Origin of the sequence: uncultured Bacteroides sp., from assembly GCF_947632445.1 — a bacterium.
GTDB lineage: Bacteria > Bacteroidota > Bacteroidia > Bacteroidales > Bacteroidaceae > Bacteroides.
This window is the reverse complement of sequence record NZ_CANRPM010000001.1, coordinates 57,672-115,342: the sequence shown is the minus strand read 5'-3', so window position 1 is coordinate 115,342 and position 57,671 is coordinate 57,672. Positions and strand designations below refer to the sequence as shown.

Annotated in this window: 42 protein-coding genes and 1 pseudogene (1 of these 43 only partly in view); 15 read left to right on the top strand and 28 right to left on the bottom strand. The window is 51.2% G+C overall.

Going from position 1 to position 57,671, the window contains the following annotated elements:
- The 3 genes from Q0Z70_RS00480 to Q0Z70_RS00470 form a co-directional block, all read right to left on the bottom strand.
- Positions 1-168: the beginning of a TonB-dependent receptor gene (locus tag Q0Z70_RS00480; protein WP_298071587.1), read on the bottom strand. The gene continues 1,488 nt to the left of window position 1, outside the view; 168 of the gene's 1,656 nt are visible here — the first part of the coding sequence; the start codon lies at positions 166-168; its stop codon lies off the left edge, out of view.
- 30 nt (positions 169-198) lie between these two features.
- Positions 199-3,231, bottom strand: coding sequence for a tetratricopeptide repeat protein (locus tag Q0Z70_RS00475; RefSeq protein ID WP_298071585.1), 3,033 nt, complete (start codon positions 3,229-3,231; stop codon positions 199-201).
- Between the two features lie 84 nt (positions 3,232-3,315).
- Entirely contained in the window at positions 3,316-3,843 is a 528-nt protein-coding gene (locus Q0Z70_RS00470) for an NUDIX domain-containing protein (RefSeq protein WP_298071583.1), read from the bottom strand.
- A gap of 125 nt (positions 3,844-3,968) precedes the next feature.
- On the opposite strand from Q0Z70_RS00470, the gene Q0Z70_RS00465 reads away from it, so the two are divergent.
- On the top strand, positions 3,969-4,772 hold the full coding sequence (locus tag Q0Z70_RS00465) for an inositol monophosphatase family protein (RefSeq protein WP_298071582.1): 804 nt from the start codon (positions 3,969-3,971) through the stop codon (positions 4,770-4,772).
- Positions 4,773-4,783: 11 nt separating this feature from the next.
- Complete coding sequence (locus Q0Z70_RS00460; protein ID WP_298071581.1) at positions 4,784-5,491, top strand: ComF family protein; 708 nt, start codon at positions 4,784-4,786, stop codon at positions 5,489-5,491.
- Between the two features lie 161 nt (positions 5,492-5,652).
- On the opposite strand, the gene Q0Z70_RS00455 is transcribed toward Q0Z70_RS00460, so the two are convergent.
- The 5 genes from Q0Z70_RS00455 to Q0Z70_RS00435 all read right to left on the bottom strand — a co-directional run bounded on the left by Q0Z70_RS00455 (position 5,653) and on the right by Q0Z70_RS00435 (position 11,181).
- Entirely contained in the window at positions 5,653-8,193 is a 2,541-nt protein-coding gene (locus Q0Z70_RS00455; RefSeq protein ID WP_298071580.1) for an outer membrane beta-barrel family protein, read from the bottom strand.
- A 180-nt stretch (positions 8,194-8,373) separates the two neighbouring features.
- Complete coding sequence (locus tag Q0Z70_RS00450; protein WP_298071579.1) at positions 8,374-9,663, bottom strand: DUF4010 domain-containing protein; 1,290 nt, start codon at positions 9,661-9,663, stop codon at positions 8,374-8,376.
- Positions 9,664-9,738: 75 nt separating this feature from the next.
- Positions 9,739-10,206 (bottom strand): CYTH domain-containing protein, encoded by a 468-nt coding sequence (locus Q0Z70_RS00445; protein ID WP_298071578.1) that lies wholly within the window; start codon positions 10,204-10,206, stop codon positions 9,739-9,741.
- On the bottom strand, positions 10,207-10,341 hold the full coding sequence (locus Q0Z70_RS00440) for a hypothetical protein (protein WP_298071577.1): 135 nt from the start codon (positions 10,339-10,341) through the stop codon (positions 10,207-10,209).
- 210 nt (positions 10,342-10,551) lie between these two features.
- Positions 10,552-11,181 (bottom strand): ElyC/SanA/YdcF family protein, encoded by a 630-nt coding sequence (locus tag Q0Z70_RS00435; RefSeq protein WP_298071576.1) that lies wholly within the window; start codon positions 11,179-11,181, stop codon positions 10,552-10,554.
- A gap of 728 nt (positions 11,182-11,909) precedes the next feature.
- Here Q0Z70_RS00435 and Q0Z70_RS00430 point away from each other — a divergent pair.
- Together Q0Z70_RS00430 and rbr are read left to right on the top strand one after the other, a co-directional pair.
- Positions 11,910-12,719: a lipocalin family protein gene (locus tag Q0Z70_RS00430; RefSeq protein ID WP_298071575.1), complete on the top strand. Its 810-nt coding sequence runs from the start codon at positions 11,910-11,912 to the stop codon at positions 12,717-12,719.
- 385 nt (positions 12,720-13,104) lie between these two features.
- Complete coding sequence (gene rbr, locus Q0Z70_RS00425; protein WP_298071574.1) at positions 13,105-13,683, top strand: rubrerythrin; 579 nt, start codon at positions 13,105-13,107, stop codon at positions 13,681-13,683.
- 152 nt (positions 13,684-13,835) lie between these two features.
- Here rbr and nadB read toward each other — a convergent pair whose 3' ends face one another.
- Positions 13,836-15,431: an L-aspartate oxidase gene (nadB, locus tag Q0Z70_RS00420; RefSeq protein WP_298071573.1), complete on the bottom strand. Its 1,596-nt coding sequence runs from the start codon at positions 15,429-15,431 to the stop codon at positions 13,836-13,838.
- A gap of 97 nt (positions 15,432-15,528) precedes the next feature.
- On the opposite strand from nadB, the gene Q0Z70_RS00415 reads away from it, so the two are divergent.
- The 3 genes from Q0Z70_RS00415 to Q0Z70_RS00405 all read left to right on the top strand — a co-directional run bounded on the left by Q0Z70_RS00415 (position 15,529) and on the right by Q0Z70_RS00405 (position 20,631).
- The gene (locus Q0Z70_RS00415; RefSeq protein ID WP_298071572.1) at positions 15,529-15,936 is read left to right on the top strand and encodes a PH domain-containing protein; all 408 of its coding nucleotides are present in this window, start codon (positions 15,529-15,531) and stop codon (positions 15,934-15,936) included.
- A gap of 402 nt (positions 15,937-16,338) precedes the next feature.
- Positions 16,339-18,957 carry a DNA mismatch repair protein MutS gene (gene mutS, locus Q0Z70_RS00410; RefSeq protein ID WP_298071571.1) on the top strand — a complete coding sequence of 873 codons (2,619 nt, stop codon included), beginning with the start codon at positions 16,339-16,341 and terminating at the stop codon, positions 18,955-18,957.
- Positions 18,958-19,533: 576 nt separating this feature from the next.
- Positions 19,534-20,631 carry an acyltransferase gene (locus tag Q0Z70_RS00405; protein WP_298071568.1) on the top strand — a complete coding sequence of 366 codons (1,098 nt, stop codon included), beginning with the start codon at positions 19,534-19,536 and terminating at the stop codon, positions 20,629-20,631.
- Positions 20,632-20,644: 13 nt separating this feature from the next.
- Here the strand turns inward: Q0Z70_RS00405 and lgt are convergent, their stop codons facing one another.
- Positions 20,645-21,538, bottom strand: a complete 894-nt coding sequence (gene lgt, locus Q0Z70_RS00400) for a prolipoprotein diacylglyceryl transferase (protein WP_298071566.1) — start codon at positions 21,536-21,538, stop codon at positions 20,645-20,647.
- 43 nt (positions 21,539-21,581) lie between these two features.
- Positions 21,582-22,685 (bottom strand): redox-regulated ATPase YchF, encoded by a 1,104-nt coding sequence (gene ychF, locus Q0Z70_RS00395; protein ID WP_298071564.1) that lies wholly within the window; start codon positions 22,683-22,685, stop codon positions 21,582-21,584.
- A 985-nt stretch (positions 22,686-23,670) separates the two neighbouring features.
- Between ychF and Q0Z70_RS00390 the strand changes: the two genes are divergently transcribed.
- Entirely contained in the window at positions 23,671-25,107 is a 1,437-nt protein-coding gene (locus Q0Z70_RS00390; protein ID WP_298071562.1) for an MBOAT family protein, read from the top strand.
- A gap of 9 nt (positions 25,108-25,116) precedes the next feature.
- Positions 25,117-26,076 carry a hypothetical protein gene (locus tag Q0Z70_RS00385; RefSeq protein ID WP_298071560.1) on the top strand — a complete coding sequence of 320 codons (960 nt, stop codon included), beginning with the start codon at positions 25,117-25,119 and terminating at the stop codon, positions 26,074-26,076.
- Positions 26,077-26,322: 246 nt separating this feature from the next.
- On the opposite strand, the gene polA is transcribed toward Q0Z70_RS00385, so the two are convergent.
- A complete protein-coding gene (polA, locus tag Q0Z70_RS00380; RefSeq protein ID WP_298071558.1) occupies positions 26,323-29,172 on the bottom strand; it encodes a DNA polymerase I in 2,850 nt (949 codons plus the stop codon).
- Positions 29,173-29,258: 86 nt separating this feature from the next.
- Between polA and Q0Z70_RS00375 the strand changes: the two genes are divergently transcribed.
- On the top strand, positions 29,259-30,233 hold the full coding sequence (locus Q0Z70_RS00375; RefSeq protein WP_298071556.1) for a polyprenyl synthetase family protein: 975 nt from the start codon (positions 29,259-29,261) through the stop codon (positions 30,231-30,233).
- Positions 30,234-30,312: 79 nt separating this feature from the next.
- Here Q0Z70_RS00375 and deoC read toward each other — a convergent pair whose 3' ends face one another.
- From deoC to mnmG, 6 genes are all read right to left on the bottom strand, one after another.
- On the bottom strand, positions 30,313-31,215 hold the full coding sequence (gene deoC, locus Q0Z70_RS00370) for a deoxyribose-phosphate aldolase (protein ID WP_298071554.1): 903 nt from the start codon (positions 31,213-31,215) through the stop codon (positions 30,313-30,315).
- Entirely contained in the window at positions 31,205-31,540 is a 336-nt protein-coding gene (locus Q0Z70_RS00365; RefSeq protein WP_298071552.1) for a nucleotide pyrophosphohydrolase, read from the bottom strand. The genes deoC and Q0Z70_RS00365 overlap by 11 nt, the downstream gene beginning before the upstream one ends.
- Positions 31,541-31,559: 19 nt before the next feature.
- Positions 31,560-32,012 carry a D-aminoacyl-tRNA deacylase gene (gene dtd, locus Q0Z70_RS00360; RefSeq protein WP_298071550.1) on the bottom strand — a complete coding sequence of 151 codons (453 nt, stop codon included), beginning with the start codon at positions 32,010-32,012 and terminating at the stop codon, positions 31,560-31,562.
- A gap of 84 nt (positions 32,013-32,096) precedes the next feature.
- A complete protein-coding gene (uvrC, locus tag Q0Z70_RS00355; RefSeq protein WP_298071548.1) occupies positions 32,097-33,947 on the bottom strand; it encodes an excinuclease ABC subunit UvrC in 1,851 nt (616 codons plus the stop codon).
- Between the two features lie 82 nt (positions 33,948-34,029).
- Positions 34,030-34,554 (bottom strand): adenine phosphoribosyltransferase, encoded by a 525-nt coding sequence (locus Q0Z70_RS00350; RefSeq protein ID WP_298071546.1) that lies wholly within the window; start codon positions 34,552-34,554, stop codon positions 34,030-34,032.
- Positions 34,555-34,606: 52 nt separating this feature from the next.
- Positions 34,607-36,481, bottom strand: a complete 1,875-nt coding sequence (gene mnmG / locus Q0Z70_RS00345) for a tRNA uridine-5-carboxymethylaminomethyl(34) synthesis enzyme MnmG (RefSeq protein WP_298071544.1) — start codon at positions 36,479-36,481, stop codon at positions 34,607-34,609.
- A gap of 656 nt (positions 36,482-37,137) precedes the next feature.
- On the opposite strand from mnmG, the gene Q0Z70_RS00340 reads away from it, so the two are divergent.
- The 3 genes and pseudogenes from Q0Z70_RS00340 to Q0Z70_RS00330 all read left to right on the top strand — a co-directional run.
- Positions 37,138-40,260, top strand: a complete 3,123-nt coding sequence (locus tag Q0Z70_RS00340) for a TonB-dependent receptor (protein WP_298071542.1) — start codon at positions 37,138-37,140, stop codon at positions 40,258-40,260.
- 27 nt (positions 40,261-40,287) lie between these two features.
- Positions 40,288-42,156: a RagB/SusD family nutrient uptake outer membrane protein gene (locus Q0Z70_RS00335; RefSeq protein WP_298071540.1), complete on the top strand. Its 1,869-nt coding sequence runs from the start codon at positions 40,288-40,290 to the stop codon at positions 42,154-42,156.
- 1,258 nt (positions 42,157-43,414) lie between these two features.
- Positions 43,415-43,582 (top strand): annotated as a pseudogene (locus Q0Z70_RS00330) (transposase); the annotation flags it as partial.
- A 182-nt stretch (positions 43,583-43,764) separates the two neighbouring features.
- Here Q0Z70_RS00330 and Q0Z70_RS00325 read toward each other — a convergent pair.
- A complete protein-coding gene (locus Q0Z70_RS00325; RefSeq protein ID WP_298071539.1) occupies positions 43,765-44,700 on the bottom strand; it encodes a carbohydrate kinase in 936 nt (311 codons plus the stop codon).
- A gap of 129 nt (positions 44,701-44,829) precedes the next feature.
- Between Q0Z70_RS00325 and Q0Z70_RS00320 the strand changes: the two genes are divergently transcribed.
- Positions 44,830-46,086, top strand: a complete 1,257-nt coding sequence (locus Q0Z70_RS00320; protein WP_298071537.1) for a pitrilysin family protein — start codon at positions 44,830-44,832, stop codon at positions 46,084-46,086.
- Positions 46,087-46,274: 188 nt separating this feature from the next.
- Here Q0Z70_RS00320 and Q0Z70_RS00315 read toward each other — a convergent pair whose 3' ends face one another.
- The 7 genes from Q0Z70_RS00315 to dapB are packed head-to-tail and all read right to left on the bottom strand — an operon-like array spanning position 46,275 to position 52,790.
- Positions 46,275-46,862 carry an epoxyqueuosine reductase QueH gene (locus Q0Z70_RS00315; protein ID WP_298071535.1) on the bottom strand — a complete coding sequence of 196 codons (588 nt, stop codon included), beginning with the start codon at positions 46,860-46,862 and terminating at the stop codon, positions 46,275-46,277.
- Between the two features lie 29 nt (positions 46,863-46,891).
- Complete coding sequence (uxuA, locus tag Q0Z70_RS00310) at positions 46,892-48,064, bottom strand: mannonate dehydratase (protein WP_298071533.1); 1,173 nt, start codon at positions 48,062-48,064, stop codon at positions 46,892-46,894.
- 16 nt (positions 48,065-48,080) lie between these two features.
- Entirely contained in the window at positions 48,081-48,893 is an 813-nt protein-coding gene (locus Q0Z70_RS00305; RefSeq protein WP_298071531.1) for an SDR family oxidoreductase, read from the bottom strand.
- 14 nt (positions 48,894-48,907) lie between these two features.
- Positions 48,908-49,573, bottom strand: coding sequence for a WbqC family protein (locus Q0Z70_RS00300; RefSeq protein WP_298071529.1), 666 nt, complete (start codon positions 49,571-49,573; stop codon positions 48,908-48,910).
- Between the two features lie 12 nt (positions 49,574-49,585).
- Entirely contained in the window at positions 49,586-50,506 is a 921-nt protein-coding gene (gene lepB / locus Q0Z70_RS00295) for a signal peptidase I (RefSeq protein WP_298071527.1), read from the bottom strand.
- 21 nt (positions 50,507-50,527) lie between these two features.
- Positions 50,528-52,012, bottom strand: a complete 1,485-nt coding sequence (locus tag Q0Z70_RS00290) for a S26 family signal peptidase (protein ID WP_298071525.1) — start codon at positions 52,010-52,012, stop codon at positions 50,528-50,530.
- A 16-nt stretch (positions 52,013-52,028) separates the two neighbouring features.
- Entirely contained in the window at positions 52,029-52,790 is a 762-nt protein-coding gene (gene dapB / locus Q0Z70_RS00285; protein WP_298071522.1) for a 4-hydroxy-tetrahydrodipicolinate reductase, read from the bottom strand.
- A gap of 390 nt (positions 52,791-53,180) precedes the next feature.
- Between dapB and Q0Z70_RS00280 the strand changes: the two genes are divergently transcribed.
- A complete protein-coding gene (locus Q0Z70_RS00280) occupies positions 53,181-54,464 on the top strand; it encodes a DUF2851 family protein (RefSeq protein WP_298071520.1) in 1,284 nt (427 codons plus the stop codon).
- 295 nt (positions 54,465-54,759) lie between these two features.
- On the opposite strand, the gene Q0Z70_RS00275 is transcribed toward Q0Z70_RS00280, so the two are convergent.
- Positions 54,760-55,617 (bottom strand): DUF3108 domain-containing protein, encoded by an 858-nt coding sequence (locus tag Q0Z70_RS00275; protein ID WP_298071518.1) that lies wholly within the window; start codon positions 55,615-55,617, stop codon positions 54,760-54,762.
- A gap of 21 nt (positions 55,618-55,638) precedes the next feature.
- Positions 55,639-57,564, bottom strand: a complete 1,926-nt coding sequence (locus tag Q0Z70_RS00270; RefSeq protein WP_298071636.1) for an Ig-like domain-containing protein — start codon at positions 57,562-57,564, stop codon at positions 55,639-55,641.
- Positions 57,565-57,671: the final 107 nt, after the last annotated feature.

Here is a 57,671-nt window from a genome sequence, read left to right as displayed (position 1 = left end):
CTGTGGAAGAACATTGATTTTCGAAGCGTCCATGATATTTGGATTGTATTCCTGCTCTACTACCACCGTGCGCACCAAGGCCGTATCCTGAGTCTGCTCCTGTGCTTGCAAGGTCAGAGGAAGTCCTATCAGGGCTGCTCCTCCGAGTATATATCGCATATTTTTCATATTCGTTTGTTATTTATGAGGAAAATCTTGTTATTCTTTCAGTTTAGCTAATCTTTCTTCAATCATTCCGGCGATGTCATCGTCTGCCTGGTAGTTCTGTTGCAGACTGAGGAGATATTGGCGTGCATCGAGTTTCTTGTCCATAGCTACATATACATCGGACAGGAGGATAAAGCTGCGTGCCAGCCAGTAGGCATGCGGAGTGCTCTGTTCAATGAAATCGAGTACTTCCTTCTCGGCTGCCGTGTAATCGCCGTTGTCATACAGTTGTTGGGCAAGCAGGTATTTGGCTTCGGCGCCATAGAGTGTGCGTGTGTCTTTAGCCAGTACCTGCAAGTCTTCGGTTGCCTTTTGTTGTGCCTTTTGGTTGAGGTAAGCCTTGGCTCGATAGTACAAAGCTTCGTTTTGCAGTTCGGGTGTCAGTTTGGTTTCCGACAGTAAGGCAGTGGCTGCATGGATGGTTTCTACGTCGTCTTTCAAGAGTACGCCGCAACGCAGTACGCCCGTAGTTCCCAACTGTCTGTATTCGGTAGTAGTAGCGCGAGCTTGCAGTTGCTTGTAATCGGCCAGCGCCAAGTCGTATTGCTGGCGGTTGAAGAGGATTTCGGCATGCATGGGCAAGACCTCTCCGGCATAAGGGCTGTTGGGGAATTCGAGTAGCTTGCCTGCATGCAGCAATACGGCTTCGTCGTCCTTCTGTTCTTTGCCGATAAGGCAGAGATAATAGTGGGCATTCAGGCAGAAAGCACCTTCAGGATAGCTTTGAATATAGCGTTCGAAGCTTGTCTTGGCGGATGCAATTTCGCCTTTCATATAAACCTTCTCGGCGGCGATGTAGGTCAGCGAGTCCTGTTCGCTGGCTTCAAAACGTATCTGGCCCGGCATCTGTGCGGCCAGGGCAGCATATTCGTCCACGCGATTGGCATCCACGTAGATGGTTTTCAGGTCGCGCATGGCCAAACGGGCTTCTTCACTGCCCGGATATTTCATGATGACGTGCTTGTAGGCTTCGATAGCCCGGTTGTAGTCTTCGTTTTGATAGTAGAGAAGGCCTATTTCAGCGGCAGCCTTGCGTGCGATAGGACTTTCGGGATATTTGGATAATAGCTCGCGGAAGGTTGCGATGGCCTGGGCGCTTTGATTGCTTTGTACATACGAACGTCCTTTTTCATATAACCCGTTGATGGCATAGGGTGAATTGGGATATTTCTGTGCCAGTTGGTCGAGCAGCGTTATCTTGCCGTTGTAGTCTTTTTGCAGACCGGCCACCAAAGCCAGTTGGTAGTAGGAATAGTCGCCCGAAGCCGTTCCCATGTTCTCGGCACGGGTATAGTAGCGGATGGCTTCATCGAAACGGCGTACATGGAGGCAGCAGTCGCCCAGACGGTTATAAGTGTCAGCCAAGGCTGCCGGATTTTGCCCTTTCTCCAGTTGGATGTAGCGATTGAAATAGCTTTCGGCATCGGTGTAGTTCTTGCGATGGAAAGCGATGTATCCTAAGTTGTAGTGGGCCAGTGCATACATCTCGTTGTTCGTGTCGGGATTGCAGTTCAGATAGCGGTTAAAGTCGTCGGCTGCTTGCTGCATTTGTCCCAGACGGTAGTAGGATTCGCCACGCCAATAGGCTGCTTTGCCTTGTTCTCTTTTGCCTTGCTGGCCGAAGAGGGCCGCATATTGGAAAGACTGGCCGAAGTAGTTGATTGCTTTCTGGAAGTCGGCATTGGCAAAGGCTTGTGTACCCAGTTGGAACAGGACGCGCACTTTTGCTTTCTGTATGGCCGAATTAGGTGATTTGATACGGTTGATGGACTTCAGGGCTGCTTCGTAGCTGCGTGTTTCCATATATACTTCAACTAAATAATCGCTCACCTTGTCAGCATAGGCCGATTGTGGAAAGTCATTCAGGAATTTCTCGAAAACGGTGACCGATTGGCCGAAGGCAGAATAGGATGTTTCGTGGATGCAGAGGGCATAATTGTAGGATGCCTGTTCTTTGACGGCTCTGTTGGCATCCGAAGCGGCAGCTTGTTCGAACGCCATGCGGGCTTTATTCTTTTCAGCCAATTTGAGATAGGCCAAGCCCATGTGCAGGTAAGCGTTCTGGCTCAGAGCATCTTTTTCCTGCGTGACGCGGGACAGCAATACGGGCACCTGGCTGTAGACGCCGCAATGATAGTTAGCCAGGCCATACATGTACAGGGCATCGCGACGGGTGGCGGCACCATCCTGTTCGAACGCCTGCATGGCTTCATGGTATTTCCCCATGTGGTAGCAGGCCGATCCGATGATGCGGTACATCTCTGCCGTATTCTCGTTGCCGGGGTAGGCGGAGAGATAGTTTTGGGCTACAATTTCCGCTTTGTCGTATTGTTTCTTTATCAGATAGATTTCTGCGATATAGTAGGGGGTCAGCGCTTTGTATTTGTCGTTGTCCTGCAAGGTGAGGAAGCCGTTCAGAGCCTCGTCGTAGCGTTGCTGGGTGTAGCGGATGTAAGACAGATAGTAGGTACAGTCTGTTTCATAGCGTGATCCGGTGTTTTTCAGCGTTTCGAACCAGATAGCCGCTTCCTTTACTTTCCCTGTCTCCAGATAACACATGGCCCTGCGGTATGTCATGTCGTCGCGTTCATGGTCTGCCAGCAGAGACAGATCGGAAGCGTTGAACAAGGCCAGCGCATTGTCATAGTCCTGTGAGAAGAAATAGTTGGACGCCATCAGTGCATAGATGCGGTTGGCATGGGGCGTATCGGGATGGTTGTCCAAGAAATCCCGTAGGAATTCATTGCTCCGTCCGTCTCTCATTTCATAGGCGGAACAGGCCAACATATATTCGGCTTCCAGTACTTCGCCTGTATGCGGCGGCTGAGAGCCTTCGGTTTCAGCTTTCTGTAAGAAAGCCCGCAAGGGAGTAATGGCAGCTGCATAGGCTTTTTCTTGGAACAAGGTCTTTCCTTCCTGATAATCCTGCTGCAAGGAGGCCGCTTTTTCGGTGTTCTGTGCCGCTACAACTAACGGAGCACAATACAGTGCTGCACAGAGTATGCGTGAGAATTTATGCTTCATGTCCTTTATATATGTAATAAGTGTATTCACAAAAGTACGTCTTTTGACCGGCATTTCTTTGCCCTGTTGATATTTTTTAGGATATTACACAAATCCTTTCAGGAATTTCTTTAATCCTTCTCTGATGGAGGCAAGTCCGAATTCCTCCGGTTGTAATTTCTCGAAGGGAACAAAGAAGGTATCTGCCGCATCGTCCATCGCCTGAAAATGGAGTGTGTCTTCTACCTGACAACGGAAGAACATGTCGAGCGTATGGACCGTGAAGCCTGAGTAAAGATACAGATTGGGCAGGGAGAACAGGTATCGTGCCTGCGTAACAGTCATACCGGTTTCCTCCAGTACTTCGCGCGCCACACCTTCTTCGGCCGTTTCATACAGGTCGACAAAGCCTCCGGGCAGGTCGAGTGTCCCTTTGGCGGGTTCCTTGGCACGCCGGCATACGAGCAGCTCGTGTCGGGTATTGACGATAAAGGCCACTGTAGCCGAGGACGGGTTGAAGTAGTAGACAAAGCCGCAATCGGGACATTGTTTGGACTTTCCGTTATGTATCCCGAAACGGGGAGAACCACATTTGGGACAATAGGCGAATTGGGAGAGAGGATGCTCAGTCATGCTCATCAAAGTATTTGGAATGTTGGTATTGCCTGCAAAGGTAAGCAATTAGTAAAATCTTAGGATATATTCTTTGGTAAATGTGTAGGAAACCGTTATTTTTGGTTGAATTTAAGGATTGAGATATGGATAATCTGAAATGGCTGACAGGAGAAGTCTGTCGGATAGCCCGGAAAGCCGGACATTTCTTGAAGGAAGAACGGAAGAATTTTCGTCGGGAAGTCGTGGAGCAGAAGAATGCCCATGACTATGTGTCGTATGTCGATAAGGAAGCCGAGCGACGGGTTGTGTCTGCGTTGCATGCATTAATGCCCGAAGCCGGTTTTATTGCCGAAGAGGGTTCGGCTGACTATCACAATGAACCGTTCTGCTGGGTGGTCGACCCGTTGGACGGTACGACGAACTATATTCACGACGTGGCGCCTTATTGTGTGAGTATCGCTTTGCGGAGTCGCGGCGAACTGCTGCTGGGCGTGGTCTATGAACCTGTGCGCGACGAATGTTTCTATGCCTGGAAGGATGGGGGAGCTTATCTGAACGGAGACCGGATTCGGGTATCCGATGTCGTTTCTTTAGACGATGCCTATGTCGTGGCCGAACTTCCCTACAATGCCCGGCTGTATGCCTCTACGGCGGAGCATCTGATGCAACGGCTTTACGGAAAGGCCGCCGCGATCCGTATGAACGGGTCGGCCGCCTTGGCACTCTGCTATGTGGCGGCAGGGCGATATGATGCTTGGTTGGAGGCTTTTATCGGGAAGTGGGACTTTTCGGCTGCCGCATTGATGATACAGGAGGCCGGAGGACGAGTGACAGATTTTAGAGGGTCTGCATCGTTCTTGGAAGGGCATCACATCGTAGCGACCAATGGCGCCTTACACGATACGTTCTTAGAAATTATTCAAGGATGTCTCCCCGAAGGGTTGTAAGGACAGAAGAAATGAAGACCGGCAGTTGGAAACTTTGGCTACAGGGGCTGGCACATCTGTTCTTTCCCCGTCGGTGTGTCGTCTGCGGAACGTGCTTGCACGAGGGTGAAGAAGTGATTTGCCTGCGCTGCAACATCGACATGCCCCGCACAAATTGGCACTTGGAGCGGGACAATCCGGTGGAGAAACTGTTTTGGGGAAAGATTCCGTTGGAGCGTGCCACCTCCTATTTCCTTTATCATAAGGGAAGTGATTTTCGGCATATTCTCCATCTGCTGAAATACGGTGGAAAGGCGGATATTGGCCGGACGATGGGACGTCTTGTGGCGGAAGAAATTGCCGGAAGCGGTTTTTTCGATGGGATAGATGCCATTGTACCGGTCCCTTTGCATCCCCGTAAGCAGCGGGCGAGGGGATATAATCAAAGTGAATGCTTAGCCTCCGGTATTGCGGATGTGACGGGAATCAAGCTGGATATACAGACGGTAAAGAGATGTGTGCATTCGCCGACACAGACTCGTAAGTCAGCTTACGAGCGGTGGGAGAATGTGGCAGGCATTTTTCAGACAGACCATCCCGAACGCTATACGGGCAAGCATATTCTGCTGGTGGACGATGTGCTGACTACCGGTTCTACGGTGACCGCCTGTGCCGATGCTTTCGCCGGCATTGAGGGCTTGCGCATCAGCATACTGACACTGGCGAAAGCTGCCATTTGATGTTGCATTCCATGCTTCCCCGTTGCTGTATTTTCTTGTACCCTGATGTTATATATCCTGAGGGTCTCATACAGTGCTTTCTCACCTCCTCATAAAGCACGGTATGAGAGGGTAAGGAAGCACTGTGTCAGCATCTCAGAAAGCACTGTGTTGCGGCAGCATCATTCGCCGCCTTCACTTCCGGGAGCGCCGCTGTCGCCACCCGACTTCACGTCGTCGTTCGTGATGGTGCGTGCGGCTTTCTTTACGCTGGCTTTCAGTTCACCGATGCGGTAGCTGACACTCAGTCCGAAGCGCATTTGCGGGTGCTTGTTCCAGCTGTCCTGGATAAATCCCTGTCCTTCGATGTGCGACTCAAACTTGTTATATTTCTTGAAGAAGTTGCTTGCAAAGGCCGATAGCGACAGGCGGCGGTTCATGAATGACTTGTTCAGGTTCAGGCTGTAGCTGAAGAAACTGCTTCCTTTACCTTGCAGCATGATCCACGGGGTTTGGCCAAAGACATTTACACTCAGACGCCAGTCGTATTTGAAAGTCTGCTGCGCGCCGCCATAGGCAAAGAGGTTCCATCCGTCGTTTTCCAGTCCGTTGGCTCCTTTCAGGTGCGTATAGCCGCCGAACAGGTTGGCATAGACACGGGTGTCTTTTGTGGCGTTCCAGTTGACATAGGCGCTCAGGTTGAGATTACGGCTTTTGCCGATGTTCTGATAGGTAGTGTAGAGCACGTCCTTGCCTGTTTTTTTGTCTTCCGAAAGGTCGGGAATATCATCTTCGGATACAAGGTTGGTGACAGACTGGATGCTGTTGTTCGTAAACGAATAGCGGGCGGATACGTTGATGTTGAACTTCGGCGTGAAGTTGCTATAACTTAAATCAAAGGCATGGCTCTTTTCACTGTCCAGTTCCGGGTTGCCCTGGCTGAGGCTGGACGGATTGCTGTCGTTCAGATAGGGATTCAGATACCAGATGCCGGGACGATAGATGCGCATGTTGTAGCCCAAACGAAGGTTGGACAGGTCGGTCAGCTCCCAGCCCAGTGAGGCGGAGGGTACCATGTTGTCGTAGTTCTTGCGGAAGTCATCGCCGCGTCCCAGGAGGTATTTCACGTCCTCGATGGTATGTTCGTATCGGAGGCCCAAACGTCCTGACAGTTTCTTCCACTTCAGGCCGTAGCCCAGATAGGCTGCGATGATGTCGTTCTGATGGCGGTAGTGCGTGCTGTACTCCTCGTCGAATACATAGTCCGAGTTGTTGGCTGCCGTCCGCAGGTAACGGTCGTTGTCTGAAGAGTTGTTGCGTAAGATATACTTTACGCCCGATTCGATGGTATGCAGCTTGCCAATGGGGGTTGTGTAGTCTGCCTGGAACGTGTGTTCGGTCGTATTCTGGCTTCCGTCATTGTGCTGGTCTTCCAGTCGGCGCAGGTAGCCGGCCCAGTCATCATGGCCATAGGCGATGTCGTATTCCGAATAGGAGTCCGATGTCTGCGGGCGTGTATTCACCTTATAAGAAAGGGTGAACATGCGTCCCTTTATGGTGGGGGAAAGACGTTGGTAATCAATTCCGCCGTCGATAGAATACCAGGACGATTTACTGCGGCTCCCAATGCCGTACTGGTAAAGCAGGTGGTTGTCCAAAGGTGAATTGCCGACATAATCGCTGCTGCCATGACTGTTATTTCCGCCTCCCCACAAACCGAATGAGGCGGAAATCAGGTTCAGTGAATCAATTTCGTAGCTGGCCTCCATGCTGCCCGATTGGAAAGAACCGCTGCCTTTGCTGCTGCCTTCATAGTCTAAATTGGCAACTTCCGCGCCGGTGTCCGTAGCCCGTTGCATTCCGCCTGAATAACTGCGTGGGTTGTCGTTGTGATTGTAATTGTAGCGGGCGCTCACGGTAAACTTGCCTTTCTGTACGGTACCGAACAGACCGCCGCCGGCACCCCGGTTGTTTACATTGCCGCTCAGCGTCACGGTATAGCCCTCGAATCCGCCGCCTTCGGTCACAATGTTCAGAATACCTCCTACACCTTCGGCATCGTACTTCGGACCCGGATTGGTGATGACTTCAATATGCTTGATCGTATTGGCGGGCATGCTTTTCAGCACTTCCGTCGGATTATTGCTCATCATGTTGTTGGGCTTTCCGTTTACGTAGACCTTGAACGAGCTGCTGCCATTTACCTGAATGTTGTCTTCTCCGTCTACGGTCACTAACGGCACCTTGCGGAGCATCTCGAGCAGGGAATTGGTTTCCGAGTCGGGGTCGTCTTTTACGTTGTATTCAATTTTGTCAATATCAGCTTTTACCAGCGGTTTCTGTGCTACGACTTCCACTTGGCCCAGTTCGTTGGAGGCATCAGTGATATACAACGTACCAAAATCCACCAGCTTCTGACCGGCTTTGACGGAAAATTCTTTCACAATGGGATTACGTCCTACAGACGTGATGGTCATAATGAAATGTCCGGTTCCCTTTACGTTTTCTTGAAAGCATCCTTTCATATCGGAAACCATCATTTTTACCGGTTTGTCGGGTGTCGATTTACGTGCTACACGAATGGTGGCATAAGGTTCTCCCTCCTGTGTCAGCGAGTCGAGCAGAATTCCTTTCAGCTGAAAAGAAGAGACAACTGCGTTCTGTGCTACTGCCAGCCCGGATATGAAAAGCATCCATAGCAGCACGGTAGTTTTTAAGTTCATGCGTTTTTTCCTAATTTATTTGACTGTTCTTGTTATCGTCTTATCAGTCGTTGCATGTGCCTTTAAATCACATACGGGCAGCAAAAATAATTGCTTTTATTGCGATTACGATAAATTTGTAGTTAAAAAAGGTCAATAGGGGATGGCTTCGCAGCATCCATTATCTGTGGTGGATGCCGCTTATACCAGATAGAAGAATAGAAGCAGAGACAGGTTTATGGCAATTACAATGCCGAAGCCTCGCAAGATCCAAGGACGGAGGGTGCTTTTCCGTCCGGCGAACCCCAACCCGTAGCACATGTTTACGATGATATTACTGATGATGGCCTGCATGCTGCAAGCTGTAATGACGACGGTGGCTACCCTGCCGGTGCCTTGCAGCAAGTTGAGAATAAAGGGAGTAATATCGCTGAAGCCGGAAATAAAGGAGAGCAGGTTCAGACCTTCGGTTCCGGCGTAAATCAAGGTGTAGTGGGTAGCCACTGTAAATACGACGAACAATACGGCGAAGATCAGTGCAACTTTGAATTCCAGCGGATTGCTGCTGTCTTCTTCCTCCACTCTGCCTATTACGGAAGCCGGCAGTCTGGAGTGTATATACCAGGCTACGCCGGCCGTGACTATTGCCATAATCAGGAGATAAGGGTAGATACAGGCTAATGTCTCACGGCTGAAGATGCCGATCAGTATCAGGAAGCGCAAAAACATCATGCTCACAGCCATTAGCATGGAAGCGGCATATTCAGGAGCCTCTTCCGCTGTAGCCGAACGGCTTTTACGCGCCAGCACGGAAATGGTGGCCGTACTGCTGTAAAGTCCGCCTATGATGCCGGAAACCAACAGACCGGACTGATGGAACACATATCGCCGCAACAGATAGGAAAGGTAAGAGATGCCCGAAACGACGACCGTTGCCAGCCAGATGCTGTAAGGTGCCAGGTCGATACCCGGTATCAGGTTCTCTTTGGGAAGCATGGGGAGGATGATGCCGCTGATAGCAAGAAACTTGGCCAAAGTCGTCATTTCATCGTTTTTCATGCGTTGGGCCAGCTCGGTGAAAGTATGCTTCAATTCGGTGAACAGCAATACCGTTACGACAACCATTACATAAAACCAGGAAGGCTGGGTCGCTACGATAGGAGCCAGGCAGTAGGTTATCAAGGCAATGACAATGGTTGTCACACCGAACACGCGGTAGCGTGTCTGCTTTACATAATAGTTTAGAGCCAATAGCAGCCCCAATATCATACCTCCGCCCATGAACAGCCGATAGTCCGTAGGGTCAAGAATGTAGAGCAAGTAGCCCAGAATGCCGATGAAGGTGAATGTACGGTCGGTTCCGAAGAGTGTAGTCTCGCCCTCGCGCTTCAGGCTTATTCTTCGTTGTGAAAGCCCGATGAGCAGAGAGAAAAGGGTTACCAGAACGAAATTAACCAATTCCCCGGGTAAGTATTGATATAGTTTTCCCATAAACGGCCTTGTGTCCCTGTAGTCTCTTTGGCAGGGGGAATTTAAATGGATAATGTATGCAGGCCCTTTCCGGCACTACCATTGTGTATAGGGGTGTTTCATCAGTTGTGAATTATAGTAGCGGATGTCACCCGTTACCTCTTGTCCGATAAAATCCGGTTTCTCAAAAGTCTCATCTTCCGAGGCCAGTTCTACTTCTGCGATAACCAGTCCTGCGTTGTCACCGTAGAATTCGTCTACTTCGAAGACATGGTTTCCGCTCTGTACCAAGTAGCGCGTCTTGTCAATAACTCCCGGCTCACAGAGTTTCATCAGTTCCTGTGCTTCGTCGAGCGGTATTTCCTTTTCCCATTCATATCGGCTCATGCCTGTAGCATCCGATGCTCCTTTGATGGTGAGATAACCTTGGGTTCCACGAATTCTGACGCGTACAGTCCGTCCTCTTGCACTACAGATGTACCCCTGCACAATGCGGCTGTGGGCGTAGGCTTGCGCTTTGTATTCTCCTTCAACCAAGAATTTGCGTTCTATTTCCTGTCCCATTTATGCCAGATAAGTAAAGGCAACAAACATCAGGACGGCTATAATTACGGCTGCCACTCCTAAACCGATCATTACCTTTCTGCCTTGTTGCTCTTCTTTGCGAGTGTGCATCATTTTCTTTTCTTTCTTGCCCATAATACTGTCTCATTTAAAGTTCAACGTCGAACAAAGTAAGTGAGAATTTGGGAAGAAAGCAAGCGAAACGGGAATATTTTTTCAAGAACGCATTTATTTGGATTGACACTCTTGTTGTTTTGCTTGTTTGTCGATTATCATCCGTTGGGCGAAGAACCTGCTGCCTGATGCAGGTAGGGTTTTGAATGTCGAAATAGCATCCCGTCCACGTTATTTTATATTCGGGGTGTTTATATCAATGAACATTTTAATGCGGGCAAGGTATTCGCGTAAGGTATTCTTTATACGGTTGCGACGGATTGGAGACGGCTCAGCATTATAGCCTACGGCATGAAGTCCATAGTGATCTGCAAGGTATATAGCTCGTTCATTGTGATATTTCTGCGAAATCAGGGTCACGCTGTCAAGTCCATAAACCTTCTTTGCTTTGACTATGGAATGGAGTGTGCGCGTACCTTCATAGTCAAGGATTATTCTATCGGTTGGAATACCTTTCGCCATAAGAGAGTCTCGAATGGCTGTCGGCTCGTCACAGCCGTTCTTTTGAGATTGAGTATAATTGCCGCCGCTGGCTATGATGAAATGAATTTTACCGGCTTTATACAATTCGTCTGCCGCTTTAATGCGATTGTCAAAATAGAAATTATGTGCGCCTTCGGGCGTAATTGGAGAGGTGGCAAGGAGTAATCCGTAACAGTTGTGAGGGATAGAAACAACATCGTCATAGGTTCTGCCGTAGGCATTGCCAACCACAATAAAGTGGCATGTAAGGATTGTTACGATAAGTAAGATATAAATTGAAATTGCAATCCTCAGGAACCGCTTGAATAATCTTTTCATTCTTAGTTTAACGTGAGTTCGAAATAAAAGCTGACTTGTTCATTTGATTATTAGGAATATAGCGGCAAAAGCATTAAACTTATAGTGCTGAATTATAAGACTTGAACGATTACCGCTATATTTCCAGAGCCTAAAGTTACAGAGATTTATTGTTTGGCCGATGATTTTTGCAAGAAATATGCGTTGTAACCAAAGTTAAAAGCAACATGAGGAGTTTACTGACGGGCATTTCCGACAGGATTTTTCTCAGAAAAAGCCTTGATTGAAACCGTCAGTAATGGGCAACCGGTTATTTTCTAATTATATTCGAGCTCACGTTAATTACTTACTACCGATATGTTTTGAAGCATTAAAACCTACATTTTTCAGCGTTTTATTTAGCTATTCAAAATCTTTCGCTAACTTTGCAACAATTTCAGAGGCCTTAATGCGTTAAGGCACTGGAAGGACATATTTAACGAAAGGTGTTATTGAGATTATCTTCTATAATCAAATCTCGCAAATTTGAAATGGAACGAAGATGGTAGCAATAGCACCCCGCTATTTGATATATACCTACCTTATGTTTATAAGGCTTTTAGATATTGTCAAATTGGTGTGGGTAGCTGTTGTTTTATTCGTTCCATAGGCAATGCGAGAGCCTGATTATAGGATAAAGCAGATATAGTTCCCACACTTTATTTTTTATCCGCTTTCTTCGGGGAATTGGGAAGCCTAAACTTAAATATATGCTTTCATTTTTTAAAGATGTGCTTTTAGGTTTGATCAAAGGCTTGTGCAACGTGATTGCATTCGGCATCCATTGGACTTTAGGGATACTACTCTTTCTACTATTATGGAAAAACGATATTCTCTCTACTATTAGGGATGATAAAGAGAGAGTAATCCAATTAGTTACTGCAATAAATATTAAATCTTGTTTGAAACCATTAGTAGGGCTATTATCTTCATTATTAATAAAGCCATTATTTATATTATACATACTCCTAGTGTTTAACTGGGAGTCTTTAGGAGTGGAAATTACGACAATTAAAGGTAATTGGCAATCAGAAAAACTTAATGATGGCAGCTACAATACGATTCGATTATCAAATAACGGAGATTTTGATTCTTATCGAATGGTTACAGACACAACCTATTCAAAATATGTTCATGGTACATGGTTGAATAAAGGCGATACAATATCATTATATTCACAAGGCAAAGATAGAGAAGACCTTATTATCATACAACTGTCAACGGATAAAATGACAGTTAAAGTCGGATATGATTATTTCATAATGACAAGAAAATATATTATAGACCCAGTCTATTATGAATTCTTTGAACACTATAATTTAGATGGATTCCATGAATCCTTTAAATTCTATGAACTCGTTGAACTTAAAGGAGAAGGTATTTGGTATTGGATCGATAAGGGAGTAGGTTGGCTATGTGGGCTATGGTTTGCTATGATAATTATTGCTATCTCCGCATTCATAATAATAAGAATACGGATATGTAAAAAGCAGCACAGAGATACGTACAACCACAAATGATACAAATCACACAGATACGAGTACAACCATTTACACTTTTACATGGGAATAGTTTTTTGAAACTATAACTAATACAAAAAGCCAACCCACCCCATTACGGATAAGTTGGCTTTTTCAGTTCTAAAACATTACATTTAAGTTAAGGTGAAAGCCTGTTTGCCTCTATAAAGCATCGTTTTATTCCTCGTAAAGCATTGCTTTTTTCGGGTGAAAGCGATTTATATTGTTTCGTAATCCCTGTTTCTGCCGCATGATAGATTTTGTTTATGATGCAATAGAAAAATCCGATAGACTTGGATGATAGGCATTTGGAGTCTTTTTCCTACATTTGCAGCATAAGAGACCAACAGAACGGAATATTAACCCTTTTAAAAACTGAATGATTATGACTAAGAGTATCAAAGGAACCCGCACAGAGAAGAATCTGGTGACTTCGTTTGCCGGCGAATCGCAGGCACGCATGCGCTACACTTACTTTGCCGGTGTGGCCAAGAAGGAAGGTTACGAACAGATTGCCGCCATCTTTATGGAGACAGCCGATCAGGAGAAAGAGCACGCCAAGCGTATGTTCAAGTGGCTCGAAGGCGGTATGGTAGAGATTACGGCCAGCTATCCCGCAGGGGTTATCGGCACGACGCTCGAAAATCTTCAGGCGGCTGCTGCCGGCGAACACGAAGAGTGGTCGCTTGACTACCCCAAGTTTGCCGACATGGCCGACGAGGAAGGCTTCCCCGAAATCGCTTTGATGTACCGCAACATTGCCATCGCCGAGAAGGGACACGAAGAGCGTTATCAGGCTTTTGTAAACAACATCCAGAACAATGCCGTATTTGCCAGGGAAGGCGAAGTGGTGTGGCAGTGCCGCAACTGCGGATTTATCTATGTGGGCGAGAAGGCTCCTGAGCTGTGCCCTGCATGCCAGCATCCGCAGGCTTACTTTGAAGTGAAGAAAGAAAACTGGTAAGATTCGGACGTTCATCCATTCTATAAGTAAAGACCCATTGGCCGTGTCGGGCGGACGTTGCCAATGGGTTTTACTTTTGTGTCGATAGAGCCGGCGTGTTATCGTGATGTTTCTTGTAAGATGGAAGGCCTGTTATGGCTCGTCGATGGATGTCATAAGACCGATTTTGTGTCGGCCTCGTCGGCATGATGCGGATAGTCGATGGTGTAGTGCAGCCCTCGGCTTTCCTTGCGATCCATGGCCTGCTTTGTGATGAGGTAGCCTACGTTGATCATGTTGCGCAGTTCGCACAGCTCGCGCGTGGCTTTGCAGCGCTTGAAGAGGCGTTCGGTCTCTTCGTAAAGGATGTCCAAGCGGTTCCAGGCGCGGGTCAGGCGCACGTTGCTGCGCACGATGCCCACATACGACTCCATAATCTGGTTCACTTCCTTCATGCTCTGCGTGATGAGTACGCGTTCCTCGCCCGTGATGGTGCCTTCGTCGTTCCATTCGGGAATGTCGTCGTTGAAGTCGTAACGCTCCAGCACGCTCAGGGCATGCTTGGCGGCTGCGTCGGCATAGACTACGGCTTCGATGAGCGAGTTCGAGGCTAAACGGTTGCCGCCGTGCAGGCCCGTGCACGAACATTCGCCGATGGCGTAGAGGCGGCGGATGCTGCTCTGCCCGTCAAGGTCCACTTTGATGCCTCCGCACAGGTAGTGGGCGGCGGGCGCTACGGGGATGTAGTCTTTCGTAATGTCGATGCCGATACTGAGACACTTCTGGTAGATGTTGGGGAAGTGGCGCTTTGTCTCTTCGGGGTCTTTGTGGGTGACATCCAGGTAGACATGATCCTCCCCCCGGAGCTTCATTTCGTTGTCGATGGCACGGGCCACGATGTCGCGCGGAGCAAGCGATAGGCGCGGGTCGTACTTCTGCATAAACTCCTTACCGTCCATTGTGCGGAGCACGCCGCCGTAGCCTCGCATGGCTTCGGTGATGAGAAACGAGGGGCGGTCGCCCGGATGGTAGAGGGCGGTGGGGTGGAACTGGATGAACTCCATGTCCTTTACCGCTCCTTTGGCGCGGTAGACCATGGCGATACCGTCGCCCGTAGCCACCAGCGGATTGGTGGTGTGGCGGTAAACGGCCTCGCAGCCTCCCGTAGATATGACGGTTATCCTGGAGAGGAAGGTGTCTACTTCGCCCGTAGCCTCGTTCAGCACATAGGCGCCATAGCACTTGATGCCCGGTGTGTAGCGCGTCACGATGATGCCCAGATGGTGTTGTGTGATGATTTCCACCGCATAGTGTTCGGTGAATATGGTGATGTTGGGATGCCGTTTCACAGCTTTGATGAGCGAAGTCTGTATCTCGGCTCCCGTGTTGTCTTTGTGGTGCAGGATGCGGAACTCCGAGTGTCCGCCTTCCTTGTGCAGGTCGAAAGTCCCGTCTTCCTTCTTATCGAAGTTCACACCCCACTTGATGAGTTCCTTGATTTGTGCGGGAGCGTTGCGTACCACCTTCTCTACGGCGGCGCGGTCGTTGATCCAGTCACCGGCTATCATGGTGTCTTCGATATGCTTCTCGAAGTTGTCTACGGCCAGATTGGTCACCGACGCGATGCCTCCCTGCGCAAAATAGGTGTTGGCTTCTTCCATTCCGGCCTTACAGATGAGGGCTACCGTCCCCTTTTCCGCCACTTTCAGGGCGAAGCTCATACCGGCTATTCCAGAGCCGATGACGAGGAAATCGAACTTTCTTACCATAACGATGTGTATTAGCTGGATGCAAAACTACAAAATAACTGCGTTGCTTGTGCGTTTTGCTGTCGAAAATCCATATCTTTACCGCAAAAAAAGAGAAATGACAGACCGAGTCTTCCATGCCCGCATCGGTGCGGCCCAGTATCTAGCCCTGTTTCTGTTTACCTTCATGCTGGTCTATTGCCTGTGGGTGAAATACATTCTGATAGCCGTGTTGTGGAGCATTCTGTTGTTCCATTTCATTGAAAAAGTCATTCATACCACCTATACGCTGACTGCCGACGGGCGGCTGCTCATTTACAAGGGACGTTTTTCCCGCAGTCGTGAACGTCCGTTGGCCGAGGTGATGTCGGTGGAACGGCGTTCGTCCATGCAGATGGCGGGCCGTGTGTTGGTGCGCTATGTGCGGGTGTACTATAAGGATGGCAGGCATGATGTCCTCCGGCCCGCCAATGAAGAAGATTTCGTGCGGCTCCTGGAGAAGCGGCGGAATGAATTGGTTTCTTAATGTTGTTTTGCCATGAACTTTTCTTTTAAATAAGAAAAGGGAAGAACATTTGAGGTTTTGCTGACGTAGGCTTGTGTCGGATCGGACAGAAGAGAAGGGGCATTCATTCTGTAGATGAGCAAGTAAGAGTTCTGCTGTCCCTGGCATACGGGCATAAAAAAAGGAGTACCGCTGTACTCCAACCTTTGTTAACCTTAAAATCTAATACTATGAAAAACACGTTGCAAAGGTACGGACTTTTGGGAAACCTGCAAATTCTGCAAGAAAAAACGTGTGTTATATAACATGTTTTATGAATAGACACTATTTTGTTAAGGGTTGCTAAGGTTTTGAAGCTCGTGGATGCTTGTTTTCTAAAAAAGATTTATCTTTGTTTCTGTTTAATTGTTAAGTCGAATCCTCATGAACGAAGAGATTGTCCCTACCCCGATGATGAAGCAGTTTCTCGAACTCAAGGCGAAACATCCCGACGCCGTGATGCTGTTTCGCTGCGGAGACTTCTATGAAACCTATTCGACCGATGCCGTTGTGGCTTCCGAAATCTTGGGCATCACGCTGACCAAGCGTGCCAACGGCAAGGGGAAGACCGTCGAAATGGCCGGATTTCCTTATCATGCGCTCGACACGTACCTGCCCAAACTCATCCGTGCAGGCAAGCGTGTGGCCATCTGCGATCAGCTGGAAGACCCTAAGCTCACCAAGAAATTAGTGAAGCGCGGTATCACAGAGCTGGTGACGCCCGGTGTCAGCATAAACGACAACATGCTGAACTACCGGGAGAATAACTTCCTGGCCGCCGTGCATTTCGGCAAGGGAGCCTGCGGCGTGGCTTTCCTTGACATTTCGACGGGGGAGTTTTTGACGGCGGAAGGGCCGTTTGATTACGTCGACAAGTTGCTCAATAACTTCGGCCCCAAGGAAGTACTCTTCGAGCGGGGCAAGCGACCGATGTTCGAAAGCAATTTTGGCAGCAAGTTCTTTACGTTCGAATTGGACGACTGGGTGTTCACCGAGATAACGGCTCGCGAGAAGTTGCTGAAGCATTTCGAGGTGAAGAACCTGAAAGGGTTCGGCGTGGAGCATCTGAAGAACGGTATCATCGCCTCAGGAGCCATCCTGCAATACCTCGTCATAACGCAGCACACGCAGATAGGCCACATCACGTCGCTGGCCCGTATCGAGGAAGATAAATACGTCCGATTGGACAAGTTCACCGTGCGCAGCCTCGAACTGATGGGTTCGATGAACGACGGAGGCAGTTCGCTACTCAGCGTTATCGACAAAACCATCTGCCCTATGGGCGCCCGCCTGATGAAGCGTTGGCTGCTGTTCCCGTTGAAGGACATGCGTCCCGTCAACGATCGCTTGGATGTAGTAGAATACTTCTTCCGCAAGCCGGACTTCCGTGACCTGGTGGAAGAGCAGCTGCATCGCATCGGTGACCTGGAGCGCATCTTGTCGAAGGTGGCTGTGGGCCGCGTCAATCCCCGCGAGTTGGTGGCGCTGAAAGTAGCCTTGCAGGCCGTCGAACCCATTAAGCAAGCCTGTCTTGAGGCCGACAATGCCAGCCTGAACCGCATCGGCGAGCAGCTCAACGTCTGCCAGTCCATCCGCGACCGCATTGACCGTGAAATCAACAATGACCCGCCGCTGCTGGTCAACAAGGGAGACGTCATCAGATCCGGTGTCAGCTCCGAACTCGATAAACTGCGCCAGATAGCCTATAGCGGCAAGGACTACCTGCTCCAGCTCCAGCAGCGCGAAAGTGAACTGACGGGCATACCGAGCCTGAAGATAGGTTACAACAGCCTCTTCGGCTACTACATCGAGGTGCGCAACGTCCATAAGGAGAAAGTTCCTAAGGAGTGGATACGCAAACAGACGCTGGTCAACGCCGAACGCTATATCATCCAGGAACTGAAGGAATACGAGGAGAAAATAATCGGTGCGGAAAGCGAGATACTGGCGCTCGAAATGCAGCTCTACAACGAACTGGTACAGGCCTTGAGCGAGTTCATCCCTGCCATCCAAATCAATGCCAACCAGGTGGCCCGCCTCGACTGCCTCCTGTCGTTCGCTACGGCCGCGCGCGAAAACAACTACATCCGCCCCGTCCTTTCGGACGACGATGTGCTCGACATCCGCCAGGGACGCCATCCCGTCATCGAGAAGCAGCTCCCCATTGGCGAGAAGTATGTGGCCAACGATGTGATGCTTGACAGCCGGACGCAGCAGATCATCGTCATCACCGGTCCCAATATGGCGGGTAAGTCGGCCCTGCTCCGTCAGACGGCTCTCATCACTCTCATGGCGCAGATAGGCTGCTTCGTGCCTGCCGAGAGTGCACATATCGGGCTGGTGGACAAGATATTTACCCGTGTGGGCGCGAGCGATAACATCTCCGTAGGCGAGTCGACCTTCATGGTAGAGATGAACGAGGCCTCCGATATTCTGAACAACCTGTCGCCGCGCAGCCTCGTGCTCTTCGACGAGCTGGGGCGCGGCACGTCGACCTACGACGGCATTTCCATCGCCTGGGCCATTTTGGAGTATATCCACGAACATCCCAGAGCCAAGGCACGCACCCTCTTTGCCACGCACTATCACGAACTGAACGAGATGGAGAAGAGCTTCGGACGCATCAAGAACTACAATGTGGCGGTGAAGGAAGTGGACGGCAAAGTCATCTTCCTGCGCAAGCTGGAGCGGGGCGGCAGTGCGCATTCTTTCGGTATTCACGTAGCCAGGCTGGCAGGTATGCCCAAGAGCATCGTGAAGCGCGCCGACGAAATCCTGAAGCAACTGGAGCGCGAGAACCGTCAGACGGGTACCGTCACGGGTAAGACCATCACCGAAGGACCGTCGTCGGCCGGCGGCATGCAGCTCAGTTTCTTCCAGTTGGACGATCCCGTGCTGTGCCAGATACGCGACGAGATTCTGAACCTCGACGTCGACAACCTGACACCGATTGAGGCGCTGAACAAGCTGAATGACATCAAGCGGATAGTGAAAGGGAAATAATCGGGGCAAGGCTTGTTTTCTTGGCTTAAAAAGCCTTAACTTTGCAGCGAGAAATGAATGAAACAGAATAGATTAAAAGGAGAATAGTACGAAACGGATATTAAAGAGTGAATAAAGTATAAGTATTTGCATTTGTTTCTTGTATAGAAAAAACGACCCGAACAAATCCAAAAGAGACAAAATGTGGATACACCCGGATGGGGTGTGTTCTGTCGGTTTGCCTTGGTTTGGATTCAGGTGATTTGGTCGTTACCTTCTATACGCCGGGCAAGCAGCGAACACCCCTTTTCTGTATCGGTACTTTTCTTCCCGTAGGACAAACCGTTAAATAAAAAAGAGTATGACATAGAATAAAATAACTTTTCATTATATTGCCCCGCCGGCGTTTCTTGTGTTAGAAAAAACGACCAATTTTATCTGAACGAATCCGAAGAAATAGTGCAGGTCAGTACACCCCGTTTTGATTTATTGTGGATGGGCGTGTCCTTTACTGTGTGTATTTCCTCATTACGAAATGGCAGTAGGGACATGCTTTTTAGTTTCTTTTTTTAATCACAATTTAATCAAAACAAATTTATGGGTAAAAACGATTTGCGCTCACAGGCGCTGGATTTGTTGCGCTTTCCGTTGGCGGTGGTAGTGCTGACGATTCACACTTTCTCGTCGGAAGGGCTTGAACTGCGTGGGCAGGAACTGACGTTCGCAGACCATTCGCTTTTCATGGAAATCAACCGTTGGATTGATGCTTTTCTACGGGGGCAGAGTGTCCCGATTTATTATTTCATTTCGGGTTTCGTCTTTTTTTTAGGGGTGGAGATGACGAAGGAGACCTATCTCCGCAAGTTCAAAAACCGGGTGAAGTCGCTCGTCATTCCTTATGTCATTTGGAACGTACTGGCTTTAGTGCTGCTGATAGCTATTACCTTCAATCCGCTTTTCAGCCGATATACGTCAGGGCTTGGCTTCACGTTTTCGTGGCGGGACTTGCTCTCCTGTTTTTGGGTATGTGACATGCTGCCGTCCGAAGGTATGTTCCAGGTAAATGCCCCTCTTTGGTTCGTGCGCGACCTGATTGTCATTGTGTTGTGCACCCCTTTGCTGCATGTGCTTATCAAGCGCCTGGGACGTTATTTTATCTGCTTGCTGGGACTTTTCTGGTTTGTCGTGCCTCATTTGCACCTTAATTTGCTGGGTTTTGAGCATGCACTTTTCTTCTTCTGCTGGGGAGCCTATATGAGTATCAACCGTAAGGACATGTTGCAAGTGTTCGGACGGTATTTCAAGGTTTCCGTCTTTCTCTATCTGCTGCTGGGTGTGCTCCACATGGTGGCGGCGCATGATTGGCCGGAAGCACAGGAAGTCATCAAGCAACTGAATGTTCTGGCGGGACTGGTCTTTGCCTATAATGTTGCAGCCTGGCTGCTGAAACGGGGTATCTGTAAGGTAAATCCTTTCTTGGCATCGGCGAGTTTCTTTGTGTATGTGGCACATAGCTTGGTAGTGGGCCGGCTGCTGAAACTGCTGTTCATCACCTTCGCTCCCGCGACGGATTGGTCTTTGCTGCTGGTGTACACTTCGGCTGTTGTCCTGACGGTGTTCTTATTGCTGGGCACGTTCTATGTGATGCGCCGCTACACGCCCCGCCTGCTGAAGGTGGTGGCAGGCAGGAAGTGAACGAAGCGGGTCGCTATCTCCTGCGCCCGTAGAGGAACATGAAATAAAGCCCGATAAGAACGAAAGGCACACTGAGCCACTGCCCCATGTTCAGCGTCATGCTTTCCTCGAAGTCCACCTGGTTCTCCTTGAGGAACTCGATGAAGAAGCGGAAGATGAAAATCTCCGTCAGGCAAAGCCCGAAGAAGAAGCCGCGAGGATAGGGCAGGGACGCTGCCGGTGCATCGGACTTGGCGGCCTTGCTGAAGTCGGTGCGCGGTGGTGCGGCGGAAGCCTGTTTCTGTCCGCGCCTGTACAGCCACACCATGCCGAGGAAGAAGATGAAGTAGGCCAATGCCTCGTAGAACTGGGCCGGATGGCGGGGTACCATGTCCACACGCTCGAAGACGAAGGCCCAGGGAACATCCGTCGGGCGGCCGATAATCTCGGAGTTCATCAGATTGGCCAGACGGATGCAGCAGGCAGTCAGGGGAGTGGCTACGGCAATCATGTCGAGCACGTCCATGTAGTGCATCTTCGTCTTGCGGCAGTAGAGCCAGAGGGCGAAGATGAGGCCCAGCGTGCCGCCGTGACTGGCAAGCCCTTCGTAGCCCGTAAACTTCCAGCCGCCGTTCGGGAGGAACTTCACGGGAAGAATCATTTCCCAGAAATGATGCAGGTAATAGTCGGGCTGGTAGAACAGGCAGTGCCCCAGGCGGGCACCGATGAGGACGCCGAAGAAGCAATAGAAGAACAGCGGTTCGAACTTGTCGCCGGCGATGCGGCGGTCGCGGTATTCCCTCTGCACGATGAAGTAGGCAAAAGCCAGGCCGACGACCCACAGCAGGCCATAGTAACGGATGGAGATGCCGAAAAGGTTGAACAGTTCGGGGTCGGGGTTCCAGTGAATGTTGAGTAACGGTAGCATGACGTTTCTTCCTTGATTTTAAAGTAATCGTTGTCTTGTGTCCTTATACGTTGAAGCGGAAGTGCATGATGTCGCCGTCCTGCACCACGTAGTCCTTGCCTTCGACGCTGAGCTTGCCGGCTTCGCGCACGGCCGCTTCGGAACCGTACCTGATGTAGTCGTCGTACTTGATAACCTCGGCGCGGATGAAACCCTTCTCGAAGTCGGTGTGGATGATGCCGGCACACTGCGGCGCCTTCCAGCCCTTGCGGTAGGTCCAGGCCTTGACTTCCATTTCGCCGGCGGTGATGAACGTTTCCAGGTCGAGCAGGCTGTAGATGGCCTTGATGAGGCGGTTGCAGCCGCTTTCCTTCAGGCCGAGGTCTTCGAGGAACATCTGCTTCTCCTCGTAGGTTTCCAGTTCGGCAATGTCGGCTTCGGTCTGGGCGGAGATGAACATCAGCCGGGCATCTTCACCCTCGACGGACTTGCGCACCTGCTCCACGTAGGCGTTTCCGGTGGCGGCGGAGGCGTCGTCGACGTTGCACACGTAGAGCACGGGCTTGGTGGTGAGCAGAAACATCTGCCTGGCGCAGGCCTCTTCGTCCTCGTTCTGCGGGACGACGGTCCGCGCGCTTTTGCCCTGCTCCAGTGCTGCCTTGTAGCGGAGCAGCAGTTCGTATTCCAGCCGGGCGTTCTTGTCGCCGCCCACTTTGGCTGCCTTTTCTACGCGCTTGATGCGGTTTTCCACCGTTTCGAGGTCTTTCAGCTGGAGTTCGGTGTCGATGATTTCCTTGTCGCGCACGGGGTCGACGGAGCCGTCCACATGGACGATGTTACCGTTGTCGAAGCAGCGCAGCACGTGGATGATGGCATCGCACTCGCGGATATTGCCCAGGAACTGGTTGCCCAAGCCTTCGCCTTTGCTGGCGCCCTTGACCAGTCCGGCAATGTCGACGATGTCGCACACGGCAGGGACGATGCGGCCCGGATGGACGATTTCGGCCAGTCGGGTCAGCCGTTCGTCGGGCACGGACACCTGCCCCATCTGCGCGTCGATGGTACAGAACGGAAAGTTGGCTGCCTGCGCCTTCGCACTGGACAGGCAGTTGAAGAGGGTGGATTTTCCCACGTTGGGAAGGCCCACGATACCTGCTTTTAATGCCATAGTCTATTCTATATTATATTCAACCTAACAGGCTGCAAAGATAGCTCTTTTATTTTTCTATTCCCCGAAGGTTCGGTGAAAAATGCCTCACGAATGTGTGCCCCGGTCGGCCGTCCGCTCTTTCCGTTGATTGTTTTTCCCTGTTTCGCGCGGCGGCATCCCCGACGGACGTTAGGCGGCACCGGAAGGTTGCTGTATATATTTATTACCGGTACGGAATAACGGCTTCTGTCGACTAAGTTAATCGACGATGATCGCTTAAGTTAATCGACGATGATCGCTTAAGTTAGTCGATGATGATCGCTTAAGTTAATCGACAATGATCGCTTAACTTAATCGACTGAACCCCCTTCAGAACACCTTCTGGCGGGGTCCGAACACCTTTTTTTAGCGATGGCAAAAGGTAGGAAAAGGACCGGAAAGCAGGCCCTTTTTGTCAGTATTTTTCAGTCAGTCCCCGCATTGCCTTGCTTTCGGATGCCGGCAGCCTGCGCCTTCGCACCGGACAGGCCGTCGGGAGAGGGTGGGTTTCCCCGCGTCGGGAAGGGCCGCAATGCCCCGCTTTTAGTGCCATAACTCTTTTCTTTTATCGTTTTTTACTATTTTTGCGCGACAACATCCCTTTGAGCGTTGTATTGTATCGGAATTTGGTTAACTTTGCAGCGTTTTTCCCCACGTTGCCCGTTGCGGCAAAAGAAGGAAAGACGAGTTTTGTGAACATATTACGAAAGCGTTTTGGCTTTATCCGAGTTCTAAAAATCGCCAAATTTTAACTCAACAGGATAAACAATACAGACGCTCGTGCTATTCAGTACGCATGCCCTTTCTGCGGGTGTGCGCATACGTCTGGCGTGGGATGTTGTTGTTTTATTGTTGAGTGGGTGTTTGGCGATACCTTAGAACTGATAAACAAAAATTCCCACGTCTTTCGCGTATTTATGGGCGCTGTCTTTGGGAATTGGGCAGCAAATAAATCGCTGATATTGTGCTTTTCAATTCGATTGAATTCCTGGTTTTCCTGCCTGCGGTCTTCCTGCTCTATTGGTTCGTGTTCAGGCAACTGAAGTGGCAGAACTTTTTCCTGGTGGTGGTCAGTTATGTGTTTTATGGTTGGTGGGACGGACGTTTTCTCATCCTGATTGCGCTTACCACCTTGTTCAGTTATTGCAGCGGAAGGCTGATAGAAGCCTTCGAAGGCAAACGAAGGCGGCAGAAGGCTGTGAGCGTTGCCAACATCGTGCTCAACCTTTCCATTCTCGGTGTGTTCAAATACTACAACTTCTTTGCCGAAAACCTGGCCGCCCTGCTCCGCAGCCTGGGAGTGGAAGCGGACGGGGTGACGCTGGACATCCTGCTGCCGGTGGGCATCAGTTTCTACACCTTTCAGGCGTTGAGCTACAGCATTGATGTCTACCGGAAGAAACTGCCTGCCTGCCGGGACATCGTGGCTTTCTTTGCCTACGTCAGTTTCTTTCCCCAGCTGGTGGCGGGGCCTATCGAACGCGCCACCAACCTCCTGCCGCAGTTCTATCGCCCGCGTTCGTTCGATTATGCGCAGGCCGTGGACGGCTGCCGGCAGATGTTGTGGGGATTCTTCAAGAAGGTGGTGGTGGCGGATAATTGCGCTGCCGCCGTCAACCTGATTTGGGACAGCTATACCGAACAGTCGGGCTTCACGCTGCTGACAGGCGGCATCCTCTTTACGTTCCAGATATACGGCGACTTCTCCGGCTATTCGGACATCGCCATCGGCACGGCACGCCTGTTCGGCATCGACCTGATGCGCAACTTCAACTTCCCTTACTTTTCGAGGAACATAGCGGAGTTCTGGCGACGCTGGCACATCTCGCTCACCACGTGGTTCCGCGATTACATCTACATTCCGCTGGGCGGCAGCCGCTGCGCCCGCCGCAAGGTCATGGCGAACACGATGATTATCTTCTTGGTGAGCGGGTTGTGGCACGGCGCCAACTGGACGTTTGTCGTGTGGGGCGCCTATCATGCCTTGCTGTTCTTCCCGCTTATGCTGCTGGGGACGAACCGGAAGTACACCGGCGCGGTGGCGGCAGGGCGGCGGATGCCTTCCGTCGGGGAGCTGGGGCAGATGCTTCTCACGTTCCTGCTCGTCGTGGCGGGGTGGATTGTCTTCCGCGCCGAGAGTATCGGGCAGGCGTGGGACTACCTGAACAGGATGTGTTCGCCGTCGCTGTTCCAGCTTTCGATGGCGTATGGCAAGCGGGCCGGGCTTTATGCGGCGGTTCTGCTGGCGGTGGAGTGGCTGCAACGCGACAAGCAGCATGCGTTGCAGATAGACGGCGCGGTGAAAGCGCCCGCGTTGCGCTGGTGCGTTTATTATATGTTGGTTCTGTCGGTGCTTTTCTTGAAAGGTATGCAGGCGGAGTTTATTTACTTTCAATTTTAAAGGAGAATTATGAAGAAGTTTTTGTTGCGTATCGTGTGCATCGGCATCCCTCTGTTGGCGGTGCTGGTGTTGTTTGAATGGTCGCTGCGCCGTATTCCCAACCCGTATGTGTTCAAGGACGAACTGATAGCCCGCAAGGCCGGGGCGATAAAGACGCTGGTCATAGGGAGTTCGGTGGCCGACTACGGCATTTTTCCGGCTTATCTGGGCGATAGTGCTTACAGCCTGGCGATAAGCGGAGAGTGGGTGAAGTATAACGAAGCCTCCCTGATGCGTTTCATCGACGACATGCCCCGCCTGAAGACGATACTTTGGGGTGTCTGCTTCCAGATGTTGTGGAAGGATGATGATTATACCGGAATATTTATCGGGGAAGGGGCAGGAGAATTATTATCAAAAGCGGAGCAGCGCATCTATCGCGGCATTTCGTCGGGTAACCGCAATCCGCTTTATGACATCGAGTGCATCCAGAACTTTCCGGTAAGTTTTGAAAAATGGAAGAAGTACTACCTGCTGCATCAGCCGACGGTGTGCATCGACAGTCTGGGTTTCGATTATACGTTTGCCTTGTCGGAACGCAAATCCGGTTGGAAAGATTGGAAAGCGGCTGTTTCGGGTCATTCGGTGACGGATGTGAACGACAAAGTGTGTCGGGAGGTCTACCGGCTGAACTGCGAGCGGATGCTTCGCGTGGCAAAGGCCTGCCGGGAGCGGGGTGTGCGTCTCTGTCTGGTGGTGCCGCCCGTGCACGAACTCTATTATACGCATGTGGGCGATGAACAGTTGCGGCTGATGTACGCCGCGATGGATGAAGTGCGCCGGCAGTGCGACAACGTGGTGTGCATGGACTACTTCAGAGACACGCGCTTTGCGGACGACGATTTCTACGACGTGAACCATTTGTCCGACGTAGGCGCCCGGAAGTTTACGCGCATCCTTGCCGAGGATCTTCCGCGCCGGCTGCCTTGACCGGAGCCTGCGGTTTGTGTATATATTTATTACCGCTCCCGAATACCCCTCTCTGTCGATACGGAACAACGGCTTCTGTCGATACGGAAGATCGACGTTGATCGATACGGGGGATCGATTAGACCCCCTTCAGAACACCTTCTGGCGGGGGTCCGAAGCCCTCTTTTTAGCGAAAGCAAATGGGAGGAAAACGGCCGGAAAGCAGGCCTGTTTTGTCAGTATTTTTCAGTCAGTCCAATCCCCGCGTTAATGCGCCTCCAGCCAGTTGGTTCCCCAGCCGCAGTCGGCCTTGAGAGGGACGCGCATGCGGTAGGCGTTCTCCATTTCCTCGATGACGATTTGCTGCACGAGTTCTTTTTCGGCCGTCGGGACGCTGAAGTTCAGTTCGTCGTGGACTTGCAGAATCATCTTTGCCTTCAGGCCGTTGCTTTGGAAGCGCCGGTGGATGCGGGCCATCGCCACTTTGATGATGTCGGCGGCGCTGCCCTGGATGGGTGCGTTGATGGCGTTTCGTTCGGCATAGCCGCGCACGACGGCGTTGTGCGAGTTGATGTCGGGCAGGAAGCGCTTGCGGTGGAAGACGGTTTCCACGTAGCCTTGTTCGCGGGCCACGTCGATGCTGCGGTCCATGTAGGCCTTTACGCGGGGATAGGTGGCGAAGTAGCCGTCTATCAGGTCTTTGGCTTCCTGACGGGAGACGTTCATGCGTTCGGCCAGCCCGAAGACCGAGATGCCGTAGATGATGCCGAAGTTCGCCGTCTTGGCCTTGCGGCGCATGTCGGGAGTGACGTCGCCGATGCTTGTCTTGTATATCTTGGCGGCGGTGGCGGCATGGATGTCGTGCCCCTCGACGAAGGCTTCTATCATGTCGGGGTCTTCGCTGAGATGGGCCATGATGCGCAGCTCTATCTGCGAATAGTCGGCCGAGAAGAATTCGCAGCCGTCGTCGGGAATGAAGGCCTTGCGGATTTCCTTGCCGTCCTCGTCACGGATGGGAATGTTCTGCAGGTTGGGGTTGCTTGAGCTGAGGCGGCCGGTGGCAGTGACGGCCTGGTTGAACGAGGTGTGGATGCGTCCTGTCCGAGGGTTGATGAGCAGGGGCAGGGCTTCGACGTAGGTGCCCAGTAACTTCTTCAGGCCCCGGTGTTCCAGTATCTTGCCCACGATGTCGTGTTTGCCGCGCAGGCTTTCGAGCACTTCCTCGGAGGTGACGTATTGGCCGGTTTTGGTCTTCTTGGGCTTTTCCGCCAGCTTGAGATTGTCGAAGAGCACTTCGCCCACCTGTCTGGGCGAGGCGATGTTGAAGGCTCCGCCTGCCAGTGCGTAGATCTCTTCCTCGATTTGCCGGGTGCGGGCGTTGAAGTGCGAGGCCGACTGCTTCAGGGCTTCGGTGTCCAGACGCACGCCGTTGCTCTCGATGTTCACGAGGACGGGGACAAGCGGCATTTCTATTTCGTGGAAGAGGTGCTCCACGCCTTGCGCCTTGAGTTCTTTCTCAAGTACGTTTTTCAGCTTCAGGGTGACGTCGGCGTCTTCGCAGGCGTAGCGGTAGACGTCGGCGGGGGCGAGGTCGCGCATGCTCTTCTGTCCTTTGCCTCGCGGGCCGATGAGTTGGTCGATGTGGATGGTGCGGTAGTGCAGGTAGATTTCGGCCAGATAGTCCATGTTGTGTCGCAGTTCGGGCTGGAGCACGTAGTGGGCGAGCATGGTGTCGAAGAGCGGGCCTTGCACACGGACGCCGTAGTTCTGAAGAACAATCATGTCGTACTTGATGTTCTGTCCGACCTTGAGTGACTTGGGGTTCTCGTAGAGCGAGCGAAGCTCGTTTACAATGTTGAGAGCTTCTTGCCGGTCGACCGGAACGGGAACGTACCACGCCCGGTTTTCGGCGTCGCTGAAGCTCATGCCCACCAATTCGGCCTCCATCGGCTCGGTGCCTGTCGTTTCCGTATCTATTGAGAGAATTTCCGTTGTCAATAACTTTTGAAGAAAAGCGTGCCTTTTCTCTTCTGTATCAACAAGTTGATAGTCCGTCTCGATTGTTTCTAAGCTGCTGAGAATCGAATTTTCGGCGCCGCCCGCCCCCTCGCCCGCAAACAACGCAAACAAATCGCCTTGAGCGGCGGTCTTCGGAGCGGCTTCCTCCGTAGTGGACGGCCGGGCGAAGAGTGTGCCGGCAAATGGGTCGGCCGAAGCGGAGGGTAAGGGAGTGGGGGCTTCGTCTTTCTTGAACACGCGGTCGATGAGAGTGCGGAATTCCAGTTCTTCGAAAATCCGTCGCAATGTCTCCTTGTCGGGTTCTTTGCGGAGGAGGGCCTGCATGTCGAGTCCGATGGGGACGTCGGTCTTGATGGTGGCCAGAAACTTGGAAAAGGCAATCTGCTCTTTGTTCGTTTCGACCTTCGTCTTCAGGGTGCCATTCAACTGATCGGTATTGGCCAGCAGGTTCTCGATGCTGCCGAACCGGGCGATAAGCTTCTGTGCCGTTTTCTCGCCCACTCCCGGACAGCCGGGGATGTTGTCCGATGCGTCGCCCATCAGGCCCAGCATGTCGATGACTTGTCGGGCAGACCGGATGTCGAACTTCGCCTTGACTTCCTCCGTACCCATCACTTCGAAGCCGCCCGTGTGCTTGGGGCGGTACATGAAGACGTGTTCGCCCACCAGCTGGCCGTAGTCCTTGTCGGGCGTCATCATGTAGGTGGTGATGCCCTGCCGTCCGGCTTCGGTGGCCAGTGTGCCTATCACGTCGTCGGCCTCGTAGCCCGGCACTTCGAGGATGGGGATGCGGTAGGCGCGGATAATGTCCTTTATAATAGGTACGGAGAAGCGGATTGTTTCGGGCGTTTCTTCACGCTGGGACTTGTACTGCTCGTAGGCCTCGTGGCGAAAGGTAGGCCCGGCCGGGTCGAAGGCCACGCCGATGTGTGTAGGGTTCTCTTTCTTGAGCACTTCTTCGAGGGTGTTGACGAAGCCTAAGATGGCTGAGGTATTCTGTCCTTTCGAGTTGATTCGCGGGTTCTTGATGAGTGCATAATAGGCGCGGTAGATGAGCGCGTATGCGTCGAGCAGGAAAAGTCTATCGGTTGAATTCATACTTTTAATTCTTTAGGTAGGGTAAAAGTACAAAAAAATATTAGATTAACCGTTTTATTCGTATTTTTGTGCCCAAATATTGCTTCATGGAACGATCGTCAGTCATACAAGCTCCTATTTCGGCTGAGCTGGAAGACTTCAGACAACTGTTTGCCTGTTCGCTTTCCAGCTCCAATCCGTTGCTCAATCATGTCGTTGAGTACATTCGGCAGCGGAACGGGAAGATGATGCGTCCTATGCTGGTGTTGCTTTCAGCCAAACTTTACGGTGCTGTTTCTCCGGCGGCCTTTCATGCGGCTGTGGCGCTTGAACTGCTCCACAATGCCAGTCTGGTACACGACGATGTGGTGGACGAAAGCGGCGAGCGGCGCGGACAGCTTTCGGTGAACGCTGTGTTCAACAACAAGGTAGCTGTGCTCACGGGCGATTATCTGCTGGCTACGGCCCTCGTACAGGTTGCCTTGACGCACAATCACGACATCGTCGACGTGGTTTCTGCCTTAGGGCAGGACTTGGCCGACGGCGAACTGCTCCAGCTCTCCAACGTAGAGAACACCGATTTCTCCGAGTCCGTCTATTTTGAGATTATCCGTAAGAAGACAGCGATGCTCTTTGCTGCCTGCACCAAGTGCGGTGCCCTGTCGGCCGGAGCCTCTGCCGGAGACGTGGAAAAGGCGCGCCTTTTTGGAGAATACATCGGTCTCTGTTTCCAGATTAAGGATGACATTTTCGATTACTACGAAGACAAGCAGATCGGAAAGCCTACAGGCAACGACATGCACGAAGGTAAGCTGACCCTCCCTGCACTCTATGCGCTCAACGCTACGGGCAGCGAAGAGGCCCGCGCCATTGCCCTGCGGGTGAAGTCGGGTACTGCATCTGTCGATGAAATCGGCCGTTTGGTGGCTTTCACCAAAGAAAACGGCGGCATCGGGTATGCCGAAAGAGTGATGTGTGACTATCGGGAAAAGGCCTTTGCCTTGCTTCCCGCTACGGCCGATGCCGCTGTCCGCCGGTCGTTGGAGGCTTATCTCAACTATGTGGTGGAAAGACAGAAATAAAGCGTTGTCGTAAGGATAAGAGTAAAAGGCCGTTTTTCGAGGAAGAAAGCGGCCTTTTCTTTCGTGTTTCCGGGTCTGTTTAGAAGAACTTCGTTTCCTTTCCCAGTATGTCGCTCAGCAGCAGATTGGCCAAGCGGCTGGTTCCCAAGCGGAACAGCGTGTTGTTCAGCCACTCTTCGCCCAGTATTTCTTTCACGATGGAGTAGTAGACGAGGGCGTCGTTCACCGTGTTAATGCCTCCGGCAGGCTTGAAGCCGACCTTGTTACCCGTCTCTTCGTAATATTCTTTGATAGCCTGGCACATCACGTAGGCGGCTTCGGGCGTGGCGGCAGGCTGCTGCTTTCCGGTAGAGGTCTTGATGAAGTCGGCACCGGCATACATGGATAAAATCGAAGCTTTTTTGATGTTTGAGGCCGTGCGGAGGGCGCCTGTCTCAAGGATGACCTTCAGGTGCTTGTCTTTACAGGTTTCCTTCAGCTCCTGTATCTCGTCGCATACGCTCTCATAATCGCCCACGAGGAACTTGCCTACGGAGAGAACGACGTCTATCTCGTCGGCTCCGTCCATAACGGCCATGGCGGTTTCGGCTATCTTTACTTCCGTAAACGTCTGCGAGGAAGGAAATCCGCCCGACACGCAGGCTATCTTCACGTTTTCCACTTCGAGTGTGTCCCTTACGATTTCGGCGAAGTTGGGATAGACGCAGATGGCGGCCACGTTTTTCATATCGGGGAATTCTTCGTCGAAACGGTTCACATTCTGGGTGAAGCGCATCACGCTCTCGTCGCTGTCTGTGGTGTTCAGCGTGGTGAGATCGATGCAGTGGAAGAGGAATTTCTTGACTTCGGGCGTATTGTTTTCGGCTACTTTCTGTTCGGTGATGGCCTTCACTTGTGCGGCTATGTTCGCATCGTCGAGGCTGGTGTTATATTTGGCCAGCGCTTCGTCATATTTGCTTCGGGTAGGTTCTTTACTTTCCATGTTCCTTCAGTTTAGGGTTGTTGATATGTCTGTCTTGATCTCGTTTCGTTTTCTTTTCGATGCTGCGTCGGAAGGCGTCGGTCAGGTCGATGCCTGTCTGGTTGGCGATGCAGAGCAACACCCAGAAGATGTCGGCTATCTCTTCGTCCAAATTGTCCTTTTCACCGGATTTGAACGACTGGTCGCCGTATTTGCGGGCCATGACGCGGGCCAATTCACCCACTTCCTCGGTCAGTATGGCCATATTGGTCAGTTCGCTGAAGTAGCGAACGCCATACGTCTTGATCCAGTTGTCCACCTGCCTCTGTGCTTCTTCCAGTGTCATATTGCTGCATTTTGGGGGTTTATTCCTTGTTCTTGGTGTCGATGCAGATGGTGACGGGGCCGTCGTTCAACAACTCCACCTTCATGTCGGCGCCGAATTCTCCCGTGCTTATTCCCTTGCCCAGTACGGCCGAAAGGTTCTGGCAGAACCGTTCGTAGAGGGGAATTGAAATCTCCGGTTTGGCGGCACGGATGTACGACGGGCGGTTTCCTTTCCTCGTCGAGGCATGCAGAGTGAACTGGCTGATGACGAGAATGTCGCCTCCCGCATCGAGGATGGAGCGGTTCATTATGCCGTTTTCATCGTTGAAGATGCGCAGGTTTACAATCTTCTTGCAGAGCCAGTCGATGTCTTCCTGGCCGTCGGCTTCTTCGATGCCTACGAGTATCATCATGCCTTGGCCGATGGTGGCTTTGCAATGTCCGTTGATGCTCACCGAAGCGTGTGCAGTGCGTTGTATCACTACTCTCATGTCTTTTTCTTGTTTTACCGCTGACAAAGATACGAATATTTTGCAAGGATGCTATTTTCGCAGGCTGTTTTTTGGCTGGGCGGGCTATTCCGCCTCTGTTCCGTCCTTTTGCCTGCCAAAATGTTCCTGCAGGATGCGTGCTTTGGCTTCGCCTACAACGACGGCCCATTCCTGTGGCGTGGCTTCGCGGAGTCGCTTCATGCTCTTGAATTCCTTCAACAGGGCATTTTTGCTCTTTTCACCGATTCCTTTTATCTCGTCCAACTCCGAGATGGTCTGCCGCTTGCTGCGCTTATCGCGGTGAAAGGTGATGGCGTAGCGATGTACTTCGTCCTGTATGCGGGTCAGCAGATTGAATAGAGGCGTACCTTGCTTCAGCCCGATGCTTTGGGGCGGGAAGCCGAAAAGCAGTTCATTCGTGCGGTGGCGGTTGTCCTTGGCCAGCCCCGCGATGGGAATATCCAGTCCCAATTCGTCCACGACTTCTTTTACAGCGCCCATTTGTCCCTTTCCACCGTCGGTGATGATGAGGTCGGGCAGGTGTGTATTCTCTTCGATTGCCCGTTTGTATCGCCTCCATACGACTTCTTTCATCGAGGCATAGTCGTCGGGGCCTTCTACGGTTTTGATGTTGTATTTGCGATAGTCTTTTTTCGACGGCTTCCCCTTGACGAAGACCACACATCCGGCCACAGGGTCGGAACCCTGGATGTTCGAGTTGTCAAAGCACTCGATGCGCAGGGGCAGGTGGTTCAGATGTAGTTGTTGTTGGATTTCCTTCAGCAGGCGCGTGATGCGTTGTTCTGGATTTAGTTTCTCCTGTTGTTTCAGGCGATCCACCTTGTATTGCTTCACGTTCTGGATGGACAGGTCGAGCAGCTTCTTCTTGTCGCCTCGTTGGGGGATGGTGAAGGTCACGTCTTTCAATTCCATGTTCAGTTCGAAGGGTACGATGATTTCGCGTGACTGGCTTTTGTAGCGTTCGCGCATTTCGATGATGCCCAGCTGGAGCAGTTCTTCCTTGCTTTCTTCGAGCCGCTTCTTATATTCGAAGGTGAAGGCTTGGTTGATGACGCCGTTCGTGATGTGCAGATAATTGATGAAAGCGGTCTTTTCATCGGCATCTTCCTCGATGGAGAAGACGTCAATATTGTGGAGTACATTGCTGACTACTTCCGAGCGTGAGCGGTAGTTCTCTATCAACAAGTATTTTTCCTTTACCTTCTGTGCTTCCTCGAATTTCATCGCGGCGGCCAGATCCTGCATCCGTTGGTAGAGCATCTGCTCCACGTCGCGTGTGTTTCCTTTCAGAATTTCTTTGATTTCACCGATGTTTTTCAGGTATTCCTCTTGGCTTTGCTTGCCGATGCAGGGGCCGGCGCAGTTCTTGATGTGATACTCCAAGCAGATATTGAACTTGCCGGCGCGTATGTTTTCCGGGCTTAGATGAAGGTTGCAGGTGCGGATGGGATAGAGATGCTTGATGAGATCGAGAACGGCATACATGGACGGCAGATGGCTATAGGGGCCATAATAGGTTGAACCGTTGCGGATAATGCGGCGTGTTTTGAAGATGCGCGGGAAGTATTCGTTCTGGATGCAGATGCTGGGGTAGGTTTTGTCGTCCTTTAACAGGACATTGTAGCGCGGTTTGTATTTCTTGATGAGGTTGTTCTCCAGCAGTAGTGCGTCTTCCTCCGTGTTGACCACGATGTAACGGATGTCGGCAATCTTGCTCACCAATATCCTTGTCTTGCCGGAATCGTGTTCGCGGTTGAAGTATGAAGAAACTCTTCTTTTCAGGTTTTTTGCCTTTCCAACGTAGATAATGGTTCCTTCATCATTCAAATATTGGTAGATGCCGGGGCTTTCGGGCAGGTTCAGCACGATGCCTTTCAGGTAGTTGTTAAGTTTCAGTTCAGAGCCTTTGTCCATGAGAAGTCGGGGTTAAGGTAGGAAAAGAGGAGGGGCGCAGGCAGGATGTTGGAGTACATAGACCTGCCTGTACCCGATGAAATCAGAGAGAAAGTACGCTTTCGACGTCGATGTCTTTATCGAATACATCCTTGCCGTGCAGGTCTTTCAGCTCAATGATGAAGTTTACGTAGATTTTTTTAGGGTTCATCTGCTTCACCAGCTTGCAGGCTGCGGCCATGGTTCCTCCGGTAGCCAGCAGGTCGTCGTGCAGCAGGATGACGTCGTTTTCATCAATAGCGTCCTTATGCATCTGCACCTTATCCTTTCCGTATTCTTTCTCATAGCTTTCCTCGATGGTTTCGGCAGGGAGTTTGCCGGGCTTGCGTATAGGGACGAAGCCTGCACCCAGGCGAGTGGCGAGGATAGGCCCCATGATAAAGCCGCGCGATTCGATGCCCACGACCTTCGTGATTCCTTTATCCTTATACATCTCATACAGCGTGTTCGAAAGTTCCTGCAGGGCGGCAGAATTCTTGAACAAGGTGGTTACGTCGTAGAACAGAATACCTGGTATGGGGAAGTCAGGTATCTCGCGAATGTTTTTCTTAAGAATTTCTTTGTTCATAATCGCTCGTTTTATTAGGTTATTTTTTGTTTCACGTGGAACATAAGCCCCGTCAGCGGCCACAAAGTACCAGCAGCACGTTGATGTCGCTGGGAGATACGCCGGGAATACGGCTGGCTTGTGCGATGGTTTCAGGGTCAATCTTCATCAGTTTCTGCCGTGCCTCAGTGGAGAGAGACTGCAAGGAATTGTAGTCGAACTTTCCTTTGATTTTGATACTCTCCAAGCGAGCCAACTTGTCGGCAATCATGCGCTCGCGGCCAATGTAGCCGTCGTACTTGATGAGGATTTCAGTAGCCTCTAAGATTTCGTCACGACGCTCGGTTACTTTGTCCAACTCGCAGTGAAAGGCGCTGATGTGTTCGGCAATGTTGGCGATGGTTACCTGTGGGCGGTTGATGAGATCAATCAGTTTGCAGCCCTGACAGATCGGGGTGGTGCCTAATGCTTTGAGTATGGGATTGATAAGCGCCGGCTTGAGAGAGTAGCTGCGGGCGAAGTTCAAAATGCGGTTCACGGCCTCGCGCTTGCTGGTCAGCAGGTCGTAGCGGTGGCGTGTAGCCAACCCCAAGTGGTAGGCGCGTTCGGTCAGACGCATGTCGGCGTTGTCCATGCGGAGCAGGATGCGGTATTCGGCGCGCGAGGTGAACATGCGGTAGGGCTCGTCGACGCCTTTCGTTACCAGGTCGTCGATGAGTACACCGATATATGCTTCGTCACGTGCTAAGGTGAAGGGCTCGCCGCCGTGACAGTTGATGTGTGCATTGATGCCCGCGATGATGCCCTGTCCGGCAGCTTCCTCGTAGCCTGTAGTGCCGTTCACCTGTCCGGCCAGGAAAAGATTCTTGATTTTCTTCGTTTCCAGCGTATGTTTCAGCTGCGTGGGGTCGAAGTAATCGTACTCGATGGCGTAGCCGGGGCGGTAGACCACTAAGTCGCGGAAGGCGGGAATCTTCTTCAAGGCTTCCAACTGAATATCCATCGGCATGGATGACGAGAAGCCGTTCAGGTAAAGTTCCTGTGTGCTTTCGCCTTCAGGTTCTAAAAAGAGCTGGTGCTGCGGCTTGTCGGGGAAGGTGACGATTTTCGTCTCGATGCTGGGGCAATAGCGCGGCCCGATACTCTGGATTTGTCCGTTGAAGAGGGGTGAATCGGACAGGCCTCGGCGTAGCACTTCGTGAACTTCTTCGTTGGTGTAGCACGTCCAGCAGGATAGTTGGCGTAACTGTCGGGTGGGGGTGTCCAAGAAAGAAAACTTGTGGAAATCCACCTCGCCTTTTTGTACTTCCATCTCTTCGTAGTGGACGCTGCGGCCGTCGATACGCACGGGCGTGCCGGTCTTCATGCGGCCGTAGACAATACCGTGAGCGGCAATGGATTCGGTCAGTTCGTAAGAAGCAGGTTCGGCCATGCGTCCGCCGGGCAGCATGGTGCGGCCCACGTGCATCAGGCCGTTCAGGAAGGTGCCTGCGGTGACGATGATACAGTGCGCGCGGAATGTTACGCCCCACACCGTCTTTACGCCCCTGACTTCGCCATCCTCTATGAGCAGACGTTGCACGGTGTCCTGCCAGATGTGCAGATGGGGCGTGTTCTCCAGCACTTCGCGCCAGGCCCAGATGAACTTGGCACGGTCGCACTGCGCGCGGGGACTCCACATGGCAGGGCCTTTCGAACGGTTGAGCAGGCGGAACTGGATGGCGGTACGGTCCGTCACTAAGCCCATGTGTCCGCCCAAGGCGTCAATTTCGCGGACGATCTGTCCCTTGGCGATGCCGCCCACGGCGGGGTTACAGCTCATCTGCCCGATTTTGTTCATGTCCATGGTGATGAGACATGTCTCCGAACCCAAGCCTGCTGCTGCTGCAGCGGCTTCGCATCCGGCGTGTCCGGCACCTATCACGATTATGTCGTAGTTGAATACCATTGCTCTCCATTTCTTCGCTTTCGTTGGCAAAGGTACAAAAAAAAGGAGGCGAAGTACTTTTTTTAATGAAGAATTGAGAATTATCCATTACAACGGCTACCTCGTCCTCACCGTTCGAGATTATGTTGCCCACAATGTCTGCATAGACGTTTATGACACTGTTCAGACCGACAATGAAGACCAGTAACGTGTCTGTGGTTTGGATGATGACGTAAGCATTCGCCAGCTGTGCAATCTCTTCGTAAAGAATAGATCTAAGGAGGTTCTATCAGTAATTGCCTACACAACTTACAAATGGAATGAACCATCTGTGTTTATTATTTTGTATGGAAGTTATTTCTCTGTTTCTGAATCTTTTTATTTTCTTGGATGATCCTGTAAGTCTGATTCTCTATTTGCAAAATGTTATTATTTTATAAATTTGTTCGTTGGATATTTTAAAGTATTATTAAGTTTATTATATTCGCGCAATTTATAAGATTGCTTAATGATCTTCAATGTTAAATTAAAAAAACTATTTTATTTATGGGTAGTAATATTTCACGTCCCCCGCCTATGATTGTTATTCTCTTTTATATTTTATAGAATAGACTTATAAGAGAAAGAATTACTTTATTATGTTTATAAATTAACTTCTTAAATTAATATATGAGAAAATGAACAATTCCAATACCATTAAAAAAGCTGAAAAATTTATTGCATTATTCCTGTTCGGAATCTGCTGCGCAATCCCAGTAGTTCTAAACGGACAAATAATAAAGCAAGTGACAGGTATTATTGCCGATATAAACGGAGAATCTATTATAGGTGCTAGCGTTATGATTAAGGGTACATCTCGCGGAGTTACTACGGATCTTGACGGTCGTTATGTATTGCAGAACGTGGAAAACAATGCTGTTTTGAAGATTTCTTATTTAGGTTATAAAACTGAAGAAATAAAAATAGAAGGTCGTCGTAATATCAATATTACTTTGTATGAAGATTCTAAAAGTTTGACAGAAGTCGTTGTTATCGGTTATGGTGCCCAAAAAAAAGAATCATTGGCAAGCTCGGTTACAGTGATAGACAGCAAACCCTTAGCTTTGGCGTCAACGCGTAACTTGACCAATGCATTGGCTGGTCAACTTCCTGGTTTGATAGCGGTTCAACGTTCTGGTGAACCTGGCTATGACAGTTCTGAGTTTTGGATTCGTGGTGTTAGCTCGTTCAGTGGTGGCACTACTCCTTTGATCCTAGTTGACGGAGTACCTCGTTCTATGCAGGATATAGAAGCGGATGAAATAGAAACCTTTACATTGTTGAAGGATGCGGCTGCGACGGCAGTATATGGTGCCGAGGGTGCAAACGGTGTAATCCTTATCACCACTAAACGTGGTTCGGCAGACAAACCCCATATCTCCTTCCGTGCCGAGGCAACAATGTTAACCCCGACTCGCCTGCCTGAATTTATGAATGCCGAACAGACTTTGCAGCTTTATAATGAGGCTTTGCGTAACGAAGGTTCTCCAGAAGCTTATAATCCTTCTTTATATGCTGCAGGTGCCGACCGTGATCTTTATCCCGACACGGACTGGTTAGATTATATGTTGCGCGACCATACTTATAATATGCGTTATACCCTGAATGTCCGTGGTGGTTCTAATAAAGCCCGATATTTCGTATCTGGTGCCTTTTATCAAGAAAACGGTATCTTCAAGGAGGGTGATAATAATGAATATAACAATAATATCGGTGTGAAGCGTTACAACTTGCGTAGCAACATCGATTTCGATGTTACTGAGTCGACGATGGTAAAAGTCGATGTCAGTGGGCAATATCTGCAAACCAATTATCCGGGAGTTGGTACATCCACTATCTTCCAACAAATGTGCCGTACTCCGAGTTTCATTATGCCTCCTATATATTCGGATGGTACTATTGCTGGACATCCTCGCCCTTCTGCAAACCGTGTAAATCCTTATAACTCTTTGATGAATTCCGGTTATGCTAAAGAATGGCGTACTTCTATCCAGTCGAAGGTAGAATTGAATCAGAAACTGGACTTTATTACCAAAGGATTGAAATTCAAAGCTTTGGTCAGCTTTGATGCGGATATGACTTATACAGCCAAGCGTACGAAGACACCGAGCCAGTATGTTGCGACTGGTCGCGACGAAAACGGTAAACTTATTTTTAAGGAAGTTGTTCAGGGTAGCGATGCTCTTACGGAGAGTTTGGGAAGTAGTTCTAATAAAAAGATTTATTTCGAATCTTCGCTCAACTATAACCGTACATTTGCCCAAAAACATGAGATGGGTGCCATGTTGTTGTATATGCAAAAGGAAACGCAATATCATAATAATGCTTTGCCTTATAGAAAACAGGGAATAGTGGGACGTGCCACTTACGGTTACGACGGTCGTTATTTCATAGAGGGAACTTTCGGTTATACGGGTAGTGAAACCTTTGCTTCCGGTCATCGCTTCGGTTTCTTTCCTGCTGTTGGAGCGGCTTGGTATATCAGCAATGAACATTTTTATCCAGATGCGTTACGGAATATTGTCAATAAATTAAAGTTCAGAGTGTCATATGGTAAAACAGGTAACGATGATACAGGTGGTGCAAGGTTTTTATATCGTGAAACTTTGACACAAAATGCGGGCAGTTATAATTTAGGATTTGGTAGTACGGGTGCTACAGGAGGTATCGGAAACGGTATTGTAGAGGGTCGTTTTGCTGCTCCTTATTTGAGTTGGGAGATTGAAGACAAACAGAATTATGCATTGGAATTAGGCTTATTTGGCAATCGTGTAGATCTGCAGGTAGAATATTTTAACAATCGTCGACATAATATTTTGTTACAACGTCGTACAGTATCCAATGTTACGGGTTTCCAGCAAATGCCTTGGCAAAATTATGGTATTGTAAAAAACCAAGGTCTGGATGGAAATCTTGTGTTGAACCAGAAAATCAGTGATGTAAATATGAGTGCACGTTTTAATCTGACTTATGCTCATAATGAGATTGTAGAATACGATCAGGTAAAACAGGCTTATCCTTGGATGGAACTGAAAGGTACCAGCCTGAACAGCTGGAATCTTTACATTGCTGACGGGCTATATACGGAAAGTGATTTTGTCATAACAGGTGAAGGTGCTGATCGTACGTACACTCTTCGAGAAGGAGTTCCTAACGGAATTGTCAGTGGGGTCAAACCAGGTGATATCAAGTACAAGGACTTGAACGGCGACGGAATGATTAACAGTTATGATCAGGTTCAGGATGTGGGTAATCCCAGTGCACCTGAATTAATGTACGGCTTTGGGTTGAATGTAGAATGGAAGGGATGGTATGCCGGTGTATTCTTTCAGGGGGCGGGAAAGACCTCTACGGTATTAGGTGCCAACAGTCCACAAGCATTCTTCCCGTTTGTTTGGGGAATAGAAGAATCTGCTGTCCGTTCAGTGGTAGCTGACCACTGGTCGGAAGAAAATCCGAACCCCAATGCAATGTTCCCACGTTTGCATTCCGGTCAATTTGAGAACAATACAGCTGCCAGTACTTATTGGTTGCGTGATGCCAGTTTTCTTCGTTTCAAAAATATGGAGGTTGGATATAATTTCCCGAAATCATGGTTGTCCAAGCTCAACATTCAGGCACTGCGTATTTATCTAACGGGCAACAATCTGTGTGTATGGGATGATATCAAGATGTGGGATCCTGAACTGGGTAATTCAAATGGCGGTTTCGCATATCCTTTAAACCGTTCGTTCACTTTCGGTGTTGACTTTACATTTTAATTTCTAATCTATTAAAAAATAGCAGATATGAAAATATTGAACTATATAATGGGTTCCCTTCTTTTGGTCGGGACGGCTTTTGTTTCTTCTTCGTGTTCCGATTATCTGGATGTTTCAGATGATTTGGCCGCAGAATTGACTCTGGAACAGGTATTTAATAATGTGGGTCAAACAAAACGTTTCCATCGATATATCTATTCGGCGATTCCTGATGTTTCGAATATTATGATTAATGGTACTTATGCAGGTCTGACCGGTTTGGATAATCCGTGGCCTACGTTATCTGACGAGTTAAAGGCTTCGCAGAATAATACGAAAACGGTTCCTTCTACAGGTTATTCAGCTGCCAATGCCGCATTCTCCCGTTGGTCCTTGTATAATCAGATCCGTCAGGCTGGGATTTTCATCAGGGATGCTCATGCAATTACTACGGGTGAAGAAACGGGTGCAGTTATTACAGAAGAAGAATTGGCTACTCTGAAGAATGAGGCCAGGTTTTTGAGAGCTTATTATCACTTCTTGCTTTTTGAACTTTATGGCCCCATTCCAATTATGGGTGATGACAATATTGCCGATCCGTCTTCGAGTGACTTGGATTATTATCGTGCTCCAATCGATGAAGTTGTGTCGTTCATTGATTCTGAGTTAAGGGCCTGTTTGCCTTTGTTACCACATCTTGAGACCAGTAATGAACGTGTGGCAGCTCCTACCAAAGTCGCAGCTTATGCAATTTTGGCCAAGTTGCATGTCTATGCTGCCAGTCCTTTGTTCAACGGAGGTTATAAGGCAGCTATGGAACTGAGGGATAATAGAGATATACAGTTGTTTCCTGCCCAGGACAAAACAAAATGGCAAAAGGCAGTCAGTGCTTTGGAGGAACTTTTCGCTTATTTGGAATCCCAAAATCGTAACGAGTTATTTATTGTGAGAAATTCTGATGGTACTATTAATGCGGAAGAGTCTCTTTATCAGATCAATTTTGTATTTACAAATAATCAGAATACGGAGGCCTTGTGGTATACGTCTAAAAACTCGTGGGGCGGGGTAACTGGTGAAGGTCGAGAACGCCGTTGTACACCACGCGATGTATACCAAGGCTTTAGTGGTATTGGAATTGTACAAGAGATGATTGATGACTATTTTATGGCCGATGGGCATACAATTGACGAGTCTCCCCTCTATGACAAAAGCAGGGAGTATGAATTGGATGCGAATAATATTGCCAATATGTACAAAAACCGTGAACCCCGCTTCTATAATGATGTGACTTATTCAGGTATTATTTGGCAAAATACGGCTGAAAATGGTAATCCTAAAAAGATTTATTTCTATAAGGGTAGTGGAGATGACAATTCAAAGGCGGATAACTGTTATACGGGATATTTGCTGTATAAGGGGCTTTGTCATGATCTGTTGGGTACTGGCAATTATCCGAGAAATCAATATCGTCCGGGTATCCTGTTCCGCTTGGCTGACTTTTATCTGTTATATGCAGAAGCCTTGAATGAAGTGAATCCCAGTGATCCTAAAATATTAGAGTATGTTGACAAAATTCGTGAACGTGCCGGTATTCCTAAGTTACAGGAAATAAAACCGGAAATAAGAGGTAACTATGAAGCTCAGTTCGAGGCTATTCGTCACGAACGTCGTGTTGAACTCTTTGCAGAAGGACAGCGCTATTTTGATGTGCGCCGTTGGATGCTCGCTGATAAAGACGGTGACTGTCGTCAAGGCGGTGCCTTTACAGGTATGGATATGAATGCAGATAATCCACAGGATTTTATGAACCGTGTGACTTTCGAGACTCGTCTGTTTGAAGAGAGAATGTATTTATATCCGTTGCCAGAATCGGAAGTGAACAAGTCGAAGAAACTTGTACAGAATCCAGGTTGGTAATTTAACAGAATGGTATAAGACCGTTTCGGAACGACTTGTGTCGTAGTAGCCTTGAGGCGTGAACGACGTGGAAAATATCGATAATAGAACAACTGAATCGATATTTTCGGCGTCGTTCTGTATTACGTCCTCGAACCATATTATCGTATTATCTCTTGAACACCTTATAAACATAAGAATACGATTGTTCATCCAATTTCCCACAGACAATTGCAACATCAATATTTTTCATCCCGTCCTATAGCTTCATTCAGTTTTCCGTCAGCACATAACCGTTCCACCCAAGTAGCATCTTTTAGATACTTTTCGCTCTTCAGTAGCTTTTTCAGCGACTTTTCTGTATGAATAAAACATGGTTTTAAATATGAATCTAACACTCAAAATAAGGGTGTTTCTCAATGCCTTCTGCAATTTTTACATTTAGATGCTACATGTTCCTATTCCTATTTAAAACAAGCCCTTTCCCGACAAGAAACGCCATTACCACCGCGATTCAACCCTGTCAAAGCTTCAAACTGCATCTTGCCTGTAACGAGAAGGGTGGGTACACGCTGCTATTCATTGGGCTTTATCGGGGTCTTCCTATTTGGAGAGACATTTGGGCAAGTCACGGTTTCCCTTCTGTAGCTGTCAACATTACGCCTAAGACTAACCATTTTTCAGCATTCCTGTCCACGAAGAAGCCGGCAGGCACACGCCAACGACGTGCTTTCATGCCTGCTGACGATGCACTTCCTGACACCTTGACAAAGCACTGCATGGCACCCTGACGAAGAGCTTCGTTACACCCTCATGAAACACTGCATGGGAACCCGGAAAAAGGCGGCTCGGTTCTCTCCCGAAACTGTCCCGTTTTTGCCCGGAACATCGGTGTTTTCCTTCAAAAGATACGACCTGTTGCATCACATCGACAAGAAAAAAGGTCTCCGTTTTCCGCCTTCACGGTTTCACGGGCCTGCAAACGCCTGTCAACGAGCGAGATAGTGTGAAAGATGGGGTGAAGGCGTGAAAGTTCTTTCACGGAGAATGAGAGTACCGCAGAACATTTGTGTGCGATGCTCCGAACGGCCTGTTTCCTGCTTTCACCGCAACCCGCTTACAATCAGCCCGTTCCGGTGAAACTTCACCGGGGCAAATCCCCTGTTTCCGGTGAAAGATATAAAAGACGCTAAAGAAAGCCCCAGACGCCCCACAGGATGAGGAACAGGATGATGAGGAACAGGATGATGTTGGCTGTCTTTCAGTGGTCGATGTGGTCGATATGAAGAACTCACTGATGAGTATTGCCGACAAGATTTTGCTCAAGAAAAGAGCTTTGATTGAAACGGTCAATGACGAACTGAAGAACATTGCACAGATAGAACACTCTGGACATCAGTCATTCGGTAACTTTATAGCCAACTCCTTGTCAGCCATCGCTGCATACTGCTTTTTTGAAAAAAGCCTGCCATTGAAGCGAACTTTATCAAGGACGGACAACTCTCTATTTTTTGATTTTATATCGAACTCACGTAATTTATGCTTATTTTTGAAAACAGAATACAGATATAAGAAAAACTTACAACCGAATCCTGTTTCCATTTACACAAAATTGTGGGCAGTGTCCCTTTATACTTCCTCTTCCGTCTTTAATTTTTCTGCAAATTCCTGGGAGATGCTGTTGTTCAGGCTGCGGCACGACTCTGCGGCGAAGGCGATGCCGTAGTCCATCACGCGGTTCCAGCGGGCCTCATCCAGGTCGTTCAGTTCGTCGTAGCGGATGTCCAGCTTCAGCAGGCCGTAGATGATGCCGGCGTTGAAGTTGCCGCCCGCGCCGACGGTGCTGACGGTTTCGACCGCCGGAATGGAATAACCCTTGCTGACGCGGGCCGTGCGCAGGGCGACGTCCTTGTGTCTGGCGGTACAGATGAAGTTGCGGCAGTAGAATTTGATTTTGTCCGTGTAGATTTTGTCCACATCCTGCAGGTCGTACATGTAGAAGAAATCGTCGACCGAACCGCGGACGATGTCGGCGTATTCCAGGTTCTCGATGATGGTGGGAGCCAGTTTGATGGCCTCTTCCTTGTACGTGGAGCGGAAGTTGGGGTCGTAGTAGACGATGGCTTTCTTGGCGCGTGCCATGTCCAGCAGTTCCACGATTTTGTCGCGCAGCACGGGGTTCAGGGCGTAGTGGGAACCGAGGATGACGATGTCGTCTTCGTTTACTTCGGGCAACGCCACGTCGAGCCGTTGGCGGGGATAGTCTTTGTAAAAGAGGTATGCGGCGTCGTTCTGTTCGTTGAGGAAGGCGAGCGATACGGGCGACTTGCCTTCGGGGAAGACGTTGATGTGTTCTGTGGATATGCCGTTGTCGCGCATGAACCGGAGGATGATGTTGCCTACCCGGTCGTTGCCCGTCTCGCTGATGAAGCGGATGGGAACGCCCGCACGGCTCAGTGACACGAGCCCGTTGAATACCGAACCGCCGGGTACGGCCGCTGTGGGCTGTCCGTCGCGGAAGAGAATGTCGAGAATGGTTTCTCCGATGCCGATTACTTTTCGCATAGTGAATGATGTTTTTTGCTCGCGGCGAGGAAGCCTCCCGCTTTGCGGGTGCAAATATCTGCAATTTTCCATAAACCGCAATAAGTTTTGTTGTATTTTTGCGGGCGCGAAATGTAAGAAATCCGACCGATGAAGAAGATTGAAACCGGAGAACCGGAATATCACGTGCATACGTTGGCCAACGGCCTGCGTATCATCCACAAGCCTTTGCGTTCGCGGGTGGCTTATTGTGGATTTGCCGTCGATGCCGGCACGCGCGACGAGGCCGAAGAGGAGCAGGGCATGGCCCACTTTGTGGAGCATCTTATTTTCAAGGGCACGCAGAAACGCCGGGCGTGGCACATTCTGAACCGCATGGAGAACGTGGGCGGCGAACTGAACGCCTATACCAACAAGGAGGAGACGGTGGTCTACTCCGCCTTTCTCGTGGAGCACTTCGCCCGCGCCTTCGAGCTGCTGGCCGACATCGTCTTCCACTCCACCTTTCCGCAGCGCGAAATCGAGAAGGAAACGGAGGTCATCATCGACGAAATACAGTCCTACGAGGACAATCCCGCCGAGCTGATTTTCGACGACTTCGAGGATTTGATTTTCCGGGGGCACCCGCTGGGGCATAACATTTTGGGGCGGCCCGAATACCTGCGCACGTTCCACACCGGGGAGGCGATGACCTTCGCCCGCCGCTGTTACCGGCCGGAGAACATGGTGTTCTTCGTCCTCGGCGGCGTGGAGTTCCGGCGCGTGGTGCGTCTGGCCGAGAAGCTGGTGGGCGATCTGACCGGCAGTCCGGCAGACACCACCGTTGCCACCCGCCGCACACCGCCGCCGCCCTATGTTCCCAAACATCTCGTGCTGGACAAGGAGACGAGCCAGGCGCACGTCATGCTGGGCGCCCGAGGCTACAACGCCTACGACCATCGCCGCACGGCCCTCTACCTGCTGAACAACCTCTTGGGCGGGCCGGGCATGAACAGCCGGTTGAACGTCTCGCTGCGCGAACGCCGGGGATTGGTCTACAACGTGGAGTCGAACCTGACGGCCTACACTGACACGGGCACGTTCTGCATTTACTTCGGCTGCGACCGTGCCGACACAGACCTCTGCCTCAACTTGGTGTACAGGGAACTGAAGCGCCTTCGCGACCGCCGTCTGACCGCCTCGCAGCTGGCCGCCGCCCGGAAACAGCTGATAGGCCAGATAGGCGTGGCGTCGGACAACAACGAGAACATCGCCTTAGACATGGCGAAGACATTTCTCCACTACAACCGTTACGAGTCGCAGGAGGCCGTCTGCCGTCGCGTCGCCGAGCTTACGGCGGACGAACTGTTGACTGTGGCGGGCGAGATGCTGGAAAAAGACTATCTTTCCGTATTGATTTACAAGTGACGGATGGGGCTTTCGCGGTTTGCGAAACCTTCCTGCGCTGTGCAGGACGTTTTCGCGGTTTGCGAAAGTTCCCTGCGTTGTGCAGGACGTTTTCGCGGTTTGCGAAAGTTCCCTGCGTTGTGCAGGACGTTTTCGCAGTTTGCGAAAGTTTCCTGCGTTGTGCAGGACGAAATCCCGGTTCGGGGACGTCAGTCTTCTTTCGGTTTGTCGAGTCGCTTCATGCTAAATTCACAGCCGCAGTAGCGTTGGTTGTAGAAGGCATATTCCTTGAGCAGCCGGTTGCGCCGCTCCTGTAATCCGCCCTTTCGCCAGTTCTGCTCCCAGAACAGGGTGCCGGGGTAGCGGGCGGCGGCGCGTCGTCCCGCCTCGTTGATTTGCTCCAGACTCTTCCAGCGCGACGAGGCCAGGGTGGTGGTGAACAGTGTGAAGCCGTTCCCGGCGGCATAGCGGGCCGTCTCCGTCAGGCGCAGGGTGAAGCAGCGCAGGCAGCGCGGGCCGCGTTCGGGCTCTTCTTCCAGTCCCGCCATTTGCGCTTTCCAGTGTTCATAGTCGTAGTCGGCATCGACAAAATCGAGCCCCTGCGCGGTGACGAAACGGACGGCTTCGCTCTTGCGCATCTCGTACTCCGTCCGGGGGTAGATGTTGGGATTGCAGTAGAACACGGTGGGGCGCAGTCCGTTGGCCAGCATACATTCGATGATGGCCGACGAACAGGGGGCGCAGCACGAGTGGAGCAGGACGCGGGTGTCGCCGTTGGGTGTCTGGAGATGGAGCATGTCCGGTGATTGGAGAGTTTCCGATTTTTTTATTTATAGATTGATTTGGCAATTCCCATTTCCAGTCCGCGCAGTTCGGCCAGTCCGCGCAGGCGGCCGATGCACGAGTAGCCGGGGTTGGTCTTCTTGCGCAGGTCGTCCACCATCTGATGTCCGTGGTCGGGCCGCATGGGGATGGAGACGCCTCGGCGCTGTTGCAGTTCGAGAAAGGCCTTCATCACGCCGTACATGTCGACATCGCCCTCCAGATGGTTGGCCTCGTGGAAGTTCCCTTCGGCGTCGCGTTGCGTGGAGCGCAGATGTACGAAGTTGATGCGGTCGGCGAAGCGGGTCATCATGGCGGCGCAGTCGTTGGCGCTGCTGACACCCAGCGAGCCGGTGCACAGGCAGAGGCCGTTGCTCGGATTGGGCACGGCGTCGATCAGCGCCTGGAAGTCTTCGGCACAGCTCATGATGCGCGGCAGGCCCAGGATGGACATGGGCGGGTCGTCGGGGTGGATGACTAACTTCACGCCCGCTTCGTCGGCTGTGGGGCAGATTTCGCTCAGAAAGTAGATGAGGTTTTGGCGCAGGCGTTCGGGCGTGATGTCCTTGTAGCGGTCCAGTTCGTGCTGAAACTGCTCCAGCGTGAAGCTCTCTTCCGAGCCGGGCAGCCCGGCTATCATGTTGCGGACGAGCTTCTGTTTGTCTTCGCCGGTCATCTGTTCGAAGCGGGCTTTGGCTTTGGCCTTGTCTTCGTCGGTATAGTCGGCTTCGGCGCTGGGGCGCTTCAGCAGGAAGAGATCGAAGGCGATGAAGGCGGCACGCTCGAAGCGCAGGGCGCGGCTGCCGTCGGGCAATTCGTAGGCCAAGTCGGTGCGCGTCCAGTCGAGCACGGGCATGAAGTTGTAGGTGACGATGTGCACGCCGCATCGGGCCAGGTTGCGCAGGCTTTCCTTGTAGTTGTCGATGTAGCGCCGGAAGTCGCCCGTTTGCGTCTTGATGTGTTCATGCACGGGCACGCTTTCGACGACAGACCATGTGAGGCCTGCCTCCTCGATCATCTGCTTGCGTTTCATGATTTCTTCTACCGTCCACACCTCGCCGTTGGGGATGTGGTGCAGGGCATTGACTACGCCGGTGGCTCCTGCCTGCCTGATGTCCCACAGACTGACGGGGTCGTTCGGCCCGTACCAGCGCCAGGTTTGTTCACAAAGTATCATAAGCGTATCGTTTTTATTACATGGCAAATACATTAAATCCGCCGTCTACTACGGCTACGGTACCCGTCACAAAGCTTGAGGCGTCGCTGATGAGGTACTGGATGGTTCCGCACAGTTCTTCCGGGCGTCCCATGCGGCCGAAGGGAGTCTGGCGGATGACGTCCTGTCCGCGCTGCGTCCACGAACCGTCCGCGTTGGTCAGCAACGTGCGGTTCTGTTCGGTCAGGAAGAAGCCCGGTGCAATGGCGTTCACGCGGATGCCTTCACCGAATTTCTTGGCCACTTCGGTAGCCATGAAAGCGGTATAGTTGGAGATGCCGGCTTTGGCGGCGGCATAGCCTGCTACGCGGGTCATGGGGCGGAAAGCCGCCATGCTGGAGAAGTTGACGATGGCGCCCTTCTTCTGTTCTACCATCGGTTTCAGAAAAACTTGCGTGGGCAGTACGGTGCCGGTCAGGTTCAGTTCGAGCACGCGCTGGAATTCCTCGATCTTCAGGTCGAAGAAGGTACCGTCCGGGCCGATTGTAGCTCCCGGCATATTGCCTCCGGCCGCATTCAGCAGGGCGTCTACACGTCCGTAAGCCTTCAGAATGTCCGCCAGATTTTGTTCCAGTTTGTTGCGATCCATCACGTCGGTAGTCAGGAACAGGGCTTCTCCGCCCTTTGCCTTGATCTCCGCTGCGAGGGCATTGCCGACTTCGGCTTTGCGGCCAAGGATAACTACTTTGGCGCCTTCTTCGGCCAAATGGGCTGCAATGGCTTTGCCCAGTACGCCGGTTCCTCCGGTGATGACTACGACTCTGTCTTTGATGTCAAATAAGTTCTTCATAATAAATATAGAGTTTAAATGAATGAATGCGGAATTTTTCCTCGGTGGCTGGCCTGCAATACCGTCAGGCTTTCGGGGCCCATGTTGAACAGCAGGTCTACGATGCTCAGGTTGGGCAGGAAGCCCAACCGTTCCTGGAACACCTGGTAATAGGGCTGCGGGCAGAAGTCGGGGTCTTCCGTGAGGAAGTTTTTCTTAGGGTGGATGCGTTCGCGGAAGTCGTCTTCATCGGGGGCGAAGGTAGTCTTGTAGTCTGTGGTGCGTTCCATCTGTGGCTCCAGTCCGATGAGCGAGCAGACCAGTCGGCACAGGTTTTCGTTGAAGTCGGTCAGGAAGTCGTACTTCTGTTCGTAGAAGGGCCGGAAGTCGTCCTTGTAGTATTCGAAGAAGGGCGTGTGGTTGTAGGCCGACTCTAAGGCATTCCAGTGCAGGTGTCGCCAGTTGCCGTGGTCGGAGATGCGGATGTCCTTCATGGCGCATTTCAATGTGTCGGGCTTGAGGATGGGAACCGAGAGCGCCAGCGGGCCGTCCGGGGCGGCAATGGTGCAGCGGTTGCGGTAGGTCTGCTTCATGTAGTGGTCGCATTCCTCCACGTAGATGCGTTTGTAGGCCAGCAACTTGGTGTAGTATTCCACCGGAGCCAGATAGGCCGAAGAGAGGTATATTGTTCCCTTTTCCATCGTTTTTCGTTTTTATCGCACCGCTTTCCCTATCCTATCCCAACGCATACCGTTTTCCTTGTCGCGCGAGAACCAGATGAAAGAAGCCCGTCCGATGATGTGGTCTTCGGGCACGAAGCCGAAGAGACGTGAGTCCGACACGTTGGCCGCATTGTTCGAGGCCACCCAGTAGTAATCCTTCGTGAAGACGCAGTGCTGCACGGGGCGGCCGTCCACGTAAAGGGTATCGTTCCGTATCTCGGCGTTGCGGTGTTCGTGCAGCACCAGCGTGTTGCACAGCAGCACGCGGTTCCACGAATAGACGCGCACGGCGCGGCCCTTTTTCGGCACGATGAGGGCGCGATCCTTTTGCAGGGAGTCGGGGCGTGTGGCCGGTTGTATCCAGCAGTGCCCGTAGAGGGCTTGCTCCAGCAGGTAGTATTCGTAGCGGCTGAAGCTGCGCAGGTAGTGGAGCGAGTCTTCGCCCATCCGTTCGGTACGGCGGATGGAAAGCGTGGCAAGCAGCGTGTCCAGCTGCCGTTCCTTGCTCTTGGGATAGGCATAGACGAATTTCTGGTCGGGGCCATACTGTTCGCAGGGCAGGGCGGTGAAGAAGGAATCCACCAGCAGCGTGTCGCCCGGCAGGCCGATGCAGCGGCTGATGAAGGCCCTGCGCCGGCCGATGTCTGCATGGTGGTTGGCGGGGTCGTTGAAGACAATAATATCTTCTTTCCTGACGTCGCAGCTGCCCCAGCGGTGATAGCCCCACAGGTTCATAAAAGGCAGGCGCAGACCGTAGCTCCACTTGTTCACCAAGATGCGTTCGCCTTGGTAGAGCGAGTTCTCCATACCGGCCGAGGGAATCAGGTAGGATGTGGCCACACACGAGCGGAGCAGCATCACGATGAGCGCTACTCCCGCTACAGTCCCTATGATTTTTCCCGCTTTCTTCATGGAGCCTGTCCTCCGTTCAACTTAGCCGACCCACTTGAACAGGCGGCTCCAGCGTATCTTGCCGTCCAGCCAGCCTCGGTCTTTGTTCAGCGAAAGCCATACGACGAGCGGCTTGCCTACTACGTGGTCTTCGGGCACGAAGCCCCAGTAACGCGAGTCGGCCGAGTTGTGGCGGTTGTCGCCCATCATCCAGTAGTAATCCATTTGGAACGTATAGGTGTCGGTCTTCTGTCCGTTGATGTAAAGACCGTCGGCGCGGCGCTCCAGCTTGTTGCCTTCGTAGACCGTGATGCAGCGTTCGTAGATGGGCAGGTTGTCATCCGTCAGGGTGATGGTCGCTCCTTTGGCGGGTATCCAGATGGGGCCGTAGTTGTTGCGATCCCATTTAGTGTAAAGGTTCTGCGGGTACATCTGTCCGGCAAAGCTTTCGGGCTCCATGACGATGCGGCTGATGAGCTTCTTGTTTCCTTCGAGAGCCTGGCGCATGGCCTGCGTCAGCGGCAGGTGGTAGACAGGTGTCAGACGGCCCTGCGCGTTGAGGCAGTCGAAGCCCATGGCTTTCAGTTCGGCTTCCCAGTCCGGGTCGTTGTTCATCAGCCATTGGTCGTCCTTGCTGATGCCCAGTTCGCGGAAGAGGTTTTCGGGGATGAGCGGGCCGGTGGTCTGCACGAAGTAATTGAATTGCAGGCCTTCGGGGTTCTCGATGGCCTGTCCGTCGATGTATACCTGTCCGCCTTTGATTTGAAGCGTGTCGCCCGGAAGGCCCACGCAGCGCTTTACGTAGTTTTCGCGGCGGTCTACGGGGCGGGTGATGACCTTGCCGTACATCTGCGGGTTGGACAGGATGAGGTTACGGCCTGCCGCATAGTACAGGTCGTAGACGGCCCGTTGCTGTTGGCGTGTCAGGCTGTCCATGTCGACTTGTTTCGGATAGACACGCTGTCCTTCGCTATAGGCCAGGCTGTAGAAGTCGGTCTGCTGGAAGTTGGTGGCTACGGTGTCGCCCGCAGGGAAGTTGAACACCACGATGTCGTTCAGCTTCACCCGTCCGAAACCCGGCACACGCTTATATTTCCATTGCGGCCATTCGATGTACGACTTGCAGTTGAACACGGGCAGCGTGTGCTGGGTCAGGGGCATGGAGAGCGGCGTGTTGGGTACGCGCGGCCCGTAGCTCACCTTGCTTACGTACAGGAAGTCGCCCACGAGCAGCGATTTCTCCAATGACGATGACGGTATCTGGTAGTTTTGGAAGAGGTAGATGTTGACGAAGTAGACGGCTACTAAGGCGAATACGATGGCGTCCACCCAGCTCATGACACTGTGCACGGCAGCGTTCTCGGACTTCCTCCACCAGTTCCAGGGTATCTTCTTGGTGATGTAGATGTCATAGATGAGAGGCACGGCCACCAGTCCCCACCAGCTCCTGACCCACAGGAGGAAGAGCAGATAGAGCAGTGTGACGATGCTGAACTTGATCCATTGTTTGCGTGATACTTGTTTCATGGCTTGTTATGTTTGTTCATTTCAGAAACGGGAATAAGTCGTTCATCCCCAGGAAGCCTTCGTGTGTGGCGGTATATTCGGCGGCCAGTACGGCGCCCAGGGCGAAGCCGCTGCGGTTCTTGGCGTCGTGGGTGATGGTGATGCTGTCGGCTTCGGAGTCGTAGCGGATGCTGTGGATGCCCGGTACTTCGCCCTCGCGGATAGAGCTGACGGGCAGTTCGTCGGCAGCGCAGGCAGTGGTGCCCGTCACGGTGCCGTCGGGTGCCCGGAGTGTACCCTTCACCCAGCATGACTTGCGGTCAAGGTTTTCGAGGATACTTTCGGCCAGGGTGATGGCGGTACCGCTCGGGGCATCCAGTTTGTGGATGTGATGCGTCTCGCTCATGCTGACGTCATAGCCGGGGAACTGGTTCATAATCTTGGCTAAATACTTGTTGACGGCCGAGAAGATGGTCACGCCTAAGCTGAAGTTGCTCGACCAGAACAGCGTTCGTCCACCCTCGGTGCAGAGGCGGCGCACTTCCTCACCGTGTTCTTCTAACCAGCCCGTGCTGCCCGATACGAGCTTCACGCCCGCCTCGAATGCCTTTATGTAGTTGCCGTAGGCAGCCTTGGGATTGGTGAACTCGATGGCCACGTCGGCCGAGCGGAAGGCTTCAGACCGGAAGTCTTCCTGATTGTCGATGTCGATGATGCAGACGATTTCGTGTCCGCGGCTGCGGGCAATGCGTTCTATTTCCTTGCCCATCTTGCCATAACCGATAAGTGCTATTTTCATTGTTCGCAGTTTTCTTATTCTATGAATGTGTGCAAATATAGGACTTTTCTGACACAAACGGTCTTAATTATCGACTTGTTAACAATAGCGTTTATGGGAGGCGTGCTCATTAATAAGTTGTAAAAGAGTCTTTGGATGAAAAGATATTCCTAAAAGGATCGTGTATTATGTTTGGAAGAAACATGAGAGATTAAAAAAGATGGTATTTAGCGCATTTAAGCTGTCCTGAGTCTTTGTTATGATAGAATGATACCTTACTGATTTGAAGAGATATTTATCTTTCTTTGTGTTAACGGAGTTGGAGGGAAAGGGAAAAGAAGTTACTTTTGTAGCGGTTGACGATGAGTGGTTAGATCTGCGCTCACCGTTCTCCACTAACCGATACTAATTATGGAACACCTCTTACATTACCTTTGGAAACACAAAATCTTTCCTTTGCAGGAACTGCGTACCACCGACGGACAATGCGTGGAAGTCATCGACCCCGGACTGCCCAATACCAATGCAGGTCCCGATTTTTTCAACGCCAAATTGAAGCTGGACGGCGTGCTCTGGGTGGGCAACGTGGAGCTGCACGACCGTTCTTCTCACTGGCAAAAGCATGGACATCAATCGGATGAGGCTTACAACAACGTTATTTTGCACGTGGTGGGTGAGGCCGATTGTCCCGTCTGCCGCCGCAACGGTGAACCCATTCCCCAGCTCGTTCTGACTTGTCCCGACTATGTGGGTCGTCGTTACGATGAACTGCGCCGTTCGGAAATCCATCCTTCCTGCTATCCCATCCTGTCCTCTTTGCCCAAACTTACAATCCACTCCTGGCTTTCCGCCTTACAGGCCGAACGTTTCGGGCGGAAGGCTCAAGATATTCGCACTCGTCTTGATGCTTTCGGCAACCATTGGGAGGACGTGTTCTTCGTCACACTGGCACGTAACTATGGCTTCGGGCTGAACAGCGACGCCTTTGAGGCCTGGGCGCGGCTCGTTCCTTTCCGTGCTGTGGACAAGCATCGCGACAACCTCTTCCAGGTGGAAGCTTTTTTTCTTGGTATGGCCGGCCTGCTGGACGAGGAACAGCCCGACTACGGCGACTATTACCTTCGCCTTCAGAAAGAATTCCACTACCTGCGGCAAAAGTTCAGTTTGCCTGCTCCGTTAGATCCGTCCCGCTGGAGGCTTCTGCGGCAGCGTCCCGGTGGTTTTCCTTATGTCCGTTTGGCTCAGTTGGCAGACCTTTACCATCGCGGACAGACACTGTTCTCGCGAGTGATGGAGGCCCGCACAGCCGACGAACTGCGCGAAATGCTGGCCGTAGGCACTTCTTCCTATTGGGAGGAGCATTTCACCTTCGGCAAGGCTTCCGTCCACCGGCCCAAGCGGATGGGGCGGGGCGCACTCGACCTGGTTATCATCAACACTGTCGTTCCTTTCCTCTACGCCTATGGGCAGCACAGACAGGAAGAAAGCCTTTGTGAACGGGCCACGATGTTGCTGGAGACACTGAAGGCCGAGAACAATTACATCACACGGATGTGGAGCGGGGCCGGTCTGCCCGTTTCGACTGCTGCCGACTCGCAGGCTCTTATTCAGCTTCAGAAAGAGTATTGCGACCGTAAGGACTGCTTGCGCTGCCGTTTTGGTTACGAGTATTTGAAGCGAAAAGGAAGCCGATAACTGTTTTGTATATATGTTGTACGATTGGGTCTATTGGCCTGCCGGAGATGTTGTTTCTTCGTAGTCGAATGGAGAAGACATTGTGATGTGTCGGGATACCAGCCTTTGTTTGCAGGTGTCCTGACACAATATTTTATGACGGTCTGACACAGTGCTTCGTTAGGTTGTCAGAAAGCACTGTATCAGGGGATCATGAAGTGTAGTGTCAGGATGTAATGATGCGCTTTTGTCAAAAAAACGCTGTAAGCCGGCTCTTTCTCCTTTCCGGCTGTGTGAAATGAAGCGGAGGAGCTTGTCAATCCTCCACGATACATGTCAATGGATAGCGGTTGCCACGTACACGGTTCAGGAACGCTTTGGCCGATCCGAAGTTGAGGTACAGGTCGAGACGGATTGGCAGGTGGTTCTTGTCGTCTGAGATAAAGAACGTGATAACTTCTTTCTCTTTTTCCTTATTGCCGTCCTTTACATATTCTACAAACGAGAACACCAGACAGCGGTACGTCGTATCGTTGCTGGCTTTGACGTTTTCTTTTCCTCGGTAAATCAATGTTTGTTCCTCTACTTTTCGGCCCGTTGCCATAGGGAAATGTATCTTTTGCCCTATTTTATAATCTTGGGGGTCGTAGGAACGTGCCTGTGCCAGTATGCTCAACATGTCGAAGATGCAGCGGCTGTCGCTGTAAGACATGGTATCGACGTGTCCGTCCGCCCATGTGCGGCTTTGTCTGACATGCGATAAGCCGTCTTTGTAGCTGAACCAAGCCTCGTCTACCGTGTAGCGTTTGCCTTCTTCGGAGCCTTTGCGGAAGTATAAAGGTTCGAGGCGGTCGCTGACATAACAGGTCAGCGTGTCGCGCATCTTGAAAAAGAAATCAACCCGTTTGCTGCTGCCCGACAGGAGGTTGAAGCGGAAAGCCGGTTTCCGGTGATAGGTGGTTGCGTTGGTTGTCAGACTGGCCGTGCCGGCTTTGACCCAGATGAACTTCCAATTGAAATGAAGGTCGTACATCACTTGTTCGCCCGATTGGAAGGCTTTGTTTTCTGTCGGGCATTGTGCATTCAGGGGGAGTGTGGCGAGCAGGCATACGATCCCTGCCGTTAACAATCCCGTCAGTCTGTTTCTTCGTTTTATTCTTATCGGCAGTTTCATTTTTACATTTGATTTTTTCGGTTATCGGTTATTGTTGTTTTTGCCTTTTTTCTTCTTACTTTCTTCAGGCTTCTGTTTTTTGAGTTCTAATGGTTTCTGCTGATCCAACGGTCTGTCGAACAGGTTCCAAGTCTGCTGAAGCTCGAAATTGGCTTTCAGTTCCAATAGCTGGAAGTAGTAGCAGACCATCTCAGGTTGCAGATGCTCTTTCAGGCTTCCGGTGTCCCACTGTCCGTTTTTGTTTGTGTCGAAGACCAAGCGTGCGCCATATTTCCCCGGTGTCAGATAATAGAAATCGGCCTTTCCATCGACGACGGACACGGTACGTATTACGTTGTCTTGCGCATCGACCAGTTCGACAAAGGCCGTCGAATCGGCGCCTGTAATGTCGAAAAGAATGGTTCCGTATTCTTCGAGGGTCTTGACTTTGAATTCCTGCTTAACCTTGTTCGTCGTCAGCCCGTAGAGCCCCTGGATGGCAGCCGAGTCTATTGCAAACTGATAGCTCTCTCCCAGTGCGAAGTTGGCAAAGATATTGTAGACTTTTATGTCCAGCGAGTCCCGTTGGAAGTCGAAGGGAATGTCCTCCCACAAAGTGTCTACTTTTTGTTGCAGGTGGAAAGCCGCGGTATCGATCCTTGCCAAAGGCTCCTGAAAGGTCAGAGTGAGATAGTCGTACACGTCCATCGACGACGGGGCGTAGACTTCCATAGGCAGGAATTCGACCGGCAGGACAGGTTCTTCCGGCTCGATGGCATTGCCGTCGGCATCGCGCTTCTTCTTTTTCTTGGCTTCTTTGCGCAGTTCTTCCAGCTTCTTTTCGTCCTGTTCCTGCTTTTGTTTCTGCTGTTTCTCGTAGGTCAGCTTCGATTGCAGGCGCAAGGTATCTGTACGCGGCACTAATTGGCCTAACGAGTCGGTCTCCAGATAGGTTACTTCCGCTTGCAGGGTATCCCGCCGATAGAGCAGGGAGTCCTTTATCCAGTAGTGGATTGTATCGTTGCGGCCGGTCGTCTGTTCGATGGCAAAGGCGTCGTGCTCGTCGAAGTCGATGCCTTTCAGCAGCGGCAGGCTGTCGGCCGGCGCCGTGAAGTAGAGGGAGAACTTCCGGGGAGTCAAACGCTCGCTTTTGGCCAAACGCTGGTTGTAGGAGATTGCTTTGAAACTGCGCAGCAGGATGTCGTCCGGCAGGTAGTGCGTGTACTGGCGTTCGACGATGGTGTCGATGGTCAGGGAGTCTATCCATGTCGTGTCCTGTCGCATTCGGAATTCGTAGTGTGGACGTACCAGCGAGTCCTGCCACGCTGTCTGTTCGGCCGGCTGCGAATAGAAGTAGTTTTGGTCGGCATCCTGCAAGGCATAGATGTGATACGTGCCCGGTGCCACTCCGCGAATGGAGAAGTGTCCGCGGCTATCCGTGCGGCCCACGCGCTCGAAAGGCAGGGAAGTGAAGGCCGTATCGGACAGGTTCGAGTAGAGCCCTACCAGTATGCCCTTTATCGGCTCCAGGTTGGAGGCGTTGAGTACGGTACCCGACACGGCCATCGTGTCCAGTTGCGCACCGGTAGAGAATGTGAAAGTGAACTGTTCCAGCGGGTTGCTTTCGTTGTTGTCCTGAATGGCGTCGCCAAAATCTATCGTATATGTGACATCCGCCTTCATCGTGTCCTGAAAGTTGACTATCACTTTCTTGCCGCTTGTCTTGATTTCGGGCTGCTGGATTTGGGGCGGGGAGATGACGACCTTCTCGCCGGCTTTGTCCAGCTTGATGTATTCGTCGAAGGCGATGCTTACGCGGTCGCGTTTATAGTTCAGCTGTCCGGGGTTGGGTGTGCTCTGCACAAAGACGGGGGGAGCTTCATCAATGGGTCCTCCTTCGATACGCCCGATGCTGGCGCATGAGTACAGTATGATGCCCAATACGATGAAGACAGGCAGGCGCTGCATGCGTCCTGTGTCCGGTTCGATGTGCAGATGTCTTTTTAGTCTGTTCATATCCGTAGAGTCTTGCATCTGAAGACCTGCGCAAAGATACAACATCTATTTGTACGGGG

What these genes read in the sequence shown, in the direction of transcription:
- Q0Z70_RS00350 (WP_298071546.1), bottom strand. Translation starts at nt 34,554, where the DNA reads ATGAACAAAGAAATTCTTAAGAAAAACATTCGCGAGATACCTGACTTC.
- Q0Z70_RS00315 (WP_298071535.1), bottom strand. Translation starts at nt 46,862, where the DNA reads ATGCTCCATCTCCAGACACCCAACGGCGACACCCGCGTCCTGCTCCAC.
- Q0Z70_RS00435 (WP_298071576.1), bottom strand. Translation starts at nt 11,181, where the DNA reads ATGAAAAGATTATTCAAGCGGTTCCTGAGGATTGCAATTTCAATTTAT.
- Q0Z70_RS00385 (WP_298071560.1), top strand. Translation starts at nt 25,117, where the DNA reads ATGAAGAAGTTTTTGTTGCGTATCGTGTGCATCGGCATCCCTCTGTTG.
- Q0Z70_RS00320 (WP_298071537.1), top strand. Translation starts at nt 44,830, where the DNA reads ATGAAGAAGATTGAAACCGGAGAACCGGAATATCACGTGCATACGTTG.
- Q0Z70_RS00280 (WP_298071520.1), top strand. Translation starts at nt 53,181, where the DNA reads ATGGAACACCTCTTACATTACCTTTGGAAACACAAAATCTTTCCTTTG.
- Q0Z70_RS00460 (WP_298071581.1), top strand. Translation starts at nt 4,784, where the DNA reads ATGAAGACCGGCAGTTGGAAACTTTGGCTACAGGGGCTGGCACATCTG.
- dapB (WP_298071522.1), bottom strand. Translation starts at nt 52,790, where the DNA reads ATGAAAATAGCACTTATCGGTTATGGCAAGATGGGCAAGGAAATAGAA.
- lgt (WP_298071566.1), bottom strand. Translation starts at nt 21,538, where the DNA reads ATGCTACCGTTACTCAACATTCACTGGAACCCCGACCCCGAACTGTTC.
- Q0Z70_RS00440 (WP_298071577.1), bottom strand. Translation starts at nt 10,341, where the DNA reads ATGGGCAAGAAAGAAAAGAAAATGATGCACACTCGCAAAGAAGAGCAA.
- Q0Z70_RS00450 (WP_298071579.1), bottom strand. Translation starts at nt 9,663, where the DNA reads ATGGGAAAACTATATCAATACTTACCCGGGGAATTGGTTAATTTCGTT.
- Q0Z70_RS00430 (WP_298071575.1), top strand. Translation starts at nt 11,910, where the DNA reads ATGCTTTCATTTTTTAAAGATGTGCTTTTAGGTTTGATCAAAGGCTTG.
- Q0Z70_RS00305 (WP_298071531.1), bottom strand. Translation starts at nt 48,893, where the DNA reads ATGAAGAACTTATTTGACATCAAAGACAGAGTCGTAGTCATCACCGGA.
- lepB (WP_298071527.1), bottom strand. Translation starts at nt 50,506, where the DNA reads ATGAAGAAAGCGGGAAAAATCATAGGGACTGTAGCGGGAGTAGCGCTC.
- dtd (WP_298071550.1), bottom strand. Translation starts at nt 32,012, where the DNA reads ATGAGAGTAGTGATACAACGCACTGCACACGCTTCGGTGAGCATCAAC.
- Q0Z70_RS00365 (WP_298071552.1), bottom strand. Translation starts at nt 31,540, where the DNA reads ATGACACTGGAAGAAGCACAGAGGCAGGTGGACAACTGGATCAAGACG.
- Q0Z70_RS00270 (WP_298071636.1), bottom strand. Translation starts at nt 57,564, where the DNA reads ATGCAGCGCCTGCCTGTCTTCATCGTATTGGGCATCATACTGTACTCA.
- Q0Z70_RS00445 (WP_298071578.1), bottom strand. Translation starts at nt 10,206, where the DNA reads ATGGGACAGGAAATAGAACGCAAATTCTTGGTTGAAGGAGAATACAAA.
- mutS (WP_298071571.1), top strand. Translation starts at nt 16,339, where the DNA reads ATGAACGAAGAGATTGTCCCTACCCCGATGATGAAGCAGTTTCTCGAA.
- Q0Z70_RS00455 (WP_298071580.1), bottom strand. Translation starts at nt 8,193, where the DNA reads ATGAACTTAAAAACTACCGTGCTGCTATGGATGCTTTTCATATCCGGG.
- Q0Z70_RS00340 (WP_298071542.1), top strand. Translation starts at nt 37,138, where the DNA reads ATGAACAATTCCAATACCATTAAAAAAGCTGAAAAATTTATTGCATTA.
- Q0Z70_RS00475 (WP_298071585.1), bottom strand. Translation starts at nt 3,231, where the DNA reads ATGAAGCATAAATTCTCACGCATACTCTGTGCAGCACTGTATTGTGCT.
- Q0Z70_RS00470 (WP_298071583.1), bottom strand. Translation starts at nt 3,843, where the DNA reads ATGACTGAGCATCCTCTCTCCCAATTCGCCTATTGTCCCAAATGTGGT.
- Q0Z70_RS00275 (WP_298071518.1), bottom strand. Translation starts at nt 55,617, where the DNA reads ATGAAACTGCCGATAAGAATAAAACGAAGAAACAGACTGACGGGATTG.
- Q0Z70_RS00300 (WP_298071529.1), bottom strand. Translation starts at nt 49,573, where the DNA reads ATGGAAAAGGGAACAATATACCTCTCTTCGGCCTATCTGGCTCCGGTG.
- Q0Z70_RS00375 (WP_298071556.1), top strand. Translation starts at nt 29,259, where the DNA reads ATGGAACGATCGTCAGTCATACAAGCTCCTATTTCGGCTGAGCTGGAA.
- rbr (WP_298071574.1), top strand. Translation starts at nt 13,105, where the DNA reads ATGACTAAGAGTATCAAAGGAACCCGCACAGAGAAGAATCTGGTGACT.
- Q0Z70_RS00405 (WP_298071568.1), top strand. Translation starts at nt 19,534, where the DNA reads ATGGGTAAAAACGATTTGCGCTCACAGGCGCTGGATTTGTTGCGCTTT.
- Q0Z70_RS00290 (WP_298071525.1), bottom strand. Translation starts at nt 52,012, where the DNA reads ATGAAACAAGTATCACGCAAACAATGGATCAAGTTCAGCATCGTCACA.
- uvrC (WP_298071548.1), bottom strand. Translation starts at nt 33,947, where the DNA reads ATGGACAAAGGCTCTGAACTGAAACTTAACAACTACCTGAAAGGCATC.
- nadB (WP_298071573.1), bottom strand. Translation starts at nt 15,431, where the DNA reads ATGGTAAGAAAGTTCGATTTCCTCGTCATCGGCTCTGGAATAGCCGGT.
- Q0Z70_RS00415 (WP_298071572.1), top strand. Translation starts at nt 15,529, where the DNA reads ATGACAGACCGAGTCTTCCATGCCCGCATCGGTGCGGCCCAGTATCTA.
- uxuA (WP_298071533.1), bottom strand. Translation starts at nt 48,064, where the DNA reads ATGATACTTTGTGAACAAACCTGGCGCTGGTACGGGCCGAACGACCCC.
- Q0Z70_RS00465 (WP_298071582.1), top strand. Translation starts at nt 3,969, where the DNA reads ATGGATAATCTGAAATGGCTGACAGGAGAAGTCTGTCGGATAGCCCGG.
- deoC (WP_298071554.1), bottom strand. Translation starts at nt 31,215, where the DNA reads ATGGAAAGTAAAGAACCTACCCGAAGCAAATATGACGAAGCGCTGGCC.
- ychF (WP_298071564.1), bottom strand. Translation starts at nt 22,685, where the DNA reads ATGGCATTAAAAGCAGGTATCGTGGGCCTTCCCAACGTGGGAAAATCC.
- mnmG (WP_298071544.1), bottom strand. Translation starts at nt 36,481, where the DNA reads ATGGTATTCAACTACGACATAATCGTGATAGGTGCCGGACACGCCGGA.
- polA (WP_298071558.1), bottom strand. Translation starts at nt 29,172, where the DNA reads ATGAATTCAACCGATAGACTTTTCCTGCTCGACGCATACGCGCTCATC.
- Q0Z70_RS00325 (WP_298071539.1), bottom strand. Translation starts at nt 44,700, where the DNA reads ATGCGAAAAGTAATCGGCATCGGAGAAACCATTCTCGACATTCTCTTC.
- Q0Z70_RS00335 (WP_298071540.1), top strand. Translation starts at nt 40,288, where the DNA reads ATGAAAATATTGAACTATATAATGGGTTCCCTTCTTTTGGTCGGGACG.